This is a genomic window from Micromonospora sp. CPCC 205558, from assembly GCF_036902955.1.
Lineage (GTDB): Bacteria > Actinomycetota > Actinomycetes > Mycobacteriales > Micromonosporaceae > Micromonospora.
Map to the genome: position 1 here is coordinate 341,588 of NZ_JBAKHR010000006.1, position 55,479 is coordinate 397,066.

Below are 55,479 nucleotides of genomic sequence, written 5' to 3' on the forward strand. Positions count from 1 at the left end.
AGGCGGACGGTCGGTCGCAGTCACCGCTGGAAACGCGTAGCCGACTGCGGTGCGTGGACGGCAGGGTGGCGCCGGACACGCTCCAGTTGGAAGTGCGCGACGACGACGGCTATCTGCTCGGTATCGGTGACCTGGGTTGGCGCGGCCCAAGGCTGATCGCCGAAGCGGACGGCCGAGACGCGCACGGCATCCCGGAGGCCGTCTACGCCGACCGCCGTCGCCAGAACCGCCTGGTCAACGCCGGCTGGACCATCCTCCGTTTCACCTGGCAGGACACCCTCCATCCCGACTACATCCCCCAAACCGTCCGCCAAGCGATCGCGGCCGCCAAGCAAAGGTGATCAAGAGGTATGCGTCAAGAACGAGCCCACCGCTGACGCAAACCTCTTGATCACCGAGGGTCGGCGGGGGTTTGAGTGGGGGACAGTAGGATCTCGGGCGTGCGGGTTCTTTTGGTGGGTGGTGGTGGGCGGGAGCATGCGCTTGCGCTCGGGTTGGTGGCGGATTCGCGGGTTTCCGCGCTGATTGCGGCGCCGGGTAACCCGGGGATCGCGGGGCTTGCCGAGCTGCGGGCCGTCAATGCCACAGATCCGGCCGCGGTGGCGGCGCTGGCCGTGGAGACGGCGGCTGACCTGGTGGTGATCGGGCCTGAGGCGCCGCTGGTCGCCGGGGTCGCCGACGCGGTTCGCGCCAAGGGCATCGCCGTGTTCGGTCCGTCCGGCGCTGCCGCCCAGTTGGAGGGCTCCAAGGCGTTCGCCAAGGACGTGATGACCGCCGCCGGCGTGCCGACCGCCCGGGCGTACGTCTGCACTGACGAAGCGAGCACCGCTCGGGCGTTGGACGAGTTCGGCGCACCGTACGTGGTGAAGGACGACGGGCTCGCCGCCGGCAAGGGCGTGGTGGTGACCGACGACCGGGCCGCCGCGTTGGCGCACGCCAGCGAGTGTGGACGGGTCGTGGTCGAGGAGTTCCTCGACGGCCCCGAGGTCAGCCTCTTCGTGGTCACCGATGGCGAGGCGGCGCTGCCGCTGGTGCCGGCACAGGACTTCAAGCGGCTCGGCGACGGCGACAGCGGGCCGAACACCGGTGGTATGGGCGCGTACGCACCGCTGCCCTGGGCGCCGGCCGGTCTGGTCGACGAGGTCATGCGCGACGTGGTTCACCCGACGTTGGCGGAGATGCGTCGTCGGGGCACCCCGTTCGCCGGCCTGCTCTACGTCGGGCTCGCGATCACCCCCGCCGGCCCTCGGGTGATCGAGTTCAACGCGCGCTTCGGTGACCCGGAGACGCAGGTGGTGCTCGCGTTGCTGGAGACGCCGCTGGGTGGGCTGCTGCACGCGGCGGCCACCGGCACGTTGGCCGAGCACCCGCCGCTGCGATGGCGGGACGGCAGCGCCGTGACCGTGGTGGTCGCCTCGGCGGGTTATCCGGCCGCGCCGCGCACCGGTGACGTGATCACCGGGGCGGACGGTCCGGGCATCATCCACGCGGGCACCGCCCGTCGGGCCAGCGACGGCGCGTTGCTCTCCGCCGGCGGTCGGGTCCTCTGCGGTACGGCCACCGGCGCCGACCTGGCCGCCGCGCGGGATGCCGCGTACGCGCTGGTGGACGGGGTGGAGTTGGCCGGCTCGCAGCACCGCACCGACATCGCCGCTGCGGCGATCGACGGCCGGATCACGATTCCCAGCTGAAACCGGGCAACCCCCGGCCGTCCCCTCGCCGTTTGACCGGTGAGACGAGGGGGTGGCCGGAATGCCGGTCGATGTCGAGGGTTACCGCGACTACGTCAGCGCGCGGCTGGAGCCGTTGCGCCGCACGGCGTACCTGCTCTGCGGTGACTGGCACACGGCCGACGATCTGGTGTCGGCGGCGCTGGTCAAGTTGCTCCGGCACTGGTCGCGCGTGTCCGTCATGGACAATCCGGACGCGTACGTCCGGCGTACCCTGCTGCGGGTCTGGTTGGACGAGCGGCGTCGGCCCTGGCGGCGGGAGGCCGCCTGGGCGGAGGTGCCGGATCGGCCGTTGGCGGCGGGTGCCACCGAGGGTGCCGCGGACCGCCTGACGATCCTCGCTCTGCTGGCCGAGCTGCCGCCGCGCCGCCGCGCGGTCCTCGTGTTGCGCTACTTCTGCGACCTGTCCGTCGAGGAGACAGCGCAGGAACTCGGCTGCACTCCAGGCACCGTCAAGAGCCAGTCCGCGCGTGGCATCGAAGCGATGAGGGCCCGCCTCGCCCCGACGCCGGATCGAGTCGAGGAGGTACGCAACGATGGATGAGCTCTACGACCAGCTGCGTGCGGCGGTCGCCCAGGCGCCGCCGACTCGGATCGACGTGGACGACCTCATCCTGGCCGACCGGCGTCGCCGCCAGCACCGGGCGTGGGCGTTGTCCGGTTCCGGGGTGGCCGTGGCCGTGATCGCACTCACGTCGACCCTGGTTGCCGGACCGTACCGGGATTCGCGGGAGCCGACGGCGCACACCGGCCCGTCGCTCTGTGCCCAGCTGAACGCGTCTGCCGGCGGGTCCGTGCCACCGTTCGAGCGGTACGGCTCGGCGCCGCCGTTCCCGTCGGAGCAGCCGGCCGCCGCCGTGGTCCGACTGACCGTGGCGCTGCGCACCGCTCTGAGCGTCAACCTGCCTCGTGGGCTGACCGTCGATTCGGGGGTGCCCGGGTGCCCGCTGCCGCAGCTGTCCTACGAGGGCACGGTGCGGCGGTACCTCTACCGGGTGCCGCTGAAGCTGTCCCGGGGCGGTGATCATGGCGATCTGGTGGTCAGCGTGGAGCCGGCCCTCGGGGCGGTACCGGCCTGCCGGCTGATGCTGGACTCGACGGAAGACTGCTCAACGGATCAGCTCCCGGACGGCACCCAGATGGCGTTGAACACCGAGGTCGACCCGGCGGCGGGCACCAGCCGCCGTTCGGTGATGGTGGGGCGTCCCGACGGGACGATGGTGGGAGTCGATCTGGCTCAGCGCAGTGCGTCCGTGGACGAGTTGTTGCTGTCCATGGACCAGTTGGTGGCCATTGGCCGGTGGCCGGGTCTCACGTTGTACCCGTGAGCGGCGCGGTGGTCGCGCCGGCTCGACCCCCGTGTCGAGGTGGCTAGGCGCGTACCCCCACCGAGGGCGCCTTCCGGAGCAGCCAGCCGACCGGCGGGCTGACCAGCGGACGCAGCGCCCACACCACCGGTCGGCTGGCGGTGATCCAGACCACCGCCACCACCACGGCGAGAAGTGCCAGCAGGGCCGGGATGCTGTCGACTCGGCTGTCGAGGGGGGACCACGCGAAGGCCAGCACGGCGAACCCGTGCAGCAGGTACGGGTACATGGAGTTGGCACCCCAGCCCGTGAGGAACATCTGGCGGCGCGGCGCCAGCATCATGATCGCCCAGGTCATCGCCGACGCGACGGCCATCAGTCCGAGCCGGATGAGGACGCCTTCGGTCACGTCCACCCCGATGCGCTGGTAGGTGCTGTTCCAGTACAGCCAGAGGATGGGCAGGCGCGAACCGACCAGGTAGGCGATCGGTACGGCAGCGATGAGCACGGTGACCGCGGCGAGCCGCACCCGGGCGGACGGGCGGTACGCCAGCCTGCCGCGTCCGAGCCAGACGCCGAGGACGAAGAAGGGCAGCATGCCGGCCACCCGGTTCAACGACATGGGGTGGCTGAGGACCGTTGTTGCTCCGGCAAAAAGGGAGACCCCGATCGCGATCAGGACCGCTCCGCGAAGCTGGGCGAACAGCGGGGTGAGCATCCGCCAGATGAGCAGGGCGGGCAGGAACCACAGGTGGTAGACCGGGATCAGGAACTGGCTGATCGTCCAGTTCATCGGCTGGTCCATGGCCGTGTAGAAGCCCATGTAGAGCAGTTGGAACACGACGTACGGAGCGAGCAGGTCACGCACCAGCGACGCCGCCCGGCGCCCGGTGAGCTCGGTTGCCGAGAGCATCCCCGACAGCATGGCGAAGGCCGGCATGTGGCACAGGTAGACAAGCGTGTATATCGTGCGCCCGCCCGGTGAGGAGCCGACCGTCTGACCCACGGTGTGGCCGAGCACGACCAGGAGGATCAGCAGCCCTTTGACGTTGTCGATGTAGGGGTCACGGGTGGCCGGCGCGACTGCGACGTCGCTGCTCTCGGGCCGCACCAGGGTTGTCACCCGGCAAGGCTGACGGGCCGCCGATATTCGATCTAGTCGAAGTGACCAAGATCACAAATCCTGGGATCGGCGGCCCGATCACCGGCCGAACCGCACGCCCCCAGGATCGGCGATCGCTGCCGGGCGGGCGGGCTTCCGGGACGTCCCGGCCGTTGGGTCAGCCGTAGTAGCGGCGCAGTTCGCGGCTGACCACCTTGCCGGTGGCGTTGCGGGGCAGGTACTTCACGAAGATCACGTCCCGGGGTACGGAGAACCGGGCAAGGAAGCGCCGGACGTATTCGCGGACCGCCTCGGGGTCGAGCGTCTCCCCGGGGTGCAGGGCGAGGAACGCGGAAAGGCGCTGGCCGTACTCGGGGTCGGGCACGCCGATCACAGCCGCCTCGCGGACCTGTGGCAGTTGCGCGAGCAGGTCCTCCACCTCGGACGGGAAGACGTTCTCGCCACCGGAGACGATCATGTCGTCGGCCCGGCCGTCGACGAAGAGCAGCCCGTCGACGTTGAGCCGGCCGAGGTCGCCGGTGTCGAGCAGGCCGTCGTGGGTCTCCCGGCTGGCACCGGAGGTGTAGCCCTCGAAGAGCATCTCGTTGCCGACGAAGATCCGCCCGACCTGTCCGTCCGGCACGGGTTGGCCGTTGTCGTCGAGCAACTCCAGTCGGGTGCCGTGCGGCGGACGACCAGCGGCGGTGGGCGCCTGACGCAGGTCCTGCGGGCCGGCGATGGAGGCCCAGGAGACCTCGGTGGACCCGTAGAGGTTGTAGAGGACGTCCCCGTAGACGTCCATGAACCTGGGGGCCAGCCCGCCGGGCAGTGCGGAGCCGCTGACCGCGACGACGGTGAGCGGGGGGCGTGGCTCCGGCGGGGGCACCTCCAGCAGTCGCTGCACCATCACCGGTACGGCGAAGAGGGCGTCGCAGCGCTGCGCGGTCAGGGCGGCGAGCGTGGCGGTCGGGTCGAAGCGGCGGTGCAGCACGATGGTGGCCCGCAGTGCCAGGCAGACCTGCAGGGCGGCGAATCCCCAGGTGTGGAAGATCGGCGCGGCGATCATCACCCGGTTCCGGGCGTGCAGGGGGATGCGGTCGATGATGGACACCAGCGGGCCGAAGCCACTGGGCGTCGGCCGCCGGGCACCCTTCGGCGTACCGGTGGTGCCGGAGGTGAGCACGATGATCCGGCCGTCGCGTTCCGGCGGGTGCAGGTCACCCGGGAGTGCCCCGGCCACCAACTCCTCGCGGGCGCGTTCGTCGAGCCGGGGCAGTTCGGCGGGGAGGCCCAGGACCCGTTCGGCGAACTCGTCGTCGTGCACGAGGAGCCGTAGCCGCTGCTCCTCGGCGACGGTGCCCAGTTGGGCGGCGCTGAGCCCGGTGTTGACCAGTACGGCGTCGACGCCGAGCAGGGTGGCGGCGACGATCGTCTCGATCAGACCGTGGTGGTTGCGGCAGAGCACGCCGATCCGGTCGCCGGCCTGTACGCCGAGCCCGGCCCGCATCGAGCGGGCCATCCGTTCGGCCCGGTCGAGCAGCTCGTGGTAGGTCAGCTCGACGCCGTTCTCGTCGATGACGGCTGGACGGCCAGGGTCCCTGGCGGCTGCCTGGCGTAGCTCGCCTGCCAGGCTCCACCCCCACGTCCGCAACGCGTTGAGCTGTGCGGCGACCCGGATCGGGCTGCCGGGGGTGAGCAGCCCGCGACGGGTCAGCGTGGCGACGATGAACGGCAGGTCCATGCCGCAGACCTCCTTGGGGTGGTGCGCGGACGGGGCAGCGGCCTGCCCGTCCATCAGGGCTTCTTTCCTTGATCATGCACTGGGCACGGCTGAAGGCCCAGTTGGCGTCGGCGTGGGGTGACGAAGACGGCACAGATCGTGGAATCCGCACCGCCGTCGGCCCGATCAGTGCGAGACGACCGGGCCGACGGCGGTCAGCGGATCTGCATCCCGGAGATCGCCCGGGAGATCACCAGTCGTTGGATCTCCGAGGTGCCCTCGAAGATGGTGTAGATCTTGGCGTCCCGGTACCAGCGCTCGACCGGGTGGTCACGCAGGAAGCCGGCCCCGCCGAGCAGTTGCACTGCCTTCTCGGTGACCGACACCGCCACCTCGCCGGCCTTGAGCTTGGACATCGACCCCTCGCCCGCGGTGAACGGGCGGTTGTTGCGGCCCATCCACGAGGCCCGCCAGACCAGCAGTCGCGCGGCGTCGATTTCCATCCGCATGTCGGCCAGCGCGAACGCGACCGCCTGGTTCTCGACGATCGGACGGCCGAACTGGACGCGGTCCTTCGCGTAGTCCAGCGCGTACTCGTAGGCGGCCCGTGCCACGCCGAGCGCCTGGGCGCCGACCGTGGGTCGGGACAGTTCGAAGGTACGCATCGCGGCCTGGCCGGTGGCCCGCTGACCGGAGCGCGCCCGGTCGAGGCGTTCCAGCAGGGCGTCCCGTCCGCCGAGCAGGCAGCGGCCGGGTACGCGTACCCCGTCGAGGAAGACGTCGGCGGTGTGGGACGCGCGGAGGCCGAGTTTGCGCAGCTTGCGGGTGGCGGCCAGGCCGGGGGTGCCGGGCGGTACGACGAACGCCGCCTGGCCGCGGGAGCCGAGCGTGGGGTCGACGGACGCGGTGACCACGTGCACCCCGGCGATTCCGCCGTTGGTGGCGTACGCCTTCTGGCCGTTGAGCACCCACTCGTCGGTGGCCTCGTCGTAGACGGCCCGGGTGCGCATCGCACCGACGTCGGAGCCGGCTTCCGGCTCGCTGGTGCAGAACGCGGCGACGGTCGGCGAGTCGACGTCGCCGAAGCACTGCGGCACCCACTCGACCATCTGGTCGGGGGTGCCGGCGCCGTAGATGGCGGCGACGGCGAGCGAGGTGCCGAAGATGCTCAGGCCGATGCCGGCGTCACCCCAGAAGAGTTCCTCGCTGGCGATCGGCAGGGAGAGCCCGGTCGGGTCGGCCCAGCAGGTGGCGAGGAACTCGAAGCCGTAGAGGCCGACCTTGGCGGCTTCCTGGATCACCGGCCACGGGGTGTCCTCGCGCTCGTCCCACTCGGCGGCGGCCGGGCGCACGACCTCGGCGGCGAAGCCGTGCACCCAGTCGCGTAGATCCCGCTGTTCCTCGTTCAGGTCGAGCGAGAACTCAGCCATGTCAGGCCTTGGGGATGTCGAACAGGTTGGCGATGTTGGCGGCGAGGCCGAGGTCGCCCTTCGCCTTCAGCTTGCCGGTCATGAACATCATCACCGGGTTGGCGCCACCGGAGACGATCTTCAGGAACTCGACCGGGCCCATGGTGAGGCTCAGCTTCGGGTCGTGCTGCGGGGTCTCGTTCACGACGCAGGTGCCGTCGGCGATGACCACCTCGTAGGTGTCGCTGCCGCCGTCGGGCCGACCGGTGATGACCCAGTGGATGACCGCGTTCGTGGAGCCGGCCCGGTCGGCGCGGAACAGCGACGGCATCCGGCCGAACACCTCGCCCAGGACCTTGTCGCGCAGATCGCCGGACATCACCTGGGCGATCTTGTCGTCCGGGGTGGACTTGACCAGCTGGGCGAACTCCTTGGGGCCGACGTTGGCGAAGGTGGCCGGGTCGAAGTCAGTCATCAGGTGCCTTCCGGAAGATTTGGCTACTCGCGCGTAACCCTACGCACGAGTAGGTATGCTCGCAAGGTGTCCACCGCTCCCGCCTTCAAGCGCCTGCCGCGCGCCGTCCGCGAGCAGCAGATGCTCGACGCGGCCGTCAAGGTCTTCTCCCGGCGCGGCTTCCACGCCGCCAGCATGGACGAGATCGCGGAGGACGCCGGCATCTCCAAACCCATGGTGTACGCGTACCTGGGCACCAAGGAGGAGCTCTTCGTCGCCTGCCTGCACCGGGAGGGCACCCGGATGATGGAGGCCATCGCCGGGGCGGCGGCCCCCGACCTGCCAGCCGACGAGCGGCTCTGGCGCGGGCTGAAGGCGTTCTTCGGCTTCGTGGGCGCCTATCGGGACGGCTGGGCGGTGCTCTACCGGCAGGCCCGGGGCGAGCAGCCGTTCGCCGGCGAGTTGGCCAGCATGCGGGCCCGGCTGGTCGAGGTGGTCGCCGGGATGCTCGACCACGCGCTGCGCGCCGAGGGCCGCGAGATCGCCGCCATCGACCTGGAGGTCGTCGCGTACGCCCTGGTCGGCGCGACCGAGTCGCTGGCCGACTGGCTGGCGGACCACCCGGACGCCGACCCGGAGAAGACGGCCACCCGGATGATGAACGTGGCCTGGCTCGGTGCCGCCCAACTCCTGCACGGCGTCACCTGGCGTCCGCCGGCCGACTGACGGCCCCGGCGGAGACAGCGTCGCTGCCCGACCCGCCGGCCCGCGCCGCACGACGCCGATGCCCTCGGAGCCAACGAACCACCTCGACGACCACCGTCACCGTCAGGGCGAGGCCCAGACCGAGCAGGAGACCGCGCAGCGGGTCCTGCTCGAAGGCCAGCCCGCCCAGATAGCCGACCAGCGCCGAGTAGAGCCCCCATGAGCTGGCGGCGAGCGCGTCGAAGGCCAGGAAGCGTCGGCGGGGAAAGTGCACCGCGCCCATGGTGAGGGTGACCGCGGTCCGGCCGCCCGGCACGTAGCGGGCCACCGTGAGGATCAGCCCACCGCGCGTCGCGATTCCCCGCCGGGCCCAGTCGATGGCGGCTCGGCGGCGACCGTCGGGCGGCAGCCGGTCGAGCAGCCGCGCGCCACCGACCCGCCCGATGGTGTACGAGACGTGGTCGCCGACCAGCGCCCCGGCGGCGGCCACCAGGATCACCGCCGGGAGATACGGCGCGCCGGAGGCTGCGAAGACTCCGGCGGTGATCACCGCCGTCTCGCTCGGGACCACCGGGAAGAAGCCGTCGAGCACCGCGATCGCGAAGATCGCCAGGTACACCCAGGGCGAGGACATCGTCTCGTGCAGCAGGTCGAGTAGATCCATGATCCTGATGCTGGTGTGGGTGGCGGCTCCCGCCATCGGCCAGTGGTCAGACGGGCACCACTACTTAGGTCGCAGCCTGCCCCGACGGCGGCTAGGGGTCATCCCTCAGCTCACCCCGGTCTGGCTGCGCGGGACACCTCGATCCGGCCGCGGAGCCCTAAGCTCGCTGCGTGGCCTCCTGCGCCGTCGCCGTCCGGCGGGCCGTCCAGCGGTACGCCTCGGTGCTGCTCGCCGTCACCGTCGCGGCCGCCGTCTGGGCCAGCTCGACCGGTGACATCGGCGTCCGCTCGCCGCTGCCGGGCGTCGTCGCGCTGTTCCTCGCGGTCGCCTCGGGTTGGGCCGCCGGCACCATCCGGACGCGCCGTTGGCCGTTGTTCCTGGCAGCGGCGGTCGGCTGGTGGGTGCTCGCCGCTGCGGCGGCCGGGGTGGTCGCCTCGTACCAGGCGGGTCTGCGGCTGCGTGGTCGACGGCTCGCCGGCTTCCTCGCCGGTGCGGCTGTGGTGCAGGCCGGTGGGGTGCTGATCGGGCTGGAGGTGGGCGGCGTACGCCGGATGACCACCGCGGCCAGTGGCAACGTGCTGATGCTGGCCATCTGTCTGGTCGGGCTCCCGTTGGTCTTCGGCCTCTGGGTGCGGGCACGTCGGGACACCCTCGCCGCCTTGCGGGACCGGGCCGAGCGGCTGGAACGCGAGCAGGAGGCCCGCGCCGACCAGGTCCGTGCCGAGGAACGGACCAGGATCGCCCGGGAGATGCACGACGTGGTCGCGCACCGGGTCTCGTTGATGGTGGTGCATGCCGGGGCGCTGGAGGTGACCGCCGTGGACCCGGCGACCGTCGGGGCTGCCGCGTTGATCCGGACGACCGGCCGGCAGGCGCTCACCGACCTGCGCGAGGTGTTGGGCGTGCTGCGACAGGCCGGCCCGGCCGTGGTGCCGGAGCGCGGATTGGACGCGCTGGACGAGTTGATCGGGGAGTCCCGGGCCGCCGGGCTGCGGGTGTCCCGCCAGGACGAAGGCGTGCCGACGGCACTACCGGCGACCCTTGGGCGTACCGCCTACCGGGTGGTCCGCGAGGCGTTGACGAACGTGCGCAAGCACGCCGCAGACGCCGAGACGGTCGTCGGCCTGCACTACCTGCCCGACGGGTTGGAGGTGCTGATCCGTAACGGCCCGTCCGAGGGCGGGGCGGCGCTGCCCGGTGCCGGCCAGGGGTTGCTCGGGCTGCGCGAGCGGGTGGAGTTGCTCGGCGGCCGGCTGGAGGCCAGGCCCGCCGACGGCGGCTTCCTGGTCCGCGCCCTGATCCCGCTGGCGGGTGCGGCGTGATCCGGGTGGTGGTGGTCGACGACGAGCACCTGGTCCGGGCCGGTCTGCGGCTGATCCTGGAGGCGGCGGAGGACATCACGGTCGTCGGTGAGGCGGCGGACGGTGCCGGCGCGCTGGAGCAGGCGCACCGGTTACGCCCCGACGTGGTGCTGCTCGACGTGCGGATGCCGGGCGTCGACGGGCTGACCGTCGCGCCCGACGTGGTCTCCGCCGGCCCGAAGGTGATCATGTTGACCACCTTCGACCTCGACGAGTACGTGCACCGGGCGCTCCGGGCCGGTGCGGTGGGATTCCTGCTCAAGGACACTCCGCCCCGCGAGCTGGCCGCCGCCGTCCGCACGGTGGCCGCCGGGAACGCGATGCTCGCCCCGACGGTGACCCGGCGCCTGATCAGCTCGTTCGCCGAGCGTGGTCCAGCCCGTCGGGACGCGGCGCGGCAGCGGCTCGCCCCGCTCACCGCGCGCGAGCTGGAGATCGTCCGCGAGGTGGCGCGTGGGCTCGGCAACGCGGAGATCGCCCGACGGTTGACGATGAGCGAGGCCACGGTGAAGGCACACGTCAGTCGGGCACTGACGAAACTCCAGGCGGGCAATCGGGTGCAGCTGGCCATCCTGGTGCACGACGCTGACCTGTTGTGACGCTGGCCGGCCGATCCGGCCCGGTCAGTGGCGGGCGGCAGCGCGGCGGTGCGCCCGGTGCCGCAGCCACCGGACGCCCTCAATGCCCAGCGTGATGATCACCGAGAGGCCGATCCCGGCGAGCACGCCCTTGACGGGGTGGCGCTCGAAGGCCAACCCACCGAAGTAGCCGAGCAGCCCGCAGTACAGGGCCCAGGTGACCGCGGCGATCGCGTCGTAGAGCAGGAACGACCGGCGGGGATACCGCACCGCGCCCATGGTGAGGGTGACCGCGGTCCGGCCGCCCGGTAGGTAGCGGGAGGTGGCCAGGATCAGCCCGCCGCGCCGGGCCAGCGCGCGACGCGCCCACTCGGAGCTGGCCTGTCGACGGCTGCCGTCGGGGAACCCGGCGAGCCGGTTCGCGCCGCCGCCGCGCCCGATGGCGTACGACACGTGGTCGCCGGCGCAGGCGCCCACCGCGGCGGCGGCGATCACCGCTGCCAGGTTGGGGCTGCCGCTGGTGGAGAGCACCGCGGCGGTGATGACGGCCGCCTCGCCGGGTACGGCCGGAAAGAACGCGTCGACCGCTGTGAGTCCGAAGATCAGCAGATACACCCAGGGCGAGGTGATCAGCTGTCGGAGCAGGTCGAGCGCGGAATCCATGCCCCCATGCTCGCCGGGTACGCCCCGCCCGGTGGCCGAGTCGGCGGATCACCTGCTCCGAGTCGTGGGCGTCAGGCCGAGCGGACCAGGGCGGGCGGGGCGAGCAGTGGGCCGCACGTCCTCTTGTCGTCGGCGGTGGGGCCGTGCGAGGTCAGCACCACCGGTGTGCCCAGCTCCGCGCGTACCGCCTCGACCCAGTCCGTTGGCGGTTCGTCGTACACCGGGCGGGAGCGCAGCAGGCGGGCGGTGAGCGCGGCCTGCCGGTCCAGCTCACCGGGCGGGCCGGGGGTGAGCTGGTCGGTGGTGTCGTAGCGGCGGCAGATCCGCAGCCCGGGGCCGGCGAGGTCGAGGTGGGTCAGCGCCAGGCCGTCGACGCCGCCGGCCGCGGCGAGGGCGTAGCGGTGGGCGACCGCGTCGAAGTGGCCGAACCGGAACCGGCCCTGCCACGGGTTCGTCGGGTTGTGCGGGTCGGTGAACGGCAGGGCCGGATCCTCGGTCACCAGCGGGCCGGGGCCGTGCCGGGTGGTGACCAACCGGAGCACCCCGATCCGGGTCACGTCGCCGGAGCAGCCCGCCTCGGCGAGCAGGCTGTCGACGTTGGCGAACGTGGTGGTGCTCCAGGTGGTGTACGGGTGAAAGCCGTGCCACTCGTCGAGCAGCACCCCCTGTGCGCCCTCGAAGACGCAGGTCCCGGTGCGCAGCGCCCCGGCCAGCCAACTGCCGTCGACGATGGCGACCCGCCCGGCGAACCCGGTGAACGCGGGCAGGCAGTCCTCGATCGGTGGCGCGTCCAGCGGGCCCAACTCGGCGGTCAGCCGGTCCCGCAGGGTGGTCAGCCTTCGGCGCAGCAAGGCCGGGTGATGGCAGTCGGCGACCCGGGGCGCGTCGTCGGGGTGGGCGAGACCGTACGCGACGGCCTCACCCACCCCCAGCCCGCAGGAGCCGTGCCGGTCGGCTCCCCGGGCGATCTCGCGGGCCCGGTTGGCGGCCCGGTGGTACGGGGTGGCGAGCAGCGCTGCCCCGTCGACTGTCAGTCGGTCGAGGGCGTCGGGCACCCCGACCGTGGCGAGATGGTCGGCCTCGGCGGCCAGCGCCAACGGGTCCACCACCACGTGCCGGGACAGGTGCGTACGCACACCGGGGTGGAACGTGCCCGCCCCGAACTGCGCGAACGTGTGGTGCCGCCCGTCGCGCAGGACGACGTTGTGCGCCGCCTGCGCGCCCCCGTTGAACCGGACCACGGTGTGCACGGGACGGGTGGCGCAGATCCAGTCCACCACCGTGCCCTTGCCGGCGTCGCCGTAGCCGAGGTCGACCACCGCCACGTGCCTCACAGCCGGGTCACCCCGCTGGCGGTGTCACGGAACGCCGGCAGCGTCGACACCTCGGCCCGCCGCCCCCGGCCGAGGCGGGCCAGCGCCTTCGACACGGTCGCGGTGGCAGTGGAGCCGGAGCGGTCCAGGTGGCGCAGGCCCGCGTCCAGGTCGATGGCCTGTTCGCCGAGGCCGATGGTGAGTGCGATGGTCTCGCAGACCGCGTCGAGGTCGTCGAGCACGACGGCGTTCTGCCCGAGCAGGTCCCGCCAGAAGTCGAGCACCTTGGCGTTGCCGGCGTAGTGGCTGCCGGCGGGGAGCAGGTAGTAGGTGTCCCAGCGGCGGGTCACCTCGTCGACGACCTGCCGCAGTGACACGTCCTCGGCCAGGTCGTCGCCGATCAGGCGGGCCACCTCCTGGGCCTTCACCTGCGGGTACGCCAGCTCGTCGCCGATGATGAAGAGGTAGCCGCGCCGGCCGCGCTTCTCCCAGTTGTCGGTGACGGTGTGCCGGGCCATGAAGTACATGGCCAACTCGTACGACTCGCTCATCTGCCCGCCGCCACCGCCCTCCAGCACGATCCGGCCGAGGTCGTCGTCCATCCGGTTGTCCGACTCGAACTGGCCGACCTGCAACGGCACCCGGTCGCAGGTGGCGTCGCCGATCGCGCCGAACATGATCTGCGGGTCACTGGCGTAGCCCTGCCGTTGCAGCAGCCCGAGCAGCTTCGGCAGCTTGGTCTGCAGGACCCGCGGGACCCTGCGCATCGAGCCGGTCACGTCGAAGAGCACCGCGACGGGCGTCGACCGGGGGTGCTCGTCGGAGTCGCGGCTCTCGCGGGTCGTGTCGCGGGGGTCGAGCGCGGGGTGCACGGTGCGTGCCCCGCTGTCGCTGTAGGAGAAGGCGCTCTTGCCGGTGGACCGGCGGTAGCGGTCGGCGGCGTCGTACACGTGGGTGGACCAGATTCCACTGCCCATGACAGCTCCTAGGGGGTGAGGGTGAAGGGGCGGAAGGTGCGTGGCCCGTAGAGCCGGTCCAGCACCTGGTCGAGTTCGCGCAGCAGGCGCCAGGCGTCGTCGGGCCGGGCGTTCAGGGACCGTTGCCGGCAGCCCTGCGCGAAGGTGTGCAGCTCGCGGGGCGCGCGCGGCCCCATCAGCCAGCTCATGCAGTGGCTGGCCATCGCGATGTCGGTGCCCGGGCCGCAGGGCTGTTTCGTGAGAACTTCCTCCGGGTCCCAGCCGTGGCCGGGCACGACCGCCGGGATCGTGCCCCCGACGGCCGCCGAGAAGCACCAGTCGACCAGCACCACGCCGTGGGCTTCCGGCTCGATCAGCACGTGTCGCGGCAGGACCGCGCCGTGCACCACGCCCGCCCGGTGGGCCAGGCCGAGCACCACCAGCAGCCGCCGCCACATCCAGGCCACGTCCCGGGCGTCCAGCCCGTCCGGGTACGCGCGCCGCACCTCGTCCAGGTTGTGCAGGCCGGGTGCGGTGGCGAGCACGTTGATCCGCCGTTCCGCGCCGGTCGAGGTGTCGCGGTGTGGGAATTCGTCGACGAGTCGGGGCACGTACGGCAGGTAGCGCGGGTCGCCGCGCTCGGCGATGGTGCGCAGGGCGTGCGCCTCGCGGGCCATCAGGTCGTTGTCGGTGGGCCGTCGGGGGAGCTTGAGCAGCCGGTCCTCGCCGACGTCGTAGAGGTCGGCCAGGTCGCCGGAGTGAGCCAGGGCGCCGAGTCGGTAGTCGCCGAGGACGGTGACCCGCTGGGCCCGCCACCGGGTGGTGACGTGGATGAAGGCTTTGGTGGCTTCGGCGCGTACCGCCGGGTCGGTCGGCAGGCGGTCGGGGTGCAGGGCCGTGACCAGCTCGCGGTAGCGACGGGCCGACTGGTCGGCGCCGAACAGGTCGGTGTCGGTGCGGGCGGCCGCGACCAGGCGGATGGCCTCGGCGGTCCTCACCGCACCGTCTCCTCGCGGGCGGGGCGTAGCAGCGCCGGGTGCAGCAGCCGGGCGTCGCCGGCCCGGTAGAGCCGGGCGCGGGGGCCACCTCGGGCTCCTCCACGTTCGGTGTTGGCGCCCGTGCTCTCCACGAAGCCCGGCACGGAGAGCACCTTGCGGTGGAAGTTGCCGGCGTGCAGCGGGTGCCCCCAGACGGTCTCGTAGACGGCGCGCAGCTCGCTGATGGTGAACTCGGCGGCGAGGAAGCGGGTGGCGAGCGGGGTGTACTCCAGCTTGGAGCGGGCGCGTTCCAGCGCGTCGTCGATGATCCGGCCGTGGTCGAAGGCGAGCTGTCGGCTGGCCAATGCGGTCACCGGCAGCCAGATCGCCTCGTCGGCGTCGCTGCCGGCGGCCGGATCGGGCAGGTCGGGGGCGAACGCGAGGTGGGCGATCGAGACGACCCGCATCCGCGGGTCACGGTCGGGAGCGCCATAACTGCCCAACTGCTCCAGGTGTACGCGGCGCAGCGCTTCGCCGCCGAGCCCGGTCTCCTCGGCCAGCTCCCGGCGGGCGCCGGTGGTCAGGTCCTCGTCTGGGCGGACGAAGCCCCCGGGCAGTGCCCAGTGCCCGGCGAAGGGTGCCTCGCCGCGTCGGATCAGCAGCAGGTGCAGCGCGTCGTCGCGGATGGTCAGCGCCACCACGTCGACGGTCACGGCGACCGACGGGTAGGCCCCGGGGTCGTACGCGGCCAGGAACTCCTGCTCGTTCATCATGTCTCTCTCATTCTGAGAACATCTCCGTGTGAGAACAACCTAGCGCATGAAGGTGCCGCTGCCAAGGGAACGCTCCTCAGCGCAGCTGACGGTTCGGTGCGCTCAGCGCAGATGACCTGCCAGGTGCGGTCGGCCACGCGAGTCGTGCAGGGCGAACCCGCCGTCCGACAGGCGTGCGAAGCTCACCGTGCTCGGCAGCGACACGGGCAGCTTGAAGGCGACCTCGACGGTGTACGCGTCGGGCAGTCGGGCCTCCAGCGCGGCCAGACAGCGCGCCTTGCTCCACATGCCGTGCGCGATCGGCCGGCGGAAGCCGAACAGCCGCGCCCCGAGCCGGGAGGTGTGGATCGGGTTGTGGTCGCCGGAGACCCGCGCGTACTCCGTACCGACGCGTGGCTCCACCCGCCAGCGGGCGGTGGCCGTCGGCGCCGCGCGAGGTTCGCCTCGGTCGCGCCCGCCGGGTTTGCCCTCCCGACCGAGGTACGTCGACACACCGCGCCACACCTCCTCCCCGTCGACCGAGCCGACCAGCACCACGTCCACCTGCCGCCCCCGGTCGTGTGGGCGCAGGTGCTCCGCGTACGTGGTGAAGTCGAGGGCCTCGTCGGCGGTGATCGGGCGGTGCACGGTGATCCGGTTGCCGACGTGCACCAGGCCGATCAGCGGGATGGGGAAGTCCGCCGCGGTCATCAGACGCAGGGCCAACGGGAAGCCCATGACGTGCGGAAACGTCGCGGGCAGCCGATCAGTGAGGCGGAACCCACAGACCCGGTCGTAGTCGGCCAGCCGCGCGCGGTCGACGGTCACCCCGCCCACTGTCAACTCGACGGCCGGCAGCTCGGGCCCGCGCCGACCGCCGCCGAGGCCCGGTAGCGCGCCGAGCAACGCCCGTCGGTGCAGCGCCCCGGTCGCCGGCATCCGCGCCACCTCGACCCGGGTACGGCTGCCCGATCCCGACTGCCCGCCCATCACGCCCCCAGCAGGCTCTGCCCGCACACCCGGACCACGTTTCCGCTGACCGCACCGCTGGCCGGCCAGGCCAGCCAACCGATCGTCTCGGCCACGTCCACCGGCAACCCGCCCTGGGCCAGGCTGTTCATCCGCCGGCCCGCCTCGCGGACCACCAGCGGGATGCGTGCGGTCAGCCGGGTCTCGATGAAGCCGGGGGCCACCGCGTTGACGCTGATCCCCCGTTCCCGCAGCGCGGGAGCGAGCGAGTCGACCAACCCGATCACGCCGGCCTTGCTGGTGGCGTAGTTGGTCTGCCCCCGGTTGCCGGCGATCCCGGCGATCGAGGAGACCGAGATGATCCGCCCGCCGGTCGGGATCAGCTCCCGTTGCAGCAGCACGTCGTTGATCCGCTCCTGACTGGAGAGGTTGACGTCGATGACCTGGTCCCACCGGTCGGCGTCCATCCGGCCGAGCGTCTTGTCCCGGGTGATGCCGGCGTTGTGCACCACCACGTCGACCCGGCCGTGCCGGCTGGCCAGGTGCTCGGCGAGTCGGGTCGGCGCGTCCGGCGCGGTCAGGTCGAGTTGGACGGCGGTGCCGCCGATGTCGTTCGCCACCGCGGCGAGCGCGTCGCCGGCCGCGGGGATGTCCAGGGCCACCACCTTCGCGCCGTCGCGGGCCAGCACCTTGGCCAGCGCCGCGCCGATGCCGCGCGCGGCGCCGGTGACCAGGACGACCTGGCCGTCCAGCGGTCGGTCCCAGTCGGCCGGGGCGTTCGCCGCGCCGCCGCCGACCCGGATGACCTGCCCTGACACGTACGCGGACCGGCCGGACAGCAGAAAGCGGATGGTCGATTCGAGGCTCGTGACGGTGCCAGCGGAGTGGGCCGGGTTGTCCGCCGCCGCACTGCTCACGTAGACGAGTTGCGCGGTGACGCCCCGGCCGAACTCCTTTCCGATGCTGCGGACCAGCCCTTCGAGGGCACGCTGGGCGGTCGCCTCGCGAGGTGTCGCGCACTCCTGCGGCGGGGTGCCCAGCACGATCACCCGGCCGCTGGGCAGCACGGCCCGGGCCTGCGGGTGGAAGAAGTCGTAGAGCTGGCGCAGCTCGGTCGAGTCGGTGACCCCGGTCGCGTCGAAGAGCAGTGCGCCGTACCGCTGCGGGGTGTCGCCGTGCGAACGGGCCGGCGGCGCGTGCTGCGCCGGAACGCCCCCGGCCCGTTCGGCGGCGGCCGGGTCGGCCAGCTCGACCCCGGCGGCGGTCAGGATCTTGGCGATCGGCTCGGCGAGTCGGCCGCCGGTGGCCGCGCCGAGCAGGGCCGGCCCGGGCAGCAGCGGGTCGCCGGGGTGGTGCCGACGCAGTCGGGGCGGGTCGGGCAGCCCGAGGCGCTTGACCAGCGCGCGGCCGGCGGCCGATTGGACGAAGCTCGCGTACCTGTCGGTCATGGGCGTAGCCTACTGGCGAGTAGGGTTCGAGCAACACATGTCGAGGAGGCGGATCGTGCAGAGCATCCGGCGGGTCGCGGTCATCGGGGGCAACCGCATCCCCTTCGCCCGTTCCAACTCCCGCTACGCGGACGCGTCAAACGCGGACCTGCTCGGCGCGGCGCTCGACGGCCTGGTCGCCCGCTACGGGCTGGCCGGGCAGCGGATCGGCGAGGTGGTGACCGGGGCGGTGCTCAAGCACTCCCGCGACTTCAACCTCACCCGCGAGGTGGTCCTCGGCTCCCGGCTCGACCCACACACCCCGGCGTACGACATCCAGCAGGCCTGCGGCACCGGCCTGGAGGCGGCGATCCTGGTCGCCAACAAGATTGCCCTCGGGCAGCTCGACGTGGGCATCGCCGGCGGTGTCGACACCACCTCCGACGCCCCGCTCGCCGTCAACGAGGAGATGCGCCGCACGCTGCTCAAGCTCAACTCGGCCCGCACGCTGGGCGAACGGCTCAAGATCGCGGCGAAGCTGCGCCCACTCCAGCCGTTCAAGCCGGAAATCCCGCGTAACGCCGAGCCGCGTACCGGCCTGTCCATGGGCGACCACGCCGCCCGTACCGCAGTGCGCTGGCAGATCGACCGACGATCCCAGGACGAGCTGGCGCTGCGCTCCCACCAGCGGCTCGCCGCCGCGTACGACAGGGGTTTCTTCGACGACCTGATGACGCCGTACCTGGGGCTCACCCGCGATGCGAACCTCCGCCCGGACACGAGCGTGGAGAAGCTCGGCTCGCTCAAGCCGGTCTTCGGCACCCGTGGCCCGGATGCCGAGCACGCCACCATGACCGCCGGCAACTCGTCGCCGCTCACCGACGGCGCGTCCACCGTGCTGCTGGCCAGCGAGGAGTGGGCGGCGGCGCTCCACCTGCCCGTGCTGGCCTGGTTCAGCTGGTCGGAGACGGCGGCGGTGGACTTCGTGCACGGCGACGAAGGGCTGCTGATGGCACCCGCGTACGCCGTGCCCCGGATGCTGGCCCGTGCCGGGCTGACGTTGCAGGACTTCGACTACTACGAGATCCACGAGGCGTTCGCCTCGCAGGTGCTGGCCACCCTCGCCGCCTGGGAGTCGCCGGAGTTCTGCAAGGACCGGCTCGGCCTGGACACGCCACTGGGCGCGATCGACACCGACCGCCTCAACGTCAACGGCTCGTCGCTGGCCGCCGGGCACCCGTTCGCCGCCACCGGCGGGCGGATCGTGGCGACCCTGGCCAAGCTGCTCGCCGAGAAGGGCAGCGGACGCGGGCTCATCTCCATCTGCGCCGCCGGTGGCCAGGGCGTGACCGCCATCCTGGAGCGCTGATGGCGAGGGCACTGCAGACGCTTGTGCTGTCCCGGGAGGCAATCGTCGAGCCGGCGTTCTCCAGCATCGAGGAGTGGCTGGGGCACAACACCGACGACTACTACCGGGTTCTACTCGCCACCGGTCGAGGGGCGTGGAGTCCCGACAACGATGCGGCGCTCTGGGTCTCGTTCAATCTGCGTGCCCAACACATTCAGGCCCAAACTGTGGCGCGACGTGTCGAGGAAGCTTCGGCGATCTGGCAGCAATTGGATCGCCTCACCTTGGAGCACCGGCTGCCGGACCGGGTCACGAACCTGCTGTACGAGGCGATTCTCGGTTACCGTCTCCGTCGTGGCACCTACGTGAAGATGGCCGGGGTAGAGGAACGGACGGCCACTCGCGACCTGGCTCAACTCTGCGACAAGGGTCTGTTGCGAGGCGTGGGTGAGCGTCGAGGTCGCTACTACCTGGCCGGTCAGATCCTGGTGGACGTGCGAACCCGCTGCCGCGAGAGCAGGCGGCCGGTGGCCGATCCCTATCCCTGGTTGCCGGCTCGGCTGTTGGCGGCAGTGGGATCGGTCGTCGAGACTCGATTCGCCGGTCCTGGCTGAACCAAGGTCCACCCGACGGCATGACCAGCGGACGGGCGGATCTGTTTCCATCAGTCGCGCTGAACGCGCGATCGTCCCTTACCGGGGTGACCGCCAGTAGGCGTTAACGGACCGTTCAGGAGTTGGTCCGCTGGTGGAGGGTTTGACACGCAACGGTGATCGTTGCCGCGCTCTCGGCGCGGGAACTGATCACTCCTGCGTGCGGAACGGGGCGTGTCACCTTGGAGTCAGCCCTCAGCCGGACGACCACCCTCTCGGTGGTCATCCCGATGTTCAATGAGACCGCTGTCATTCCGGCGCTGGTCGCCCGGCTGCGACCGGTGCTCGACGCGCTCGCCGTCGACTACGAGGTGGTCGCCGTCGACGACGGCAGCCGGGACGACACCGTGTCGGTGCTCTTCGACCACGGCCGGGACTGGCCGCAACTGCGGGTGCTCCGGCTGCGGCGCAACAGCGGTCACCAGGCGGCGTTGACCGCAGGCCTGCACCGGGCCGTCGGCCAGTGGGTGGTCAGCCTCGACGCCGATCTCCAGGATCCGCCGGAGACCATCGCCGAGATGCTCCGGGTGGCCCGCGAAGACGGAGTGGATGTCGTCTACGGCGTCCGCGCCGACCGCAGCACCGACACGGTCTTCAAGCGCAACACGGCCCGCGGCTATTACTGGGCGATGCGCCGGCTCGTCGGCGTCGACCTGCCCGCGCAGGCCGGCGACTTCCGGTTGCTCAGCCGGGACGTGATCGAGGTGCTGCGCGGGTTGCCCGAACGGGCCCCGGTCTACCGGTTACTGGTGCCGTCGCTCGGCTTCCCCAGCGCCGAGGTGCGCTACGACCGCGAGGCCCGCGCGGCCGGCGAGACGAAGTATCCGCTGCGCCGGATGGTGGCCCTGGCCTGGGAGAGCACGGCGAACTTCTCCGCCGCGCCCCTGCGCCTGGCCACCTGGCTGGGGATGTCGAGCTTCCTGCTCTGCCTCGCGCTGATCGTGTTCGGCGTGGTCGTCCACGTCTCCGGCACCACCATCCCCGGCTGGACGTCGATGTTCGTCGCGGTGCTGCTGCTCAGTGGGGTGCAGCTGGTCTGCCTCGGCCTGCTGGGCGAGTACGTCGGCCGGATCTACGCCACAGTGCAGAACCGGCCCGCGTTCCACATCGGGTTCGACTCCCTCGACGGACTGCCGGGCGTCGACACGACAGCGCGGGACCGGGCCGAGGGCGGATCGCGTACGCCGGACTTCGGATCGGTGGTCGGCCTCCGTGGCTGACATCCTGTTGGCCGAGCGGGTCGACACCCCGGCCCCGGCGTCGCGTCGGAACGCTCTCGTGCCGGTTCTCAGCACGCTCCCGTGGGTGCTCGTGATCGCGGCGCTGCTCGTGGTCTGGTCCCGTGGCAGCGTGCCCGCCCCGGAGATTGCGCGGTTCGCCGCGTACTGGGTCCTCGCGCTGGTGCTCCCCGGGACCCTGGTGCACCGCGCGCTGCGCGGCAGCCGGGGCAACCTCCCGGAGGACCTCGGCCACGGCGCGGCCACCGGCCTGCTGCTGGAGATCATCGCCTGGGCGTTGGCCGCGGCGACCGGTCAGCAGTCGCTGCTGCGGTGGTGGCCGCTGCCCGTCCTCGTCGCGTTCGCCGCCGTACCCGGGCTGCGCCGGCACTGGCGGGTCGGCGAGCGCCGTCCGCTGCCGCTGGCCTGGCACTGGGGGATGGGTACGGCGCTGTTGGTGGTGCTGGCCTGGGGATACACCCAGTGGCGGATGGTCCCGCTGCCGCCGGTGTACGGCGGGTACTACCAGGATGTGCTCTACCACCTGGGTCTGGTGCAGGAGCTGACCCGGGCGATGCCGTTCGAGTTGCCGCACGTCGCCGGGGAGGCGCTGCGCTACCACTACCTGTCCGACGCGCACATCGCCAGCGGCAGCATGATCACTGGAGTTTCGCCGGCGGTGGTGCTGTTGCGGCTCTGGCTGGTGCCCGTGATCGGTACGGCGGTGCTGCTCGCGGCCGGGCTCGCCCGTGACCTGAGCGGGGCTGTCTGGGCCGGCCCGGTGGCCGCCCTCGCCGCCTTCACCGGGGCCACTGTCACGCTCGGCTCGCCGGTCGGCGTGTCCGGCGAGATGCCGCTGTCGTACGCCAGCCCCTCCCAGACGTACGCGCTGGTGCCGTTGCTGCTGCTCGCCGGGCTCATCGTCGACGTGGCCCGGGGGCGTGTCCTCGGCGCGGCCTGGCCGCTGGTCCCGGTGCTCGGGCTGGTCTGTGCCGGGGCGAAGTCCAGCGCGTTGCCGCCGCTGATCGCCGGCCTGGGTCTCACCGCCGTCGTGTTCTGGTGGCGCAAGCGGCAGGTCCCGCGTCCCGCAGTGGTGGCGCTGGCCTGCCTGGTGGCGGCGATGGCGCTCGGTTTCCGGCTGTTCGCCGGTGGCGGGGCGGGCACGCTGCGCGTGCAGGCGTTGGCGTTGCTGCACTTCATCGCCCCGTACGCCGAGACCCTCGGAACCGGTGACGGCATCTGGCCGAGTGCGCCGCTGCCGCCGGGCATCAACGACGGTGGTGTTCTCGGCTGGCTGCTGGCGTTCGCCGTGGTCGCCTGGTGGGTGCTGGGTCAGGCGCCCCGGTGGGTGGGCATGAGCCTGCTCGTCGACAGTGGGCACCGGGCCGATCCGGCGGTCTGGCTGCTCGCCGGCACGGTCCTGGCCGGTGCAGGCGCCACCTGGGTGTTCCAGCACCCGTCGATCAGTCAGATCTATTTCTGGATGGGCGTCATACCGGTCGGTGTCGTGCTGACGACCTGGTCCCTCGCCGAGGCCCGAGCGCCCTGGCCGGTGCTGGTGGTGCCCGCCGTGGCCGGCGCGCTGGCGGGGCTCGCCACGGCCGGCACGGTGGTGGGCTTCGCCGTGCCGAGGATCGGCCGTCCCGGCACCCCCACCACCTCGACCGTCGAGGGGTGGCTGCGGGTCCTGGGTCTGTCGGCGGCCCGGTACGTGCTGTTCGTGGCGGTGGCCGCCGCGCTCGCCGTCGCGGTGGCCGCCCTGTGGCGGCGCCGCGTCCCGTCGTCGGTCCCGGTCCCGGTGCCGGCGGCTTCGGTGGGGGGCCTGGCAGGTCGTCGGCGGGTGGCGACGATCGCGCTGGCCGGGGTCACTGCGGCGATGCTCGGTGCCAGCGCCGCCGTCGTCGTGGGCGGGACCGTCCGTTCGGTGCTGACCGAGCCGGTTGCAACGACCGGGCCGCAGCCGTACGCGCTGACCGTCGACGAGATGCGCGCGGCGCTGTGGCTCGACGACAACGCCGCCGACGACGACGTGGTCGCCACCAACGTGCACTGCCGGCCGGTGCGGACCACCCCGCACTGCGACGCCCGCGCGTTCTGGGTGACCGGCCTGGGCGGGCACCGCACGGTGGTGGAGAGTTGGGGCTACACCGACGCGGTCGTGGCCGCGCACGGCGTCGAGAACCTCGGGTACGCCCGACAGAGCTTCCCCGATCAGGCCCTGCTCGCGCTCAACGACGGGGTGTTCAGCACGCCGACCCGGGCCGACCTGGACCGGCTCCGCACGGAGCACGGGGTCCGGTGGCTCTTCGCCGACAGCAGGGCGGGCGCGGTGTCGGCGGAGCTGGCCGGGTTGGCGCAGGTGCGGCTGGTCGCCGGCCCGGTCACCGTCTACGAGCTGAACCGCCCCTGACGACCTGAGCAACCCTGGCCCGGTCCCGGCGTCGACCAGCGGGTGCGGGACAATGAGGTACGTGACGACGATCCCCAACGTGCTGGCCAACCGGTACGCCTCGCCCGAACTGGCAGCCCTCTGGTCCCCGGAGGAGAAGGTCCGGATGGAGCGGCGGCTCTGGCTCGCCGTGCTCCGTGCTCAGCGCGACCTGGGCGTGCCGGTGCCGGACGGCGTGGTCGAGGCGTACGAACGGGTGCTCGACCAGGTCGACCTCGCCTCGATCGCCGAGCGGGAGCGGGTCACCCGGCACGACGTGAAGGCCCGGATCGAGGAGTTCAGCGCGCTCGCCGGGCACGAGCACGTGCACAAGGGGATGACCTCCCGGGACCTCACCGAGAACGTCGAGCAGCTCCAGGTGCGCGCCTCGCTGGAGCTGATCCGGGACCGGGTGGTGGCCACCCTGGCCCGGTTGGCCTGGCTGGCCCACGAGCACTCCGAGCTGGTCATGACCGGCCGTTCGCACAACGTGGCGGCGCAGGCCACCACGCTGGGCAAGCGCTTCGCGTCGGCGGCGGAGGAGCTGCTGATTGCGTACGAGCGGCTGGAGGAGTTGATCGCCCGGTACCCGCTGCGGGGGATCAAGGGACCGGTCGGCACGGCTGCCGACCAGCTCGACCTCTTCGACGGCGACGCCGACAAGGTGGCCGAGTTGGAGAGGCGGGTCGCCGAGCACCTGGGCTTCTCCCGCGTGCTGGACAGCGTCGGGCAGGTCTACCCGCGTTCGCTCGACTTCGACGTGCTGGCCGCGCTGGCCCAGACCGCCGCCGCGCCGTCGTCGCTGGCCACCACGATCCGGTTGATGGTCGGCCAGGAGTTGGCGACCGAGGGCTTCAAGCCGGGCCAGGTCGGTTCCAGCGCGATGCCGCACAAGATGAACACCCGTTCGTCGGAGCGGGTGAACGGCTTCGCCGTGATCATCCGGGGTTACCTGTCGATGGTCGGCGAGTTGGCCGGTGACCAGTGGAACGAGGGGGACGTGTCCTGCTCGGTGGTCCGCCGGGTGGCACTGCCGGACGCTTTCTTCGCCGCCGACGGGCTGTTCCAGACGTTCCTCACCGTGCTCGACGAGTTCGGCGCGTACCCGGCGGTGATCAACCGGGAGCTTGAGCGCTTCCTGCCGTTCCTGGCCACCACGAAGATCCTGGTCGCGGCGGTCCGCCGGGGCGTCGGCCGGGAGGTCGCCCACGAGGTGATCAAGGAGCACGCGGTCGCGGTGGCGTTGGCGATGCGGGAGAAGGGCTCACTGGAGAACGACCTCTTCGACCGGTTGGCGGCGGACGGCCGGCTCGGCCTGTCCCGCGCCGACATCGACACCCTGGTCGCCGACCGCAGCGCCTTCGTCGGCGCGGCGCAGGCGCAGGTGGCAGCGGTGACCCGCCGCATCACCGACGTGGTGACGGCCCACCCGGAGGCGGCCACCTACAGCCCGCCCCCCATCCTCTAACCTCCAAACCCCATCCCACCCCCACCCACCCCACCCCGTCGCGTTGATCATGAAGTTATTGCTGCGACACGCCGATGCGTAGGGCAATAACTTCATGATCAACGGGGTGGGGTGGGTGGGTGGGTGGGGTCGGTAGGTGGGTGGTTGGGTTATTCGCCGGTTGGGGTTTCGGCTGCGGTTCTCAGGTTGGGGGCGCTGGCCGGTTCGGCGATGCCGCCGGGAGATCCGGTGAAGCCCGCGACCTCTGCGGTCTCCGCGGCGACCACCGGCTGGTCGGCCGGCATGACCTCGGGCATCGTGGGTACGGCGACCACTGCCGTCCCGTACGCGCAGATCTCCATCCACATCTCGCCGCAGTCCCGGCTGTCGAACCGCATGCCGATCACCGCGTTCGCGCCGAGCCGCAGGGCCTCCTCGCCGAGGCGGGCCACCGAGTCGGTACGCCACCGGGTCAGGTTGTCCGGGGCCATCGGGTCGTACGCGCCACCGCGCAGGTTCTTGACACCCTCGCGGTACGGGTTGCGCGTCCTGGCCATCGATGACACCACCTCACCGAGAATCTGGCGGATCTCGTAGCCGGGCAGTTGCTCTGTCGTCACGACCAGCACGTTTCCGATGCTGTCAGGAGTGGCGCGACCCGATCGTGCGCATTGTTCACCTGATCGGATGCTGCAAAACAGCGCGGCGCGGACGGCCGGCACGTGGCCGACCATCCGCGCCGCGCCGGGCGCTAACCGTCAGACACCGGCCACCGAGGTGATCCAGGCCCGGTTGTACGCAACGCTGCCGTAGTTCTGGATGCTCGACCCGTCGGCGGTGGAGGCGACGCCGACCTGCTGGCCGTTGTAGAACTGCGGGCCGCCGGAGTCACCGCGCCAGGCGTTGCCGTTGATCCGGGTGCTGCGGATCGCCTGGCCGCCGTACGCGTCAGTGACGCTGTTGCTGGTCACCCGGACGGTGGCGGTCTTCAGCTGGGTGGACGCGGAGCAGCCGCTGTAGCAGGTCATGCCCCAGCCGTAGATCGAGTTCGTCGAGTTGATCGGCGGGTTGCTGCTGGCCAGGCTCACCGTGGAGGTGCTGACGGTGCTGGAGAGCCGCATGAGCGCGAGGTCGTAGCGGGTGTAGGTGGCGCTCACCGTGCGGGTGACCCCGCCGGAGGTGCGGTTCACGCTTCCAATGCGCACCGACATGGTGCCGCTGATGCAGTGCCGGGCGGTGAGCACCCACTGCGCGGCGATGACGCTGCCGGAGCAGGTGAACGAACCGTTGCTGAGCACCGCCGCGGCCCAGGGGGCGGACGAGACGGTGCCGCCGCCGATGATGGGTTGTGGGCCGGCCGGGGCGGCGGACGCGGCGGATGTGACGCCGAGGGCGCCGACCAGTGCGGTGCTGAGGACGGCGAGCAGGGGGCGGATGCGCATCGGGTGGACTCCTTGGACGGGGCGGGCCCGGGGTCGCCGGGTGCGGATGGGGCGGCAGCGGGATTCCCGCGAACGCCTGAATCGACCTACGTCGATGTACAGTAGGGCCAGCCGCGACCGTTATCAAGAATTCGATCGAGGTTGACCAATGTAACGACTTGGCCACCCGCTGCGCCATATTTGTCCTGCTGAGGCCACCTGTCGCGCCTGACGGGCCATCCTGGGCACCGGCAGTGTCGATCACTGCCTGAACTGCACCCGGCCGGTGCGCCAGCGGCGATAACTGCCAGGTACGCTGGCTGCGCTCGCCCATTGTGGGTCGGCACCCAACTGCGTACACAGTCAGGAGTGCCCAGTGCCTCGCGTCGTCGTCGACGTCATGCTCAAGCCCGAGATCCTCGATCCGCAGGGCCAGGCCGTCGCAAACGCGCTGCCCCGGCTCGGCGTCAGTGACGTCGCCTCGGTTCGGATCGGCAGGCGGATCGAGATCGAGTTCACCGGTGAACCGGACCTGGACCGCGCTCGGGAAATTGCCGACAAACTGCTCGCCAACCCGGTCATCGAGGACTTCACCGTCCGCCTGGTCGAGGCCGACGAGACCGCGGATTCCCGCTCGTGACCGCCCGGGTCGGTGTGGTCACCTTCCCCGGCTCGCTCGACGACGGGGACGCGGCCCGGGCCGTCCGGATCGCCGGCGCTGAGCCGGTCCGGCTCTGGCACGGCGACCCGTCGCTGCACGGGGTCGACGCGGTCGTCCTGCCCGGCGGGTTCTCCTACGGTGACTACCTGCGGTGCGGTGCCATCGCCCGGTTCGCCCCCGTGATGGAGACGATCGTGGACGCCGCCCAGGGTGGTCTGCCGGTGCTCGGCATCTGCAACGGCTTCCAGATCCTCTGCGAAGCGCACCTGCTGCCCGGCGCGCTCACCCGCAACCAGCACCTGCACTTCCGCAACCGCGACCAGATCCTGCGCATCGAGTCGGCCGGCACCGCGTGGACCAACACGTTCCAGCCCGGCCAGGAGGTGCTGATTCCGGTCAAGAACGGCGAGGGCTGCTACGTCGCGGACACCGCGACGCTGGACCAGCTCGAAGCCGAGGGCCGGGTGGTCGCCCGCTACATCGGGGGTAACCCGAACGGGTCCCAGCGCGACATCGCCGCGATCACCAACGCCGCCGGCAACGTGGTCGGCATCATGCCGCACCCCGAGCACGCGGTGGAGGCGCTCACCGGCCCTTCGCTGGACGGTCTCGGCTTCTTCACGTCGGTCCTCAAGCACCTGGTCGGGGTGCCGGCGTGAGCGCGAAGAGCGAGCCGGGTCTGCGAGCGCCGCAGTCGCGAACAAAGGTGGGGGCGGTGACCGGCGGCACGATCATCGGTCAGCTCAACCGCCGCTCTGGCGGGCACGAGCGCAGCGAGGAGAGGTCATGACCACCCATCCGGACCCGGTACGGGACACTCCGGAGGCGTACTCCGCCCCGGCGCAGCCGGCCGAGCCGAGCCCGGCGCAGCCGGTCGCGCCCGCTCCCGCCCAGCCGGCCACCGCCGACTGGGCCGAGGGTGTGGACACCGTGCCGCGCGCCGGTGGCACCCCGGAGGAGCTTCAGCCGTTCACCGAGCTGGGCCTGCGCGACGACGAGTACGACCGGATCCGGCAGATCCTCGGCCGCCGGCCCACGCAGTCCGAGCTGGCCATGTATTCGATCATGTGGAGCGAGCACTGCTCCTACAAGTCGAGCAAGGTGCACCTGCGCCAGTTCGGCGAGAAGGCCCCGCACAGCGACCGGCTGCTCGCTGGCATCGGTGAGAACGCCGGTGTCGTGCAGGTCTCCGACGAACTGGCGGTGACCTTCAAGGTCGAGTCGCACAACCACCCGAGCTTCGTCGAGCCGTACCAGGGCGCGGCGACCGGCGTCGGCGGCATCGTCCGGGACATCCTCGCCATGGGTGCCCGCCCGGTCGCGGTGATGGACCCGCTGCGCTTCGGTGCCGCGGACCACCCGGACACCGCCCGGGTGCTCACCGGCGTGGTCGCTGGCGTGGGCGGCTACGGCAACTGCCTGGGCCTGCCCAACATCGGTGGTGAGCTGGTCTTCGACCCGTCCTACCAGGGCAACCCGCTGCTCAACGCGCTCTGCCTGGGCGTGCTGCCGGTCAGCCGGCTGCAGAACAAGGCAGCCGCCGGGCCGGGCAACGTTGTCGTCCTGATGGGCGCCAAGACCGGCCGCGACGGCATCGGCGGCGTGTCGGTGCTGGCCAGCGCCACCTTCGACGAGGGCAGCGAGGCCCGTCGCCCCGCCGTGCAGGTCGGTGACCCGTTCACCGAGAAGCTGCTGATCGAGGCGTGCCTCGAGCTGTACGACGGCCAACTGGTCGTCGGCATCCAGGACCTCGGCGGCGCCGGTCTGACCTGCGCGCTCACCGAGACCGCCGCCGCTGCCGGCACCGGCATGCGGGTCTGGCTGGAGCGGGTGCCGCTGCGTGAGCCCTCGATGGACCCGCACGAGATCCTGGCCAGCGAGTCGCAGGAGCGGATGCTGCTGGTCGTCGAGCCGGACAAGCTCGACGCGGTGCTCAAGACCTGCGAGAAGTGGGGCGTCCTCGCCACCGCGATCGGCGAGGTCACCGCACCGGAGCCGGACGGCAGCCCCGGTCGCCTGCTGATCACCTGGCAGGACCACCTCGTCGTCGACGTGCCGCCGGGTTCGCTGGTCGACGACGGCCCGGTCTACGCCCGGCCGATGCGCGAGCCGGCCGACCTGATCCTGCTCCAGGCCGACCGGGCCGAGACGCTGCCCCGCCCGGCCGACCCGGAGGCGCTGCGGGAGACCGTGCTGCGCATGATCGCGTCGCCGAACCTGGCCGACAAGTCCTGGGTCACCGAGCAGTACGACCGCTACGTACTGGGCAACACCGTGCTCGCCCAGCCGGAGGACGGCGGCGTCATCCGGATCGACGAGCGGACCGGCCTCGGCGTGGCGCTGTCGGTGGACGGCAACGGCCGGTACGCCAGGCTCGACCCGTACAACGGCACCAAGCTGGCCCTGGCCGAGGCGTACCGGAACGTCGCGGTGACCGGCTCGAAGCCGATCGCCGTGACCAACTGCCTCAACTTCGGCTCGCCGGAGGACCCAGGCGTGATGTGGCAGTTCGCCGAGGCCGTGCGCGGCCTGGCGGACGGCTGCCTGGAGCTGGGCATCCCGGTGACCGGCGGCAACGTCAGCTTCTACAACCAGACCGGTGCCGCGGCCATCCACCCGACCCCGGTGGTCGGCGTGCTGGGTGTGCTGGACGATGTCGCCAACCGGGTGCCGATGGGCTTCGTGCCGCGCGCCGGTGGCGACCACGACCAGCTTTACCTGCTCGGCGAGACGAACGTGGAGCTGTCCGGCTCGGAGTGGGCCTGGGTGACGCACGAGCACCTCGGTGGTATTCCGCCGCAGGTCGACCTTCTCCGCGAGAAGGCGCTGGCCGAGCTGCTGGCCGAGGCGGCCCGCGTCGGTCACCTCAGCTCAGCCCACGACCTCTCCGACGGAGGCCTCGCCCAGAGCCTGGTCGAGTCGTGCCTGCGTCGCGGGGTCGGTGCCCGGGTCGCGGTGCCGGAGCAGTTCGCCGAGGGTTCGATGCCGTTCGTCTACCTGTTCAGCGAGTCCGCCACGCGGGCGCTGGTCTCGGTGCCGCGCGGCCACGACAAGGCGTTCGCGGCGCTCTGCGCCGAGCGGGGCGTGCCGTTCGAGCTGATCGGCGTCACCGACCCGTCCGGTGGGGCGCTCGAGGTGCACGGCCAGTTCCGCATCGGTCTGGACGAGCTGCGTGCCGCGCACACCGAGACGTTGCCGCGCCTCTTCGGGGGTTCGGCGGCCGTCGAGGTGCCCGCGCCGGCCGCCGGTGTGGCGGGTGCGGTCGAGGCCGTTCCGCTGCCGGTCGCGCAGGCTGAGTCGGTCGACGCGGCGGCGGTGGTCTCCGAGCCGATCGCATCCTCGGGTCCGTCTCCGGAGACCGGCGCGGTCGAGCCGATCGGGTCGGAGCAGCCCGACGGGGCGTCCGAGTCTGACCGCGGTGTCACCGAGTCGTCGTCCGACGAGCGCTGAGGCGTTGGCGGCCGCTGTCTACGGCCAACCCGGATCCGGTGCCCGGTTCGACTGGGGGCTGACCGGGGCGGCCGAGCTCGGTCGGGTCTGCGCGGCGCTGGTGGTGGTGGACGTCCTGTCGTTCACCACCGCCGTGGAGGTGGCTGTCGCTCGGGGCATGCGGGTGCACCCGTTCCCCTGGGGTGAGCAGGCCGCCGAGTACGCCGTCCGGGTCGGCGCGACCGCTGCCGTCGGGCGGCGGCAGACGACCCCGGAACATCCGTGGTCGCTCTCGCCCGCCGCGCTGAGCAGCGCACCCGTGGTGGCGGACCTCGTGCTGCCCTCCCCGAACGGCTCCGCCATCAGCGCCGCCGCCAGCGCCACCGGCCTGCCGGTGGTCGCGGCGTGCCTGCGCAACGCACGCGCCGTCGGGCGTTGGCTGCGCCGCCAGGGGTACGGCACGGTGAGCGCGCCGATCGGCGTGATCGCCTCCGGGGAGCGATGGCCGGACGGGTCGCTGCGCCCGTCGGTGGAGGACCAACTCGGTGCCGCTTCGGTGCTGGACGCCCTCTCCGGCGTGCCGGGTGGGCTCTCGGTGGAGGCGGCCATGGCGCTCGCCGCGCTCGCGAGCACCCCGGATGTGCCCGCCGCTGTGCGTGGCAGCGTCTCCGGGCGGGAGTTGACCGAGACCGGTTTCGCCGCGGACGTGGAGGTGGCCGTCCGGGTCGACGTGTCGGACGTCGTGCCGGTGCTCCACCAGGGCGTCTTCTCCGCCGCCTGAGCGCCGCCCCCTCCCCGCGATCTTGCACTTCCTGTCCCGACGTAGGGGGCATTCCGTGCGTATAGGCGACCGAAACTGCAAGATCGGCGCGGGTCGGGTAGCGAAAAGGCCACCCGGAGATCCGGGTGGCCTTTCCCTGCGCTGTGGTGGGGTCAGTCGTCCAGCCAGTCGAGGCGGCGACCGCCGCGCTCGGTCGGCGGCGGGGTCTCCGGTCGGTTCCGCCCTGCGGGTTGGCCGTAGCCGCCCTGGTCGTAGCCCCGGTCGTCGTAGCCGCCGCCGCGCTGCGCTGGAGTCTCCTGGCCGTAGCTGCCGCCCTGGTCGTACCCACCTGCGGGCTGGCCGTAGCCGCCCTGGTCGTAGCCCCGGTCGTCGTAGCCGCCGCCGCGCTGCGCCGGAGGCTCCTGGCCGTAGCTGCCGCCCTGGTCGTACCCACCGGCCGGTTGGCCGTAGCCGCCCTGGTCGTACCCGCCCGCCTCGGGAGCGCCGTACCCTGCGGTCGGCTCTGCGGCGCGACCGCCGTACGGGGCGGGATCAGGCTGGCCGTACCCCTGCCCCTGCTCCGGCTGGTAGACGCCGGTGGCGTACGGGTCGGCCGGGGCCGGGTACTGGGTGCTGTCGCCGGTGTACCGGCCGGTCGGCTCGTCGAACCGCTCGCCGTAGGCCGCTCCGCCAGCGGGAGCCGGCGGGTAGGCGGCGGTGCCGCCCGGGGCGTCGTAGTCACGGCTGCCGTAGCCGCCGCCGGAGGCCGGGGCATTGCCGTAGCCGCCAGCAGAGGCTGGCGCGCCGCCGTAGCCGGCACCGGGCGCGGCACCGTAACCGTCACCGGCCGCACCGGCGCCGTAGCCGACCTCCGGGCCGGCCGGAGCGCCGTAGCCGCCACCCGAAGCGGGGGCGTTGCCGTAACCGCCAGCGCCGTATCCACCGGACGCCGGCTCGTCGCCGTAGCCGCCGCCCCAGCCCTGCTGACCCGCGCCGCCGTACGCCTGCGCAGGTGCGCCGTACGGATCCGGCGGAACGTCGTCGACAACCGGGCGGTGCATCATCGTCGGCGCCTCGCTCAGCGCCGCGCCGCCGACCATGGTCGGGTCTGCTCCACCGCCGGGACGACCCCCGACCACCCGGGTGTGGTCGTCGGCGTCGCGGAACCCGCCCCGCGAGGGCGGCACCACACCGCCGCCACCGGCAGCCGCCGGAGCGTCGTCGTCGCCGTTCTCCTTGCGCTTCATCCAGAGCAGCACGATCGTGCCGACACCGGCGGCGACCAGAAGACCACCGAGCAGGATGATGAGGTAGGAGCCCATGCCGCCGCTGTCCTCGTTGTTCGCGGCGTTCGCAGGGGGAGCCTGGGTCGCTTCCTCGGTGGGCTCCTCCTCGGTGCCCTCCTCGACCGGCTCATCGCTCGGAGTGGCGTCGGGGGTGGCGGACGGGGTGGCGCTGGGCGTCGTCTCGGCCTTGATCGCGAGGCTGATCCGTTGCCCGGTGACGGCCTGTCCGGCGGCGGCGTTGATGGTCTTGGTGGCCACCACGTTGTCGAAGCTGGCGCCGAGATCGATCCGGCCGGGTGCGATCGGCTTTTCGGTGGTGCCGGTGAACCGGAACTCGCCGCTGCCGTTGCTGGTGGTGTCGAGCTGCCGGCCGGTGCTGTCGCGCAGCATGACCACCGCGTTCGCGACCGCCTTGCTGTCCGCCTGCGAGATCACCTTGCCGGAGATCGACCGCACCGTCTGGACCTGCGGCGGCGCCGCCTTGGCGACCAACGTGACAGTGGTCGACGCCTCTTCGCTCTGCTTCACGACCCCGGTGGAGTCCGTCGCCTTGACGGTGATCGTGGCGCTGCCGTTGGCGACGTCATCCGCGGCCTTGAAGGTGGCGTCGAAAGTGCCACTCGATGTCACCCGGCCGCGAGAACACCCGTCAACGCAGGTCAGCTTCGAGTTGCTCGAGCTGAAACTGATGTCAGCCGGCCCCGCGTCGCCGTCGAAGGCAAGTCGGTAGCTGATCTTCGTGGTCTTGCCGGCCTCGACGCTGCTCGGCGAGGCCGAAACATCTGTAACGTTGGGAGCGGCCATTGCTGGTGTGGCGGGGACGGCGAGCAGAGCGCCGGCAACCAGCGCTACGACCACACCGGCCCGCTGCTTCCAGGCACGTCGGTGTGTTGACACGTCCACCGCCTTCCGGGCTGACTTCCCTCTGACCGGCGGGGCGCCGGGCCGGGGATCATCACGGTACGAATACGCCGTCGGCAACTATGCCTTGTCCGACTGCATGAGCGCGACCCAGGGCCAGCGTCGGGTCTCTGGCCAGCGGGTCGTATCGTCCCGTCGTGTCCTCTCCGCACAGTAAGTCCGCTGCCGTTACGGCCGCTTTGTCGGCGCTCGACGAGGGGCGTACACCCGAACGGCCGGTGTTCCGAGAGGCGGTCCGGTCGTTGTTGGCCGTCCTCGCGGAGCGCGCCCCCGGCCGATCGGTGGAGGTGCGCGTTCCACCATACGGGGCGATCCAGTGCGTACCGGGGCCTCGACACACCAGAGGAAACCCACCAAACGTGGTCGAGATGGCCCCGGACACCTGGTTGGAGTTGGCGACCGGCAGGGTTGGCTGGGCGGAGGCGGTCACCGACGGTCGCGTTCAGATGAGTGGCAACCGCGCGGACCTCTCGGCGTATCTGCCCCTCTAGTCGCCCCGGTGTCCCACTCAGGGTAACGCTCGGCACGGAAATCGTGACTCCCTGTATTGACGGCGATTCGCGTACACTGTCAGGCGACGACCAGTGGTCCCGGCAGAGGAGTGTGGATCCGCTCGTGATCCCCGCCCGGCCCGGTCCAGACCCAGCATGAGGGAGCGGTAGGTGCCCCGAGGCGACGGCCGGCTGAGCCACGACCTTGACCCCCAACGACCTGGCCCACAGGATGCCTGTGGCGTCTTTGGCGTCTGGGCCCCCGGCGAAGAGGTTGCCAATCTGACCTACTTCGGCCTCTACGCCCTGCAGCACCGTGGCCAGGAGGCGGCGGGCATCGCGGTGAGCGATGGTTCCGGCGTGGTGGTCTACAAGGACCTTGGCCTGGTGGCGCAGGTCTTCGACGAGCCCACCCTGGCGAGCCTGCGTGGCCACCTGGCGATCGGGCACGCGCGATACTCCACCACCGGCGCGTCGAACTGGGAAAATGCCCAGCCGACGATCCGGTCGACCACCTCCGGGACGACCATCGCGCTGGCCCACAACGGCAACCTGGTCAACACGGCCGAGTTGGAGAAGGAGGTCGCCGAGCGCGGCCTCATCGCGGATGGTTCGACCAACGACACCTCCCTGGTGACGATGCTGCTCGCCAGCCGACCCGACCTGTCGGTCGAGGCGGCCGCGCTGGAGGTGCTGCCGCAGCTGCGCGGCGCGTTCAGCTTCGTCTTCATGGACGAGTCGACCCTCTACGCGGCCCGCGATCAGCACGGCGTCCGCCCGTTGGTGCTCGGCCGCCTGGAGCGCGGCTGGGTGGTCGCCAGCGAGACGGCCGCGCTGGACATCGTCGGTGCCAGCGTGGTGCGTGAGATCGAGCCGGGCGAGCTGATCGCGATCGACGAGAACGGGCTGCGCTCCACCCGGTTCGCCGCGCCGGAGCCGAAGGGCTGCCTCTTCGAGTACGTCTACATCGCTCGCCCGGATGCCACGATCGCCGGGCGCAACATCCATGCGGCGCGGGTGCAGATCGGTCGGCAACTGGCCAAGGAGCACCCGGTCGAGGCCGACCTGGTGATTCCGGTGCCCGAGTCGGGCACCCCGGCCGCGATCGGCTACGCGGAGGCGTCCGGCATCACCTACGGCGCCGGCCTGATGAAGAACCCTTACGTGGGACGCACCTTCATCCAGCCGTCGCAGACCCTGCGGCAGTTGGGCGTCAGGCTGAAGCTCAACCCGCTGCGGGAGAACGTCCGCGGCAAGCGGCTCGTTGTCGTCGACGACTCGATCGTGCGCGGCAACACCCAGCGCGCCATCGTGCGGATGCTGCGTGAGGCGGGGGCGCTGGAGGTGCACGTCCGGATCTCCTCCCCGCCGGTGAGCTGGCCGTGCTTCTACGGCATCGACTTCGCCACCCGGGCGGAGCTGTTGGCCAACGGGTTGGACAACGACGGCATCCGGCGCTCCATCGGCGCCGACACGCTGGGCTTCGTTTCCCTTCCTGGTTTGATCGCCGCGACCGAGCAGCCGAAGACCCGGCTGTGTCGGGCGTGTTTCGATGGGGAGTACCCGATCGAGCTGCCGGCCGGCAACCTGATCGGAAAGCACGTGCTCGAAGGGGTGGGCCGACGCGTCGCCAACTCGGTGCCGGAAGCCCTGCCCACCAACGGCTCGTCCGTCGCCACTCCGGGTGGCGTTACCGCAAACCGCCCGTAGCACCAACCGGCGCGGCCCGGCTACCGCCGGCGGCACCGAGAACCAAAGGGGAGAACCGTGACGCACGTGTCCGAGCGCAGCGGCGCAGGAAGCAGCCCGACCGGCGCCGGCGGCGACCGTCAGCCGTGGACGGGCGGCGCTGGCCGCCAAGCGCGCAAACGCTCGGTCTCGTACGCCGACGCCGGGGTTTCCATCGACGCGGGCGACCGCGCGGTGGAGCTGCTCAAGTCGAAGGTGCGGCAGACCCGTCGCCCGGAGGTCCTCGGTGACCTCGGTGGCTTCGCAGGCCTGTTCCGGCTGGACACGAAGAAGTACAAGAGCCCGATCCTGGCGTCCTCCACCGACGGGGTGGGCACCAAGCTGGTGATCGCCCAGCAGATGGACATTCACGACACGGTCGGCATCGACCTGGTCGCGATGGTCGTCGACGACCTGGTGGCCTGCGGTGCCGAGCCGCTGTTCCTGCTCGACTACATCGCCACCGGCGAGGTCGTTCCGGACAAGGTCGCCGAGATCGGCGCGGGCATCGCCGACGGCTGCCGCTACGCCGGCTGCGCGTTGCTGGGCGGGGAGACCGCCGAGCACCCCGGCGTCCTGCGCCCGGACGAGTACGACATCTCCGCGACCGGTGTGGGCGTGGTCGAGGAAGCCGACATCCTCAGCCCCGAGCGGGTCGAGGTGGGCGACGTGGTGATCGCCATGCGCTCCTCGGGCCTGCACTCCAACGGGTACTCGCTGGTCCGGCACGTGCTGCTCGGTGCGGCCCGGATGCGGCTGGACATCGTGATCGACGACTTCGGTCGGCAGCGGACCCTCGGTGAGGAGCTGCTCACCCCGACCAAGATCTACGCCAAGGACTGCCTCAAGCTGATCGCCGAGGCCGAGGTGCGGGCGCTGTCCCACATCACCGGTGGCGGCATCCCCGGCAACCTGGTCCGGGTGCTGCCCGAGCACGTCGACGCGGTGGTCAACCGGTCCACCTGGAAGCCGCAGCCGATCTTCGACCTGATCCAGACGAAGGGTCGGATCGACGACCAGGACATGGAGTCGACCTTCAACATGGGCGTCGGCATGTTCGCGATCGTCTCGGCCGAGGACGCCGACCGCGCGCTGGCCACCCTGACCGGCCGTGGGGTCGAGGCGTGGCAGGCCGGCGAGATCATCGAGGGCACCGGCAACGTGCAGATGGTTGGTCAGCACACCCGAGGATGATCACCCTCCGGTGATCGTACGGGCACCTGATCAGGGCTTCACCCGAGTGGCCAATGCCGCCTAGCCTGAAGGGCACCCTCAGGCTAGGCGGAGGAGGGCGATGGCTGCTCGGGGACAGTCGTTCAGCGGGATGCGCGGCCTGGCCGCCGTCCCGTCGTACGTCGTGATGCAGCCGACGACTCTCTGCAACCTCGACTGCGCGTACTGCTATCTGCCGTTTCGGGCCGTCGACCGCCGGATGCCGGTGGCGGTGGCCGAGGCGGTCGCCGCCGCGGTCAACCCCTGGGCGGCGAACGGTCGCTTCTCGGTGGTGTGGCATGGCGGCGAGCCGCTGGCGGCCGGTCGGGCGCACCTGGCCGATCTGATGGCCCCATTCGGGCCCGAGGTCGAGCACCACGTGCAGACCAACGCCACCCTCGTCGACGACGACTGGTGCGATTTCTTCGTCCGGCACGAGATGCGGGTGAGCGTGAGCGTCGACGGGCCCCGGGCGCGCAACGGCGACCGGGTCAACCGGGGCGGTCAGCCGGCGTACGACCGGATCGTGCACGGCATCGCGGCGCTGCGCCGGCGCGGTCTGCCCTTCTCCGCGCTGGCCGTGGTGTCCCGCCCGGAGCCGGGGCTGGCCACCGAGCTGTACGACTACTTCCTCGAGTTGGGCTGCGACGTGCTGGGCATCAACATCGAGGAGACCGAGGGGGTCAACACCCGCGACAACCGCCACGACCCGTCGGCGGTGTCCGCGTTCTGGGCGGAGTTGGTCGGGGCGTGGCGCCGGGAGCCCCGGATCCATCTTCGCGAGATCGAGTGGTCGTTGCGCTACGCCGCGGCGGTGCTCGACAACTCGGCGGACGGGCTGCTGCCCCGTCACCTGGACCCGATCCCGACGATCGGTCACGACGGCTCGGTGATCGTGCTCTCCCCCGAGTTGGCCGGTTTCACCGACCTCCGCTACGGCGACTTCAGCAGCGGCAACGTGCTGACGACCCCGTTGGCGCAGATCCTCGGCGACGCGGCGGCCACGCCCTGGGTGGGGGAGTTCCTGACCGGGGTGGAGGCGTGTCGGGCGTCCTGCGCGTACTTCGGCTTCTGCGGTGGCGGCCATGCCGCCAACCGCTACTTCGAGCTGGGGCGTTTCGACGGTACGGAGACCGAGCACTGCCGCAACAGCAAGATCCGCCTATTGGAGGGAGTGTTGGAGCATGCCCGAGACCACCAGTCACCGGCGGCCTGAGCGCGAAGCGGACGACGGAGTCACCGAACGGGTGCGGGACGCGGCTCCCGCGCTCGTCGAGCTGCTTCAGGAGGCCGAGGACGCACGGCGGCTGCGCGCGGAGGTGTCGGGCGGAGATGGCTCCAGCGCGGTCTGCGCCTGGAACCACTTCGAGAACATCCCGACGTTCTACAACTGGAACAATCGCCCGCGCTGAGGGGGCCGTTGTCAGGGGCCTGTCGAGCGGCCGGATTGCTCCGGTCGGGCCAGGCCCCTGATCGTCGGCGACTGCACCTGCACAGGACGTGCGTGAGCACGCGGGGGTTACCGCGTGCTCAGCTGCGTCGAGAGGTCAGCGGGTCGGACGGACCCAGGGATCCGGATCGTCGTCCGCGTGATCCTCATCATCGTCGTCGACGAACTCTTTAGAGTCGTCGTCGAAGTGGTGCTCAGACTTACCAGCACCCGCCAGTTCGCGCTGCAAGGCGGTGAGGTCGGTGTTCGGGGAGTGGTACTTCAACTCCCGCGCCACCTTAGTCTGCTTGGCCTTAGCACGGCCGCGCCCCATGGCTCGACCCCCTCGCACAGAATGCGGGGCAGCCCGAAGGCGGGCCCCGATGACGTCAGGCATCTCTCGTGGCTCTTACGGTACATGGGGATGCCACCGTTCGGCACCTCGGGTTACCGTCAGCCGGCTCTGCGCGTCGCGTCGATCCGGCCGTCACCCAGTGTACCGGGTAAGGAGCGGAACGGTTAGCACCCGTGACACCGGACAAACCGCATCAAATTTGACCTGAACTCAGCTTACCCAGCTACACCGGCACAGGGGGCCCGGAGGCGGATCTCATCGATCCGCCCCCGGAGGAACGCTCAGCGCAGGTGGATCGCGCGCAGTCGGCCGACGTCCGCCATCCGCCGCTCCGCCAGCCGGTCGGCGGCCACCGCCGGTGGCACGCCCTCCGCGTCAGCCAGGTGCAGGATCTCGCGGGTGGTGTCGTAGATCCGGGTCGCCCGCAGCTTCGCCCGCTCGAAGTTGAAGCCCTCGATCTCGTCGGCCACCTGGATGACGCCGCCCGCGTTGACCACGTAGTCCGGGGTGTAGAGGATGCCCCGGTCGGCCAGCAGCTTCTCGATGCCCGGGTGGGCGAGCTGGTTGTTCGCCGCCCCGGTCACCACCTTGGCGCGCAACGCCGGCACGGTGTCGTCGTTCAGGGCGCCGCCCAGCGCGCACGGCGCGTACACGTCGAGGTCCGCGGCGACCAGCGCGCTGGAGTCGTCGACGAGGGTGACCTGCGGGTGGTTGGCGCGCACCCACGCCAGCGCCTTCGGATTGACGTCGGTGGCGACCACCTCGGCGCCATCCTCCAGCAGGTGCCCGGTGAGGTACTTGCCGACCTTGCCGAGGCCGGCCACGCCGACCCGCCGGCCGCGCAGGCTCGGGGTGCCCCACACGTGCTCGGCCGCGGCCCGCATCCCCTGGAAGACACCCCAGGCGGTGAGGATCGACGAGTCGCCGGCCCCGCCGTGCTCCACGCTGCGCCCGGTCACGTACCGGGTCTCCCGGGCCACGACGTCCATGTCCGCCACGTACGTGCCGACGTCGCAGGCGGTGTAGTAGCGGCCGCCCAGCGACTGGACGAAGCGGCCGTACGCGCGCAGCAGCGCCTCGCTCTTGATCTGCTCCGGGTCGCCCCAGATGACGGCCTTGCCGCCGCCCAGGTCCAACCCGGCGAGCGCGTTCTTGTACGCCATCCCGCGGGACAGGTCCAGCACGTCGGCGAGGGCGTCGTCCTCGCTCGCGTACGGGTAGAAGCGGGTGCCGCCGAGCGCCGGGCCCAGCGCGGTGGAGTAGATCCCGATGATCGCCTTCAGGCCGCTCTGCTTGTCCTGGCAGAACACGACCTGTTCGTGACCGGTCGATACCGGGTCGTCGGTGCTGGCGAATACGCCCATGGTTGGCTCCTACGATGGTGTGCGCCCTTGTGGGACGCGGACCTGGTGGACCCCGGCGGGGATGCTGCCGGTGTGATCGAGCCTAGTATCGGCCGCCGTGCGGGCGCTCGACACGCCGCCGCCGTCCCACGGTGCGGCGCGCGTGCTTCGGCCGCTGACCGCGTACCGGCGTGGTTCGTGGGAGGATCGCGCGGTGCCGTCGCTCTTCGCTTCATACCTGCGCGTGTACGAACCGTTGGCCGCCTTCGACCGAGACCGGCAGAGCTACTGGCGCCGCTACGTCTCGGAGGGGCGCGCGGTCGGCCCGGTCGAGGGGCCCGGTCGGCAGCGGACGGCGGTGATCGAGGCGCTGGGCGCGGGCTGGACCCGGCTGCCCGACCTGCCGGAGGAGGCGTACGTCCTGGAGACGGACGACGGCCTGCTGGTCTGCCCCTGGAACCTGCGCATCCGGGTCGCTGAGGCTGCGCTCAGCGCCCGGGACGGGGTGCCCTCGGTGCTCGCCGACGCCTTCGTGCCGCCGGTGCTCGCCGGGCAGGCCAGGGCGGTGGTGGACGACTGGCGCAGTGGCGCCCGGGTGCTGGAGCACGGGGTGCCCCGGGTGCACGAGCAGATCGCCACCTGGGGCGTACCGCTGCGGTGGTTCGTGCTCTTCGACCCGGCGGAGCGGGACCTGGTCACTCAGCCGGGCCGGCGGGCGCTGCGCTACCGCACCGAGATCTCCAAGACCCGACGCCGCTCGTCGCGGGCGCTGTCGGTGCTGCGCAAATCGGTGGGCGAGGCGCCGATCACCGAGGCGGTGGAGGAGGCGGCCCGCTGGTTGGAGGAGTTCCACCCGCGGTCCGTGGTCGAGCTGGACTACGGCGGTCTGGTGGATCTGCTCTCCGACGAGACCCTCACTGCGGACGACTCGCCCGAGTTGGTTGCCAGCGGCCTCGCGGGGCTGTCGCGTGGCGAAGCCGAGGAGGCGTCCGCCGCGTACGACAAGTTGGTGGCACGGTGGCGCGCGGTGCAGTTGCTGGAGCGGTGCAACTAGGGCATATCACCCGAGGAGCGCTCCCAAGGTGAGTTGTGCTCGTAGTTGACGCATCACGAACCGTGATCATGAGTCCGAATAAGGTACTTTCTGCCGTGTAAAAGTCGTAAAAATCGGGCATGGTTCATCCGTCCGTCTAGGGACCTTCATCCGTTCGGCCCATGTCGGACATCGGGGACTAGCCGGACCATGGGAGACGCGTCGGCCGGCGGGACCCCGGCCGATGTCTATACATGTGGAGGAGTGACCGATGGCATCGCGAACGCACGAACCAGAGCCGCTACTCACGCCGGCCGAGGTGGCGTCGATGTTCCGGGTCGACCCGAAGACGGTGACCCGGTGGGCCAAGGCTGGCAAGCTCAGTGCCATCCGCACGCTGGGTGGCCACCGTCGGTACCGCGAGTCGGAGGTCAGGGCGCTGCTGCAGGGCCAGATCCCGCAGCAGCGGCAGGGCGACTGAGCCGGCAACAGCTTTTCGTCAGGGGCGGTGGATCTCGATCCGCCGCCCCTTTCCATGCCCCGTCGAGCACGACGTGGCCGTGGGTCAGCGCCGCGACTCGGCCAACGTCACCCGGATGCCGACCGTGCCGCCCTCGCCACGACGCAACCGGCTGCCCAGCAGGCTCAGCCGACCGAGCAGGCGGTACTTGTGCTTGAGCAGGTCGCGGACCCGACCGGTGTCAGAGCCCCCGTAGATCGTCGCGTGAGCTGACACCTCCGCCCCGTGTGGCCGACCCCGCACGTCGCAGGGCGCCACGGTCACGTCGCCGTTGTGGCGGATCCGCTTCACCTTGCCCGAGTCCGCCCGCGTCCAGACCGCCAACGCCTCACCGTCGCGTACCGCCCAGACCGGGGTCGGCACCGCCCGACCGTCCTTGCGGAAGGTCGTGAGCAGGATGTACTTCTCGGCCGACAGCCGGTCCAACATGGTCACGCCGCAAGGATACGACCGGCGCGGGCCACTGAGTGGCCGGATAGCGTGAACGTCGTGACGGTTGAGCCTCTAATCGGTGACGTGGTCGGTGAACTGCTGCGGGACACGCTCGCCGTGGCCACCGGGGTGGGCCCCCGGCCCCTGGTCGGTGGGCGACTGCCGCGACCGGTCATCGAGATCATTGAACGCGACGACGGTCTGATCAACGGCGCCCCGGCCGCGCACTACCTGGACGGGCCGGGGCAGTGGCAGCCGTACGACCACCGCGCTGTGGAGCGGGCGCACGGCGAGACACTGGACATCGGCACCGGAGCCGGCCGCATCGCGCTGGAACTCCAGGAGCGTGGCGTACCGGTCACCGGGCTGGACACGTCCGCCGGCGCGCTTGAGGTGAGCCGGCGTCGCGGTGTCCGGCGGCTGGTGCACGGCACCGTCGACACGCACCTCGCCGACGGTGCCCGGTACGACACGTTCCTGCTGCTCGGCAACAACCTCGGGCTGTTCGAGGGGCGGGAGCGTGCTCCCACGTTCCTGGCCGCGCTCGCCGCGCTGGCCCGACCCGGGGCGCAGATCATCGCGCAGGGCACCGACCCGTACGGCACCCGCGACCCGCTGCACACCGGCTACCACGAGCGCAACCGTCGGCGCGGCCGGCTCGGTGGCCAGCTGCGGCTGCGGCTGCGCTACCGCGAGTTGAGCACCGAATGGTTCGACTACCTGGTCTGTTCGGCTGACGAGTTCGCCGCCCTGGTGCGCGGCACCGGTTGGCGGCTGACCGATGTGGACGACCGTGACGCGCCCTACTACCTGGCCACCCTGCGCCTCGTCGACTGAGCGAACGGCCCCCGCGCTCCGCCGGGCGGAGGCAGGGGCCGTCGTACGTCTCAGACCTGGACGGTCGGGGGGAGCTGCTCGGGCGGGAGACCACCGTCGCCGTCGACCACCTCGTCCGGGGTGCCGTCCTCGTCGATGTCGACCATGGTGATGTCCACCTTGCCGTCGCCGTCGGTGTCGAACTGGAACAGGTCGGCCTTGCCGTCGCCGTCGGTGTCCACCACCCACACGTCGGTCTGACCGTCGTTGTTGGTGTCGGCGCGCAGCAGCTCGACCCGCTCGTCGCCCCGGGTCTCCACGATCTCCCCGTCGGTGACGCTCTCCGGTGCCTGGCTCATGTCGATCGGTCCTTCCCTTGGTTGACGGGCCGTCAGTACCCGATCCGGCGCTCCCCCACGCATGGGCCGGGTCGTGGCGCTGTCTAGGGTCGCACCATGAGCGAGCGGAGCGGGCGGGACACCCGGGCCGGCGTGGCGGGGACCCCGCCCGTCGGCGGACGGGACAGGGAGGCGTGATGAGCGATCGTTTCGTGGTCGTCGGTGCCGGCACGATGGGGCTCGGCATCGCGTACGTGGCGGCCGGCGCCGGACACGCCGTCGAGTTGGTCGAGGTGGACCCCGAGCGGGGTGCCGCCGCGCTGAACCGGCTCGCCGAGCTGTGGGAGCGGGCGGTGCAGCGCGGGAAGCTGAGCGCCGACGAGGCCGCCGCGCACCGGCAGCAGGTCACGCTGCGCCCGACGCTCGCCGAGGTGGCGCCCGCCCCCCAGGTGATAGTGGAGGCGGTGCCGGAGCGGCTCGACCTGAAGCGGGCGGTGCTCCGGGACGCCGCCGCGCTGCGCCCCGTGCTGCTGGGCAGCAACACCTCCAGCATTGCCATCGGTGAGCTGGCCGCCGGGCTGGACGCGCCCGAGCGCTTCCTCGGCCTGCACTTCTTCAACCCGGTGTGGGCGATGGCCCTGCTGGAGATCGTGGTCGGCCCGGCCACCGCCGAGGAGACCACCGCCGCGGCCGTCGCGCTCGCCGGCCGGTTGGGCAAGGACCCCGTCGTCGTACGCGACCTGCCCGGCTTCGCCACCTCCCGGCTCGGGGTCACCCTCGGGCTGGAGGCGATCCGGATGGTTGCCGACGAGGTGGCCAGCCCGGCGGACATCGACAAGGCCATGGTGCTCGGCTATCGGCATCCGATCGGGCCGCTGGAGCTCACCGACCTGGTCGGCCTCGACGTGCGGCTGGACATCGCCCGCACCCTCCAGGCCGCGTACGGGGACCGCTTCGCGCCGCCGCCGCTGCTTGTGGAGATGGTGGCCGAGGGGCGGCTGGGTAAGAAGTCCGGGCAGGGCTTCTACCGCTGGAGCGGCGGGGTCAAGCAGTGAACGCGAGGAGTGAGCTTGCGAGCCCCGCAGTCGCGAACGGAAGGTCGGCACAGTGAGCGGGTTGCGGATCGAGGAACGGCCGGACCGGCTGGTGGTCACCCTGGACCGGCCGGAGAAGCGCAACGCCATCGACGCCGACCTGATCGCCGAGCTGCACCAGGTCTGCGCCGAGCTGGAAGCCCGCCCGCGCCTGCTGTTGCTCACCGGCGGCACGGCGGGCATCTTCGCCGGTGGCGCAGACATCGGCCAGCTCCGCGAACGGGGCCGCACGGACGCCCTCGCCGCGATCAACTCGGCCGCCTTCGCCCGCATCCGGGCGCTGCCGATGCCGACCGTGGCTGCCGTCGACGGCCCGGCGTTGGGCGGTGGCGCGGAGCTGGCGTACGCCTGCGATCTGCGGGTGTGCACGGCGCGGGCGGTCTTCGGCCAGCCGGAGGTGCGGTTGGGCATCCTGGCCGGCGCCGGCGCGACCCACCGGCTGCCCGCGTTGATCGGCGAGGGTCGAGCCAAGGAGCTGCTCTTCACCGGCCGGCGGGTGGACGCCACCGAGGCACTGCGGATCGGCCTGGTGAACCGGGTGGTGGACGAGCCCGACGAGCTGCTGACGGTGGCGCACGCGCTGCTGGACGAGATCGCGCTGGGTTCACCGTTGGCGGTGCGGCTGACCAAGCTGGCGGTGGACGCGCCGGCCACCGCGCACCCGCATGTCGACCTGGTCAGCCAGGCGGTGCTCTTCGAGGACGACGAGAAGCACCGCCGGATGACCGAGTTCCTGCAGCGCCGTCGGCCGCGCTGACCCCCCCCGTACCAGAAACGGCCGCACCCGCGGGGAGCCGGCGCGGCCCGCGTGGGGCCCGGGTCCTGCTACTGCCCGCTCTGGACCCCCGCGTCGCCCAACCCGCGGCTCACCTGGGCGGACTCACCGAAACCGATGATCAGTACGGCGTCCGCACCGAACTCCTTGATTTCCTTCGCGCCACCGCTGAAGTCGACCGGCGCCGCCTTCGCGTCGGCCGGCGGCTCGTACGTCAGCAGCTTGAGCCGGTCGTCGGCGATGCCCGCCTTCGCCAGCTCGTCGCGGACGGTGGCCTGCAGGCCCTCGCCGTAGGAGTCCTTGCGGGCGACGATGACGATCTTCTGGGAACCGTCGCGGAGGATCACGTCGGCCAGCGCCCGGCCCTGGAGGCTGTCCGGCGGGGCGGTGCGGAAGTAGAGGCCCTTGTCCTCCACGTCGGTCAGGCCGCTGTCGGTGTTGGACGGGGAGAAGAGGATCTTCCCGGCCTGCACCACGTCCGGCAGCACCTCGCGGGAGATACCCGAACCACCCGCGCCGATGATCACGCTGACGCCGTCCGTCACGTGCTTGGCCACCGTGGCCTTGGCCACCGCCGGGCTGGTGCCGTCGTCGCCGTCCTTCCACGTCACCGGCTTGCCCAGGGCGCCACCCGCGGCGTTGATCTCCTTGATCGCCAGCGCGGCGCCAGCGGCCATCGGGGGATAGGCGATCGCGAGGTCACCGGTCTTCGGCAGCAGGCCGCCCAGGACCAGCGGCTCCTGGTCGGGGTCCCCACCGGCGCGCTGCTTCTTCGGCTTCGGCGGCGTCTTGGTGCTCGCCGCCGACTCGATGCCCGCGCCGACGAACTCGGTCTTGCCGTCGTTGATCTGCTGCCCGTCGAAGGTCAGCGTGGCGTAGCTCGCGGTGGCCGGCTCACCCTTGTCGGTGAAGCCCGCCCGGGTCAGCGAGACGCTGCGGTACTCGATGTCCTGCCCGTTGCGGGCCAGCGCGAGACAGCTGGCGGGGTCCTCGCAGCGCTGCCCGTCGTTGGTCACACCGACGATCTGCTTGGCGATGTCCGCCGGGTTGGTGCTGCCGGCCAACTGGGCGGCGAGCACGGCGATCACCACCGCGTCGTACGTCTCGGCGGAGTACAGGTAGTCCGTCAGCGCCGGATCGACGGCCCGTAGCCGGCTCTTGAAGTCGTCCGGCAGCGGGGTGAGCGGCGTGGTGCCCTTCATCCCGTCGACGAGGCTCGCCCGTTCCTTCAACTCGGCAGGATAGGAGTTGAGCATGTTGCCGTCCGTGCCGTAGAGGCGCACCTGTTGGGCGCTCGCCTCCTCGGGCTTGTCATCCCCGCAGGCGCTCGTGGCGAGCAGGATCGTCGCGCAGGCAGCCAGTGTGGCTACCCGCGAGCGGCGTGTTACGAACATGGGTCGTCCTTCCTCCGGCGAAGGTCCGCTGCGCACATTAGCGTGCCGAGGCCGGTGGCGGGACCGTGGAGGCGGCGTAATGCGCAGGTCGCTCGCATCGAACACGGACAGTGATGGTCGCTGGAGGGCTTGACCACCCGTCCTACTGTGCGCTGAGTGACCGACCTACCACAGCAGACGTTCGATGACGCGGCGGCCGTGCTCCGCTCGGCGCTGACCGGCGATGGGGACGCGGTGGTGGGAGCGTTCGACGCGGTCGTCGACCGGGCCGGCCTGAGTGGCGCGTACGGGGTCGCCTGGTGCCTGGCCGCGACCATGCTCGGTGACGCGCCGGCGGCCAGCGGGGCGGCGCTCGACTTCCCGGGGATCGACCAGGCCGGTTACGACACACGTTGGGTGGCCCGCTTCGTCAGCGCGTACGCGAATCAGGACGAACCGACCGGCGAGGCCCTGTTCGGCGCGGCGGCGGCGGATGGACTGCTCCCCGACTGCCTGCTCACGCTCGCCGGTTCGACGATCGCCACCCTGCGCAGCCGCGCCGGATGAGCAGCCGCGTCGGGTGATGCGGCGGCGGTGTCGGGTCGCGGCGTCCGTCGGGGGGCGGACGCCGCGACCGCGCGGGTCAGTCAGAACGCGTGGTACGCGATCAGCGGTTCGTACTCGTACCGCAGGTTCTCGAAGCGAACCCGGAAGTTGACGCCGTCCTTGACATTGGTCGCCACCGTGATCCAGCCCGAGTTGGCCGGCAGGTAGGTCCAGTAGTTGCAGGCGCTCGTCTTGTCGACGAAGATCACGCACGCTTCGGTGGCGTACACGCTCGCGTTGCGCACGTTGATGTCGCGACAGCGCGTCGTGGTGCGGTACTGGCCGGCTGAGCCGCCGTAGCGGCCGGTCTCGAAGTACGACCGGACCGCCCCGCCGTAACAGGTGGCGAGTGGGGCGAACGCGTTCGGCCCGGAGCTGACCGGTGTGGTCGTTGTTGTCGGCTCCGCCTGGGCGGGCGTACCGACGGCGAGCAGTGCGGTGGCCGTGGCGACGGCGAGCAGTCGAGCGGTCGGGGATGGCATCCGTTCCTCCGGAAAGAGTTAACTGACCGTCCGTGGAGGACTGATCATCTGACCGTGACGATGATACGTATCGATCGATTTGGGCGCGGCCCCGATGATGTCCGGCCCGTGTGGTAGCTCTGTAGGCATGTCCGAGGCCATGCTCAGCAAGGTGCGCAAGCTGCTGGCCCAGGCTGAGGATCCAGCCTGCACGCCCGCCGAGTCGGCCGCGTTCACCGCCAAGGCGACCGAGCTGATCGCCCGCTACGGCGTGGATCGGGCGTTGCTCGCAGCCCGGGACCCGACCACCGACCCGGTCGGCGATCGGGTCCTGGATATCGTCGCCCCGTACGCCCGCGACAAGGTCGGCCTGCTCGCCGCGGTGGCCGAGCCCCTGCGCTGCCGCTGCGTACGCCGCCGGCAGGGCAACGGGTTCGCCGTGCACCTCTTCGGCTTCGCCAGCGACCTGGAACGGGTCGACCTGCTCTTCACCTCACTGCTCGTGCAGGCGGCGCACGGCCTGGCCGCCACCGAAGTGCCCGCTGACGACCACCCGGCGGCCTTCCGCCGCTCCTGGCTGGCCGGTTTCGCTGAGGTGGTGGGCGGCCGACTCTGGGCCGCCGAGACGGCGGCGGCCAGCGAGTCGGGCACGCCGTCGATGGCGCTGGTGCTGGCCGACCGGTCCGACCGGGTCCAGCGACGGCTCACCGAGGAGTACCCGCAGCTGCGCACCGCACCGCCACGCCGGTTGGGCGGCACCGGCTTCGGCTCGGGGGCCGAAGCCGGCCAACGCGCGAACCTTGGTGGTCGGGACCTCGGCGGCGTCGCCGTCGGCCGGCAACTCGGCGGGTGAACCGCCGGGTCGTCAGGCCGCCGTGGTGGGGCGGTGGCGCGACACCGCGGCGACGTAGCGGGTGAGCAACTCGTGCCAGCCGGCGGTGAGCGCCTTGCGGTAACCCTCGGCGGCCTCGCCGTGCCGGTCGAAGTGCCGATGCTCCAGCTCGACCCGGGTGCGCTCCGGCCCCTCGGCGTGGAACAGCACCTCGACCTCGCTCGCGCGGGCCGGGTCCGGCACCGGCGCCCGGTCGGGGCCGATCTGCCAGACGAAGACCAGCCGGCGAGGCGGATCCCAGGTGAGCACGCGGCCCCAGTCGGCGCGGAAACCGTACGGGCCCAACTCGTAGAGCATGCCACCGGCGCGCGGCTCCATGCCCAGCTCGGCCAACGCGTCCGGGCCGGACCACGTGTATTCGGTGACCCACCAGTCGGTCAGCTCGGCGGTGAAGACCGCGAACGCGTGCTCGGCGGAGCCCGGGACGAGAAGCCCGCACCGGACAGAGAACTGGTCGACGTCCTGCCGGATGTCGGCCGGATCAGTCAATTCCTGTCCCATAGGCCCGGACCATACCGGCTGATGCCCGGGTGTGCAGCTTCGCGAGGTGCCCGGTTCCAGACAGACGGTCGCCGGGTCGTCACGGACGGGATGCCCCACCGGAAAGCGGGTAACCGGCGGTCGACCGGGACTCTGTGCAGGCGGGCGGGAGAGCATGAGCGACAACGCGCAGCAACCAGAGCCGAACCGGAACGTCGACAACCCGGAGCCGGACGTCCTGCTCGACGTTCCGAAGGTCTCGGTCGACTCCATCCGGCTGGCGGTCGACGGCCTGGAGGCCGACCTGTCGCTGCGCGCCCGGGTGGCCAACCTGGTCCAGGTCGACGCCGGCGTCCGGGTGCACCTCAGCGGCGGCGAGTTGAACGTCAACGGGGTGAACGCCGAGGCGCAGCTGCGGGTCCGGCTGGAGCAGCTGACCAGGATCCTGGGACGAGCACTCGACACGCTCGACAACAATCCACACATCATCGAGGCGCTAGCCCGCACGGCCATTGACGACGTGAACCACAGCACCCAGAGGTTGGCCCCGGGGGTAGCGGGGGCGCCGGCTGCTGAGGTGCGGGCGTCAGCGCGGCGCTCGAACGGGGTAGCTGAGTCTGGTCAGCAGGTGGGCACGGTGGGTGCCGTCGCCGACCGTGACCGACCGGGTCCGGGGCAGCCAGGGGTTGATCGGTCGGGTCTCGATCGGCCGGGTCGTGCTCGCCCAGATCCGGGTCGAGAACCGGGTCCGGGTCGAGGACCGGGTCGGTTCGGACCAGGTCCGGTCAGCTCGGAACCGAGAGCCGGGGGGCCAGGGCCTCTGGCCGGTGGTCCGGGGCCAGCCGGGCAGGCCCGACCGGAGGGGCGGCATCCCGAGTCCCGTGGGCCGGAGGGTTCGACCGGGCAATCCGGCGGCCGGCCAGACCAGTCGGCTGCGCCGGGTCCGAGCCCGTCCGGAGAGGGCGACGGCGGTCTGTCAGCGGCGGCGCAGGCTGCCGCCCAGAACGCAGCCCAGTTCGCCGAGCAGGCCGGGGAGACGCTCCGACAGGCCGGACGCAGCGTGTGGGAGGCGATCCAGGGCGGTGTTGCGCAGCATCGCCCGCAGGACCGCCACGACCGCTGATGCGACGGCCGCTGAGGGGCGGGGTCGAACCGCCGACCTCCCGATCTTCAGGCAGGTGCATTTCGGCAGGTCATGAGGCCACCAGAGCTGTCGTACCGCTGTCGTGCGATTTGCGCGCTTGACGATTCTCCGATGATGGGCGCATGAGCCTGTATGACGAGGACCCGGTCACGATCGCTTTGCGCGTGGGGGTTGTGGTCCTCAGCCTGGGCTCGCTTGTACTCGGGGTGCGTGTGGCCGTGTCCCGGAAGTTTCCCGCCGCCTGGGTTCGGCTTGCACGGCTGAAGGTGGGAGAGCCGTCCCAGCCCGTGCAGGTGGGAACCGCCCAGGCCGTGATCGGCGCGAGCCTGTTGATCGCACAGGCGCCGTTCTTCATCTCCATGCCCCTGCCGCTTGGACGCGCCCTGTTCGCGGTGTCACTGCTGTTGCTGCTCCTGACGGCGGCAGGAGCCTTCTCGCTGCTCCGTCGCTAGCTGCGCACAGTGATGTGCCGGGACAGGCGGGCAGGGAGGCGGCGTGCGTCGAGCGTGCAGCGAGTGGCGGTGATCACCGGCCAGAGGTGGTCAAGCGCTGTCATCTGCGCCTGATCCCGATGGCGTACCGCCGGAAACAGCAAGATCCCCACCTGCGAATCCGCTGGTGGGGACCTCTGTAGCCCGGCGAAAGGCTATGTGGCCAGGGGCGGGGTCGAACCGCCGACCTTCCGATTTTCAGTCGGACGCTCGTACCAACTGAGCTACCTGGCCGTGCCGCTCGGCTCATGTTACCTGCCAACCGGACGAACCGGCGGCAAGGCGAACTGCTCCGATACGCAGAACGCCGCGCGGGGCGCGGCGTCAGCGCTGCGGTCCTGACGGGACTTGAACCCGCGACCTCCGCCTTGACAGGGCGGCGAGCACTCCAACTGCTCCACAGGACCTAGCTTGTGTTGCTCCGGCTTGCGCCGGTCGTGCCCCCAACGGGATTCGAACCCGTGCTACCGCCTTGAAAGGGCGGCGTCCTGGGCCGCTAGACGATGAGGGCGGCCCCGCCATCATTGCACACTCGCAACTTCAAGCGGACTTGCTCCCATCCGGCCCCGCCGGAGGCTTCGAAAGCATACGTGATGCCTGGTCGGTCGACAAAATCGGTATCGCCAAGGGCTTGGGACGGGCCATAACCACAGGTCAGAGCGGTTCTAGCGGAGTCGGGTAATGCCGAAGCGCCGCTTCAGGTCGGCGATCATCTTCGGGCAGGCGGCGAGCGTCGCGGCCCGATTTCCGCCCCCGTCGTGCAGGAGCACGATGGCACCGGGACGGGTGGCGGCGTGGACCCGCTTGCCGATGGTGGCCGCCGTGGGCTTGTCCCAGTCCTGCGGGTCAACCGACCAGTGCAGCGGACGCATGCCGAGGTTCTTGGCCACCCCGAGCACCTCCGACGTCCACCGGCCGCCCGGCTGCCGGTAGAACGGCACCTTCGCGCCGGGCACGGCCTTCTGGATGGCCTTGTTGGTGCGGTCCAGGTCGGCCCGAATCTCGACGACGGGTCGTCGGGCGAGATCGAGATCGTGTCGCCAGCTGTGGTTGCAGAGCTGGTGTCCCTCCCGGACGATCCGCCGGACCAACTCCGGGTGGCGCTGCACCTCGCGTCCGACGACGCAGAAGGTCGCGGTCACCTTGGCGGCCTTCAGCTGGTCGAGCACCTTGGGTGTCCAGGCTGGGCTGGGCCCGTCGTCGAACGTCAGGGCGACCGGGCGTACGCCGGTGTTGCGACCCAGGCCGGCGGGGAGCTTGGGCGGCAGTGGCCGCAGTGGCGGCTTGGCCGGCTTGGTGGCGCTGGGGTGCGGCGTCGGGGTGGGAGGTGTTGTCGATTCCACCGGCTTCGGCGCGCTGACGGGTGCGATGGTGCGGTGCGGCTGGGCACAGCCGGACAAGAGCAGCGCCACGGCGAGGACGGACGCCAGGACGGCGCGGGCTTGCATTTGCTCGCTCCCGGAGGGTCGGGGTCGGCGGACCCGCCCGACGGTAGTTCACGCCGCCAGTCGGCGACAGTGCGATCAGTCACGCCTCGACTGGTCCAGGGCGTCACGCACGGCGGTGGAGAGCGAGACCGCCTCGGCCAGGTCGACCGGCCGCACCACCCCGGCGGGCAGCGCGTCTGCTCGCCAGCCAGGGCCGGCGGCGAGCACCAGCAACGGGCGCCGTGGTGCGGCGAGCAGCGCGCTGAGTTGGGCCGGGTCGGCAGTGGCCCGGGTTTGCGACCAGAGCACCACGGCCGCCGGTCCGGTCCGGTTGACCGCCTCGACGAGAGCGGCCACGGGCACCCGAGCGCCGAGCATGCGGTAGCTGACACCGGCTTCCGCGAGAGCTGCGGCCAACGCCTCCAGCGGCAGGGTGTGCTGCTCCTCGTCGGCGCAGGAGAGCAGGATCCGGGCCGGCCCGGTGGGGGCCTTCGCCCGGCTGGCCGCCGCGAGCGCCTCCGAGACGCAGCGGGACACCAGGTGTTCCACTTCGATCAGGCCGGCGGTGGCAGCGTGCCGTTCGCCGATGCCGGCGAGTACCGGGCGCAACAGGCCGTCCCAGGTGGCGACGACCCCGCCGACGGCCAGGGCGTGCGCGATCGTCTCGCTGATCGCCGCCGCGTCCAGCCGCATGGCGGCTCGGGCCAGCCCGCGAGCCGCCGGGCCGGCCCGGCCGACCGGGATGGTGCCGCCGCCGTCACGGCCGGTGGGGTGGATCGAGGTGGGGGCGACGGTGCCGTTGGCGATCGGATCGGGAGCCTGGCGGGCCCAGCGCGCCGCCTCGGCGGGGCTCACCCCCTCGGCGGTGAGTCGTCGCATGATCTCGAGGCGGACCAGATCACTGCGTGTGTACCGGCGGTGGTGACCGGGGATGTGTTCGCTGGGCCCGAGCCCGTAGCGCTGGTGCCAGGTGCGCAGGGTCGTCACCGCGACCCCCAGCCGGCGTGCGACCGCGCCTGCGCTCAGCGCCTCATCGACCACCCGACCGCTCCGCCGTGTCATCCGCCGTCGATCCGGGCGGGCTCATGGTTGCGCTGGTTGCGCCCGACCGGAACCCCACGGGGCGTAGCAGCCGGTTCACCACCCCGCCCAGCCAGGGCGCGTACGACCGGGGGTCGAGCGCCAACTCGGCCGCCAACGCGGTGGGATCGGCCCACCGCAACTCGGCCACCTCTTCCGGGTCCGGCAGCAGCGGAGCACCGGGTAGGAACTCGCCTCGCAGCACGTGGTCGTACTCGAACTCGACCCGACCGGTGGCCGGGTCCTCTGCGTAGTAGACGTAGGTGCCGACCTCGGTCAGCTCGACCGGGCCCGCGCCCAACTCCTCGTTCAGCCGTCGGTTGGCCGCTTCGGCGAGCGATTCCCCAGGCTGCGGGTGCCCGCAGCAGGAGTTGGCCCAGCGCAGCGGGAACCGGGTCTTGACGGCGGCCCGGCGCTGGAGCAGCACCTGGCCGTCCGGGTCCACCAGCAACACCGAGAAGGCCCGGTGCAGCCGCCCCGGCGGTTGGTGCGCGGACGCGACGGTCGTCTCGCCGTGGGCCTTGCCGGTCTCGTCGACGAGTTCGACGAGGTGTGTCTCACGGCTGTTCATCGGCCTTCCCCGGTGATCCGGCCGGCGGCGAGCTTGCCGGAGATGAGCACCATTGGTACGCCGACGCCGGGCTGGGTCCCGGAGCCGACGAATACCACGTTCGACAGGTCGCGGTGCAGGTTGGATGGGCGGAACGGGCCGGTCTGGAAGAGGGTGTGCGCGGCGGCGAACGGGGTGCCCGCGGCCATCCCCTGCTCCTCCCACTCGGCGGGGGTGACCGCCCGTAGCACCTCGACCCCGGCGCCGAAGCCGACGTAGCCGCGCTCCTCCAGGGTGCCGATCAGCTGGTCGGTGTAGCGCTGGGTCAGGTCGCCGCGCCACTCGAACGGCGCCCGGTGCAGGTTGGGCACCGGGGCGAGCACGTAGTAGGTGTGCCGGTCCGGCGGGGCCACCGTCGGGTCGGTCCGGCTCGGGTTGGTCACCAGCAGCGACGGGTCGGTCATCAGCTCGCCCCGCCGGATGACCTCATCGAAGGTGCCCTTCCACGCGCGTCCGAAATGGATGTTGTGATGGGCGATCTTCGCATAGGCCTGTCGGGAGCCGACGTGCAGAACGACGCAGGACGGCGAGTAGGTGAGCCGACGCCGCGGCTCGGCGGGGAGCAGGTCCCGGTAGGCGACCGGCAGGTCGGGGTTGAGCACCACCACGTCCGCCGGCACCAGGTCGCCGTCGGCGGTGAGCACGCCGGTGGCCCGTCCGTTCGCGGTCTCCACCCGGGTCACAGTGGTGTCGTACCGGATCTGCACGCCGTGCTTCTCGGCCGCGCCGGCCATCGCCCGCGAGACGGCGTGGATGCCGCCGCGCGGGAAGTAGACCCCGGCCACCGAGTCGAGGTACGCGATGACCGCGTAGATGGCCAGCGCGTCGTGTGGCGCGAGGCCGGCGTACATCGCCTGGAAGGAGAAGATCCGCTGGGTACGCGGGTCCCGGAAGAATTGGTTGATCTTCGTCTGGAGGCGCCGGAAGGCCCCGCCGCTGAGCAGCTTGAGCAGGTTGCCGGTGAGCAGATCGGTCGGCGCGTCCAGGTTGCGCTCGATGAAGTCGGTGCGCTCCAGCCGCCACAGCTCCCGCGCGTAGTCGACGAAGCGCAGGTAGCCGTCGGCCTCCCGGGGCCCGCAGACCCGGGAGATCTCGGCGGCCATCCGGGTGGTGTCGGTGAGCACGTCGAGGGTCGAGCCGTCCGGGTAGTACGCCCGGTAGGCGGGGTCGAGCGGGGTCAGGTCCAACCAGTCGCGCAGCTCCTCGCCGACCGCGCCGAGCGCCTCGGCGATCAGGTCGGGCATGGTGAGCACGGTCGGCCCGGTGTCGAACTCGTAGCCGTCCACGCCGAGTCGTCCGGCCCGCCCGCCGGGCACCGGCTCGCGCTCCAGCACGGTCACCTGTCGACCACTGCCGGCCAGGTGCAGCGCACAGGCTAGCCCACCCAGCCCGGCCCCGACGACGACCACCCGATCCGTCCGTCCGGTCACCGTCCGCACGTGACCACCTCCTCGCTCAAGTCGCTCATCAGGCCCGCCGGTTGGCAGCGGCGGTGGCCAGCCCGGTCAGCGCGGTGCGCGCCGTCTGGTCCACGGGTGCGGCGTCGAGCGCGGCCAGCGCGTCGTTCACCCGCTCGGCGATCATCTGCTCCACCCGGGTCACCGCGCCGGTCTCGGCGATCAGCCCGGCGAGCGTGTCGACCGGTCCGTCGGTGGCCCGCTCCAACGCCGTGAGCTGGGCCGGGGTGGCCA

General features: G+C 71.5%; 58 protein-coding genes and 3 tRNA genes (2 of these 61 only partly in view). 31 read left to right on the plus strand and 30 right to left on the minus strand.

The genetic code is table 11. The features are described from left to right. From V6U86_RS08960 to V6U86_RS08975, 4 genes are all read left to right on the plus strand, one after another. Positions 1–341 carry the 3' portion of a hypothetical protein gene (locus V6U86_RS08960; protein ID WP_334500860.1) on the plus strand. Its footprint begins 223 nt before the window's first position, so only the last 341 of its 564 coding nucleotides appear in the window; the start codon falls outside the window, past its left edge; its stop codon occupies positions 339–341. A 99-nt stretch (positions 342–440) separates the two neighbouring features. Further along, positions 441–1,691 carry a phosphoribosylamine--glycine ligase gene (gene purD / locus V6U86_RS08965; RefSeq protein WP_334500638.1) on the plus strand — a complete coding sequence of 417 codons (1,251 nt, stop codon included), beginning with the start codon at positions 441–443 and terminating at the stop codon, positions 1,689–1,691. A 61-nt stretch (positions 1,692–1,752) separates the two neighbouring features. Next, complete coding sequence (locus tag V6U86_RS08970; RefSeq protein WP_334500640.1) at positions 1,753–2,274, plus strand: SigE family RNA polymerase sigma factor; 522 nt, start codon at positions 1,753–1,755, stop codon at positions 2,272–2,274. Further along, the gene (locus V6U86_RS08975; protein WP_334500642.1) at positions 2,267–3,058 is read left to right on the plus strand and encodes a hypothetical protein; all 792 of its coding nucleotides are present in this window, start codon (positions 2,267–2,269) and stop codon (positions 3,056–3,058) included. Before V6U86_RS08970 ends, V6U86_RS08975 begins: the two co-directional genes overlap by 8 nt. 43 nt (positions 3,059–3,101) lie before the next feature. Here the strand turns inward: V6U86_RS08975 and V6U86_RS08980 are convergent, their stop codons facing one another. The 4 genes from V6U86_RS08980 to V6U86_RS08995 form a co-directional block, all read right to left on the minus strand. After that, positions 3,102–4,160, minus strand: coding sequence for an acyltransferase family protein (locus V6U86_RS08980; protein ID WP_334500645.1), 1,059 nt, complete (start codon positions 4,158–4,160; stop codon positions 3,102–3,104). Positions 4,161–4,317: 157 nt separating this feature from the next. Next, the gene (locus tag V6U86_RS08985; protein ID WP_334500836.1) at positions 4,318–5,880 is read right to left on the minus strand and encodes an AMP-binding protein; all 1,563 of its coding nucleotides are present in this window, start codon (positions 5,878–5,880) and stop codon (positions 4,318–4,320) included. Positions 5,881–6,074: 194 nt separating this feature from the next. Further along, entirely contained in the window at positions 6,075–7,289 is a 1,215-nt protein-coding gene (locus tag V6U86_RS08990) for an acyl-CoA dehydrogenase family protein (protein WP_334500648.1), read from the minus strand. A gap of 1 nt (position 7,290) precedes the next feature. Beyond that, complete coding sequence (locus tag V6U86_RS08995; protein ID WP_238643034.1) at positions 7,291–7,743, minus strand: SCP2 sterol-binding domain-containing protein; 453 nt, start codon at positions 7,741–7,743, stop codon at positions 7,291–7,293. Between the two features lie 66 nt (positions 7,744–7,809). Between V6U86_RS08995 and V6U86_RS09000 the strand changes: the two genes are divergently transcribed. Then, on the plus strand, positions 7,810–8,448 hold the full coding sequence (locus V6U86_RS09000) for a TetR/AcrR family transcriptional regulator (protein ID WP_334500652.1): 639 nt from the start codon (positions 7,810–7,812) through the stop codon (positions 8,446–8,448). Here V6U86_RS09000 and V6U86_RS09005 read toward each other — a convergent pair. After that, on the minus strand, positions 8,423–9,094 hold the full coding sequence (locus V6U86_RS09005) for a DedA family protein (RefSeq protein WP_334500838.1): 672 nt from the start codon (positions 9,092–9,094) through the stop codon (positions 8,423–8,425). The two genes, V6U86_RS09000 and V6U86_RS09005, sit on opposite strands and share 26 nt — an antisense overlap. Before the next feature lie 167 nt (positions 9,095–9,261). Between V6U86_RS09005 and V6U86_RS09010 the strand changes: the two genes are divergently transcribed. Both V6U86_RS09010 and V6U86_RS09015 read left to right on the plus strand, forming a co-directional pair. Next, positions 9,262–10,413 (plus strand): sensor histidine kinase, encoded by a 1,152-nt coding sequence (locus V6U86_RS09010; protein ID WP_334500654.1) that lies wholly within the window; start codon positions 9,262–9,264, stop codon positions 10,411–10,413. After that, complete coding sequence (locus V6U86_RS09015; protein ID WP_334500658.1) at positions 10,410–11,051, plus strand: response regulator transcription factor; 642 nt, start codon at positions 10,410–10,412, stop codon at positions 11,049–11,051. The genes V6U86_RS09010 and V6U86_RS09015 overlap by 4 nt, the downstream gene beginning before the upstream one ends. A gap of 24 nt (positions 11,052–11,075) precedes the next feature. Here V6U86_RS09015 and V6U86_RS09020 read toward each other — a convergent pair whose 3' ends face one another. The 7 genes from V6U86_RS09020 to V6U86_RS09050 all read right to left on the minus strand — a co-directional run bounded on the left by V6U86_RS09020 (position 11,076) and on the right by V6U86_RS09050 (position 18,108). Continuing rightward, positions 11,076–11,693 (minus strand): DedA family protein, encoded by a 618-nt coding sequence (locus tag V6U86_RS09020; protein WP_334500661.1) that lies wholly within the window; start codon positions 11,691–11,693, stop codon positions 11,076–11,078. A 71-nt stretch (positions 11,694–11,764) separates the two neighbouring features. Next, entirely contained in the window at positions 11,765–13,027 is a 1,263-nt protein-coding gene (locus V6U86_RS09025; protein ID WP_334500663.1) for an adenylosuccinate synthetase, read from the minus strand. Next, a complete protein-coding gene (locus V6U86_RS09030; protein WP_334500666.1) occupies positions 13,024–13,983 on the minus strand; it encodes a hypothetical protein in 960 nt (319 codons plus the stop codon). Before V6U86_RS09030 ends, V6U86_RS09025 begins: the two co-directional genes overlap by 4 nt. Positions 13,984–13,991: 8 nt before the next feature. Beyond that, positions 13,992–14,960, minus strand: coding sequence for a serine/threonine protein kinase (locus V6U86_RS09035; RefSeq protein ID WP_334500668.1), 969 nt, complete (start codon positions 14,958–14,960; stop codon positions 13,992–13,994). After that, complete coding sequence (locus tag V6U86_RS09040) at positions 14,957–15,712, minus strand: NUDIX hydrolase (RefSeq protein WP_334500670.1); 756 nt, start codon at positions 15,710–15,712, stop codon at positions 14,957–14,959. The genes V6U86_RS09035 and V6U86_RS09040 overlap by 4 nt, the downstream gene beginning before the upstream one ends. 102 nt (positions 15,713–15,814) lie before the next feature. Continuing rightward, positions 15,815–16,681 carry a MaoC/PaaZ C-terminal domain-containing protein gene (locus tag V6U86_RS09045; protein WP_442934902.1) on the minus strand — a complete coding sequence of 289 codons (867 nt, stop codon included), beginning with the start codon at positions 16,679–16,681 and terminating at the stop codon, positions 15,815–15,817. Then, positions 16,681–18,108 (minus strand): 3-oxoacyl-ACP reductase, encoded by a 1,428-nt coding sequence (locus tag V6U86_RS09050; RefSeq protein ID WP_334500675.1) that lies wholly within the window; start codon positions 18,106–18,108, stop codon positions 16,681–16,683. Before V6U86_RS09050 ends, V6U86_RS09045 begins: the two co-directional genes overlap by 1 nt. Positions 18,109–18,163: 55 nt before the next feature. Between V6U86_RS09050 and V6U86_RS09055 the strand changes: the two genes are divergently transcribed. From V6U86_RS09055 to purB, 5 genes are all read left to right on the plus strand, one after another. Continuing rightward, positions 18,164–19,456: an acetyl-CoA C-acetyltransferase gene (locus V6U86_RS09055; RefSeq protein ID WP_334500678.1), complete on the plus strand. Its 1,293-nt coding sequence runs from the start codon at positions 18,164–18,166 to the stop codon at positions 19,454–19,456. Then, positions 19,456–20,049, plus strand: a complete 594-nt coding sequence (locus V6U86_RS09060) for a Fic family protein (protein ID WP_334500680.1) — start codon at positions 19,456–19,458, stop codon at positions 20,047–20,049. The genes V6U86_RS09055 and V6U86_RS09060 overlap by 1 nt, the downstream gene beginning before the upstream one ends. Before the next feature lie 257 nt (positions 20,050–20,306). Beyond that, positions 20,307–21,308, plus strand: coding sequence for a glycosyltransferase family 2 protein (locus tag V6U86_RS09065; RefSeq protein WP_334500840.1), 1,002 nt, complete (start codon positions 20,307–20,309; stop codon positions 21,306–21,308). Beyond that, on the plus strand, positions 21,301–23,715 hold the full coding sequence (locus V6U86_RS09070; protein ID WP_334500682.1) for a hypothetical protein: 2,415 nt from the start codon (positions 21,301–21,303) through the stop codon (positions 23,713–23,715). The genes V6U86_RS09065 and V6U86_RS09070 overlap by 8 nt, the downstream gene beginning before the upstream one ends. 61 nt (positions 23,716–23,776) lie before the next feature. Continuing rightward, positions 23,777–25,201 carry an adenylosuccinate lyase gene (gene purB, locus V6U86_RS09075; RefSeq protein ID WP_334500684.1) on the plus strand — a complete coding sequence of 475 codons (1,425 nt, stop codon included), beginning with the start codon at positions 23,777–23,779 and terminating at the stop codon, positions 25,199–25,201. A gap of 149 nt (positions 25,202–25,350) precedes the next feature. On the opposite strand, the gene V6U86_RS09080 is transcribed toward purB, so the two are convergent. Then, on the minus strand, positions 25,351–25,914 hold the full coding sequence (locus tag V6U86_RS09080) for a YbjQ family protein (RefSeq protein WP_334500686.1): 564 nt from the start codon (positions 25,912–25,914) through the stop codon (positions 25,351–25,353). A gap of 24 nt (positions 25,915–25,938) precedes the next feature. Beyond that, on the minus strand, positions 25,939–26,622 hold the full coding sequence (locus V6U86_RS09085; RefSeq protein ID WP_334500688.1) for a S1 family peptidase: 684 nt from the start codon (positions 26,620–26,622) through the stop codon (positions 25,939–25,941). Between the two features lie 355 nt (positions 26,623–26,977). Between V6U86_RS09085 and purS the strand changes: the two genes are divergently transcribed. Genes purS through V6U86_RS09110 form a run of 5 tightly spaced genes read left to right on the plus strand, consistent with a single transcriptional unit; the run spans position 26,978 to position 31,472 of the window. Continuing rightward, positions 26,978–27,241, plus strand: coding sequence for a phosphoribosylformylglycinamidine synthase subunit PurS (purS, locus tag V6U86_RS09090; RefSeq protein WP_334500690.1), 264 nt, complete (start codon positions 26,978–26,980; stop codon positions 27,239–27,241). Continuing rightward, positions 27,238–27,921: a phosphoribosylformylglycinamidine synthase subunit PurQ gene (gene purQ, locus V6U86_RS09095; protein WP_334500692.1), complete on the plus strand. Its 684-nt coding sequence runs from the start codon at positions 27,238–27,240 to the stop codon at positions 27,919–27,921. Before purS ends, purQ begins: the two co-directional genes overlap by 4 nt. Then, the gene (locus V6U86_RS09100) at positions 27,918–28,052 is read left to right on the plus strand and encodes a hypothetical protein (RefSeq protein ID WP_334500694.1); all 135 of its coding nucleotides are present in this window, start codon (positions 27,918–27,920) and stop codon (positions 28,050–28,052) included. The genes purQ and V6U86_RS09100 overlap by 4 nt, the downstream gene beginning before the upstream one ends. Further along, entirely contained in the window at positions 28,049–30,712 is a 2,664-nt protein-coding gene (gene purL, locus V6U86_RS09105) for a phosphoribosylformylglycinamidine synthase subunit PurL (RefSeq protein ID WP_334500697.1), read from the plus strand. The genes V6U86_RS09100 and purL overlap by 4 nt, the downstream gene beginning before the upstream one ends. Positions 30,713–30,716: 4 nt before the next feature. After that, positions 30,717–31,472 (plus strand): 2-phosphosulfolactate phosphatase, encoded by a 756-nt coding sequence (locus V6U86_RS09110; RefSeq protein ID WP_334500842.1) that lies wholly within the window; start codon positions 30,717–30,719, stop codon positions 31,470–31,472. A 152-nt stretch (positions 31,473–31,624) separates the two neighbouring features. On the opposite strand, the gene V6U86_RS09115 is transcribed toward V6U86_RS09110, so the two are convergent. Then, the gene (locus V6U86_RS09115) at positions 31,625–33,634 is read right to left on the minus strand and encodes a hypothetical protein (protein WP_334500699.1); all 2,010 of its coding nucleotides are present in this window, start codon (positions 33,632–33,634) and stop codon (positions 31,625–31,627) included. A gap of 161 nt (positions 33,635–33,795) precedes the next feature. Between V6U86_RS09115 and V6U86_RS09120 the strand changes: the two genes are divergently transcribed. The 5 genes from V6U86_RS09120 (at position 33,796) to amcA (ending at position 38,501) form a co-directional block, all read left to right on the plus strand. Further along, positions 33,796–34,149, plus strand: a complete 354-nt coding sequence (locus V6U86_RS09120) for a sterol carrier family protein (protein ID WP_334500701.1) — start codon at positions 33,796–33,798, stop codon at positions 34,147–34,149. A 171-nt stretch (positions 34,150–34,320) separates the two neighbouring features. After that, entirely contained in the window at positions 34,321–35,859 is a 1,539-nt protein-coding gene (gene purF / locus V6U86_RS09125) for an amidophosphoribosyltransferase (RefSeq protein ID WP_334500702.1), read from the plus strand. A 57-nt stretch (positions 35,860–35,916) separates the two neighbouring features. Then, the gene (gene purM / locus V6U86_RS09130; RefSeq protein WP_124777677.1) at positions 35,917–37,071 is read left to right on the plus strand and encodes a phosphoribosylformylglycinamidine cyclo-ligase; all 1,155 of its coding nucleotides are present in this window, start codon (positions 35,917–35,919) and stop codon (positions 37,069–37,071) included. 130 nt (positions 37,072–37,201) lie between these two features. Next, positions 37,202–38,305 carry a cyclophane-forming radical SAM peptide maturase AmcB gene (gene amcB / locus V6U86_RS09135; RefSeq protein WP_334500845.1) on the plus strand — a complete coding sequence of 368 codons (1,104 nt, stop codon included), beginning with the start codon at positions 37,202–37,204 and terminating at the stop codon, positions 38,303–38,305. Then, positions 38,274–38,501, plus strand: coding sequence for a multiple cyclophane-containing RiPP AmcA (gene amcA, locus V6U86_RS09140; RefSeq protein ID WP_334500707.1), 228 nt, complete (start codon positions 38,274–38,276; stop codon positions 38,499–38,501). The genes amcB and amcA overlap by 32 nt, the downstream gene beginning before the upstream one ends. Before the next feature lie 135 nt (positions 38,502–38,636). On the opposite strand, the gene V6U86_RS09145 is transcribed toward amcA, so the two are convergent. Next, positions 38,637–38,852 carry a DUF3073 domain-containing protein gene (locus V6U86_RS09145; protein WP_030332207.1) on the minus strand — a complete coding sequence of 72 codons (216 nt, stop codon included), beginning with the start codon at positions 38,850–38,852 and terminating at the stop codon, positions 38,637–38,639. A 302-nt stretch (positions 38,853–39,154) separates the two neighbouring features. Then, positions 39,155–40,237: a Leu/Phe/Val dehydrogenase gene (locus tag V6U86_RS09150; RefSeq protein ID WP_334500711.1), complete on the minus strand. Its 1,083-nt coding sequence runs from the start codon at positions 40,235–40,237 to the stop codon at positions 39,155–39,157. 193 nt (positions 40,238–40,430) lie between these two features. Between V6U86_RS09150 and V6U86_RS09155 the strand changes: the two genes are divergently transcribed. Both V6U86_RS09155 and V6U86_RS09160 read left to right on the plus strand, forming a co-directional pair. Further along, complete coding sequence (locus V6U86_RS09155) at positions 40,431–41,270, plus strand: hypothetical protein (RefSeq protein ID WP_334500848.1); 840 nt, start codon at positions 40,431–40,433, stop codon at positions 41,268–41,270. Between the two features lie 250 nt (positions 41,271–41,520). Beyond that, positions 41,521–41,730, plus strand: a complete 210-nt coding sequence (locus tag V6U86_RS09160) for a BldC family transcriptional regulator (protein WP_007073996.1) — start codon at positions 41,521–41,523, stop codon at positions 41,728–41,730. Positions 41,731–41,814: 84 nt separating this feature from the next. Here the strand turns inward: V6U86_RS09160 and V6U86_RS09165 are convergent, their stop codons facing one another. After that, a complete protein-coding gene (locus V6U86_RS09165; protein ID WP_334500713.1) occupies positions 41,815–42,204 on the minus strand; it encodes a PPOX class F420-dependent oxidoreductase in 390 nt (129 codons plus the stop codon). A 54-nt stretch (positions 42,205–42,258) separates the two neighbouring features. On the opposite strand from V6U86_RS09165, the gene V6U86_RS09170 reads away from it, so the two are divergent. Next, entirely contained in the window at positions 42,259–43,038 is a 780-nt protein-coding gene (locus V6U86_RS09170; protein ID WP_334500716.1) for a class I SAM-dependent methyltransferase, read from the plus strand. 50 nt (positions 43,039–43,088) lie between these two features. On the opposite strand, the gene V6U86_RS09175 is transcribed toward V6U86_RS09170, so the two are convergent. After that, positions 43,089–43,376: a hypothetical protein gene (locus tag V6U86_RS09175; protein ID WP_124777665.1), complete on the minus strand. Its 288-nt coding sequence runs from the start codon at positions 43,374–43,376 to the stop codon at positions 43,089–43,091. 176 nt (positions 43,377–43,552) lie between these two features. Between V6U86_RS09175 and V6U86_RS09180 the strand changes: the two genes are divergently transcribed. After that, positions 43,553–44,410 carry a 3-hydroxyacyl-CoA dehydrogenase family protein gene (locus V6U86_RS09180; RefSeq protein WP_334500719.1) on the plus strand — a complete coding sequence of 286 codons (858 nt, stop codon included), beginning with the start codon at positions 43,553–43,555 and terminating at the stop codon, positions 44,408–44,410. A gap of 52 nt (positions 44,411–44,462) precedes the next feature. Continuing rightward, positions 44,463–45,206 (plus strand): enoyl-CoA hydratase/isomerase family protein, encoded by a 744-nt coding sequence (locus V6U86_RS09185; RefSeq protein WP_334500721.1) that lies wholly within the window; start codon positions 44,463–44,465, stop codon positions 45,204–45,206. Positions 45,207–45,274: 68 nt separating this feature from the next. On the opposite strand, the gene V6U86_RS09190 is transcribed toward V6U86_RS09185, so the two are convergent. After that, complete coding sequence (locus V6U86_RS09190; RefSeq protein ID WP_334500724.1) at positions 45,275–46,618, minus strand: ABC transporter substrate-binding protein; 1,344 nt, start codon at positions 46,616–46,618, stop codon at positions 45,275–45,277. Positions 46,619–46,774: 156 nt separating this feature from the next. On the opposite strand from V6U86_RS09190, the gene V6U86_RS09195 reads away from it, so the two are divergent. Continuing rightward, a complete protein-coding gene (locus V6U86_RS09195) occupies positions 46,775–47,164 on the plus strand; it encodes a hypothetical protein (RefSeq protein ID WP_030332223.1) in 390 nt (129 codons plus the stop codon). An 80-nt stretch (positions 47,165–47,244) separates the two neighbouring features. On the opposite strand, the gene V6U86_RS09200 is transcribed toward V6U86_RS09195, so the two are convergent. Beyond that, on the minus strand, positions 47,245–47,685 hold the full coding sequence (locus tag V6U86_RS09200; protein WP_334500729.1) for a hypothetical protein: 441 nt from the start codon (positions 47,683–47,685) through the stop codon (positions 47,245–47,247). 127 nt (positions 47,686–47,812) lie between these two features. Between V6U86_RS09200 and V6U86_RS09205 the strand changes: the two genes are divergently transcribed. Beyond that, entirely contained in the window at positions 47,813–48,517 is a 705-nt protein-coding gene (locus V6U86_RS09205) for a DUF2786 domain-containing protein (RefSeq protein ID WP_334500732.1), read from the plus strand. A 12-nt stretch (positions 48,518–48,529) separates the two neighbouring features. On the opposite strand, the gene V6U86_RS09210 is transcribed toward V6U86_RS09205, so the two are convergent. Then, positions 48,530–49,057 (minus strand): SRPBCC family protein, encoded by a 528-nt coding sequence (locus tag V6U86_RS09210; RefSeq protein ID WP_334500734.1) that lies wholly within the window; start codon positions 49,055–49,057, stop codon positions 48,530–48,532. Positions 49,058–49,211: 154 nt separating this feature from the next. On the opposite strand from V6U86_RS09210, the gene V6U86_RS09215 reads away from it, so the two are divergent. Together V6U86_RS09215 and V6U86_RS09220 are read left to right on the plus strand one after the other, a co-directional pair. Continuing rightward, positions 49,212–50,159 carry a hypothetical protein gene (locus V6U86_RS09215; protein ID WP_334500736.1) on the plus strand — a complete coding sequence of 316 codons (948 nt, stop codon included), beginning with the start codon at positions 49,212–49,214 and terminating at the stop codon, positions 50,157–50,159. 143 nt (positions 50,160–50,302) lie between these two features. Then, entirely contained in the window at positions 50,303–50,632 is a 330-nt protein-coding gene (locus tag V6U86_RS09220) for a hypothetical protein (RefSeq protein ID WP_334500739.1), read from the plus strand. 199 nt (positions 50,633–50,831) lie between these two features. Here V6U86_RS09220 and V6U86_RS09225 read toward each other — a convergent pair. The 8 genes from V6U86_RS09225 to V6U86_RS09260 form a co-directional block, all read right to left on the minus strand. Further along, positions 50,832–50,905: transfer RNA gene (locus V6U86_RS09225), tRNA-Phe, on the minus strand. A 99-nt stretch (positions 50,906–51,004) separates the two neighbouring features. Continuing rightward, a tRNA-Asp gene (locus tag V6U86_RS09230) sits at positions 51,005–51,078 on the minus strand. Positions 51,079–51,109: 31 nt separating this feature from the next. Next, a tRNA-Glu gene (locus V6U86_RS09235) sits at positions 51,110–51,182 on the minus strand. A 154-nt stretch (positions 51,183–51,336) separates the two neighbouring features. Further along, positions 51,337–52,119, minus strand: coding sequence for a polysaccharide deacetylase family protein (locus V6U86_RS09240; protein ID WP_334500742.1), 783 nt, complete (start codon positions 52,117–52,119; stop codon positions 51,337–51,339). 75 nt (positions 52,120–52,194) lie between these two features. Beyond that, positions 52,195–53,139: a MerR family transcriptional regulator gene (locus V6U86_RS09245; protein WP_334500851.1), complete on the minus strand. Its 945-nt coding sequence runs from the start codon at positions 53,137–53,139 to the stop codon at positions 52,195–52,197. Further along, the gene (idi, locus tag V6U86_RS09250; RefSeq protein WP_334500744.1) at positions 53,129–53,749 is read right to left on the minus strand and encodes an isopentenyl-diphosphate Delta-isomerase; all 621 of its coding nucleotides are present in this window, start codon (positions 53,747–53,749) and stop codon (positions 53,129–53,131) included. Before idi ends, V6U86_RS09245 begins: the two co-directional genes overlap by 11 nt. Continuing rightward, a complete protein-coding gene (crtI, locus tag V6U86_RS09255) occupies positions 53,746–55,227 on the minus strand; it encodes a phytoene desaturase family protein (protein WP_334500746.1) in 1,482 nt (493 codons plus the stop codon). The genes idi and crtI overlap by 4 nt, the downstream gene beginning before the upstream one ends. 28 nt (positions 55,228–55,255) lie before the next feature. Beyond that, positions 55,256–55,479 carry the 3' portion of a polyprenyl synthetase family protein gene (locus tag V6U86_RS09260; protein WP_334500748.1) on the minus strand. 919 nt of this gene lie beyond the right edge of the window, so the window shows 224 of its 1,143 coding nt (coding positions 920–1,143); its start codon lies beyond the right edge, outside the window; it ends in the stop codon at positions 55,256–55,258.

What these genes read in the sequence shown, in the direction of transcription:
- V6U86_RS08970 (WP_334500640.1), top strand. Translation starts at nt 1,753, where the DNA reads ATGCCGGTCGATGTCGAGGGTTACCGCGACTACGTCAGCGCGCGGCTG.
- V6U86_RS08975 (WP_334500642.1), top strand. Translation starts at nt 2,267, where the DNA reads ATGGATGAGCTCTACGACCAGCTGCGTGCGGCGGTCGCCCAGGCGCCG.
- V6U86_RS08985 (WP_334500836.1), bottom strand. Translation starts at nt 5,880, where the DNA reads ATGGACCTGCCGTTCATCGTCGCCACGCTGACCCGTCGCGGGCTGCTC.
- V6U86_RS08990 (WP_334500648.1), bottom strand. Translation starts at nt 7,289, where the DNA reads ATGGCTGAGTTCTCGCTCGACCTGAACGAGGAACAGCGGGATCTACGC.
- V6U86_RS08995 (WP_238643034.1), bottom strand. Translation starts at nt 7,743, where the DNA reads ATGACTGACTTCGACCCGGCCACCTTCGCCAACGTCGGCCCCAAGGAG.
- V6U86_RS09020 (WP_334500661.1), bottom strand. Translation starts at nt 11,693, where the DNA reads ATGGATTCCGCGCTCGACCTGCTCCGACAGCTGATCACCTCGCCCTGG.
- V6U86_RS09030 (WP_334500666.1), bottom strand. Translation starts at nt 13,983, where the DNA reads ATGGGCAGTGGAATCTGGTCCACCCACGTGTACGACGCCGCCGACCGC.
- V6U86_RS09040 (WP_334500670.1), bottom strand. Translation starts at nt 15,712, where the DNA reads ATGATGAACGAGCAGGAGTTCCTGGCCGCGTACGACCCCGGGGCCTAC.
- V6U86_RS09045 (WP_442934902.1), bottom strand. Translation starts at nt 16,681, where the DNA reads ATGGGCGGGCAGTCGGGATCGGGCAGCCGTACCCGGGTCGAGGTGGCG.
- V6U86_RS09050 (WP_334500675.1), bottom strand. Translation starts at nt 18,108, where the DNA reads ATGACCGACAGGTACGCGAGCTTCGTCCAATCGGCCGCCGGCCGCGCG.
- V6U86_RS09060 (WP_334500680.1), top strand. Translation starts at nt 19,456, where the DNA reads ATGGCGAGGGCACTGCAGACGCTTGTGCTGTCCCGGGAGGCAATCGTC.
- V6U86_RS09080 (WP_334500686.1), bottom strand. Translation starts at nt 25,914, where the DNA reads ATGGTCGGCCACGTGCCGGCCGTCCGCGCCGCGCTGTTTTGCAGCATC.
- V6U86_RS09085 (WP_334500688.1), bottom strand. Translation starts at nt 26,622, where the DNA reads ATGCGCATCCGCCCCCTGCTCGCCGTCCTCAGCACCGCACTGGTCGGC.
- purL (WP_334500697.1), top strand. Translation starts at nt 28,049, where the DNA reads ATGACCACCCATCCGGACCCGGTACGGGACACTCCGGAGGCGTACTCC.
- amcB (WP_334500845.1), top strand. Translation starts at nt 37,202, where the DNA reads ATGCGCGGCCTGGCCGCCGTCCCGTCGTACGTCGTGATGCAGCCGACG.
- amcA (WP_334500707.1), top strand. Translation starts at nt 38,274, where the DNA reads ATGCCCGAGACCACCAGTCACCGGCGGCCTGAGCGCGAAGCGGACGAC.
- V6U86_RS09145 (WP_030332207.1), bottom strand. Translation starts at nt 38,852, where the DNA reads ATGGGGCGCGGCCGTGCTAAGGCCAAGCAGACTAAGGTGGCGCGGGAG.
- V6U86_RS09150 (WP_334500711.1), bottom strand. Translation starts at nt 40,237, where the DNA reads ATGGGCGTATTCGCCAGCACCGACGACCCGGTATCGACCGGTCACGAA.
- V6U86_RS09160 (WP_007073996.1), top strand. Translation starts at nt 41,521, where the DNA reads ATGGCATCGCGAACGCACGAACCAGAGCCGCTACTCACGCCGGCCGAG.
- V6U86_RS09175 (WP_124777665.1), bottom strand. Translation starts at nt 43,376, where the DNA reads ATGAGCCAGGCACCGGAGAGCGTCACCGACGGGGAGATCGTGGAGACC.
- V6U86_RS09180 (WP_334500719.1), top strand. Translation starts at nt 43,553, where the DNA reads ATGAGCGATCGTTTCGTGGTCGTCGGTGCCGGCACGATGGGGCTCGGC.
- V6U86_RS09190 (WP_334500724.1), bottom strand. Translation starts at nt 46,618, where the DNA reads ATGTTCGTAACACGCCGCTCGCGGGTAGCCACACTGGCTGCCTGCGCG.
- V6U86_RS09200 (WP_334500729.1), bottom strand. Translation starts at nt 47,685, where the DNA reads ATGCCATCCCCGACCGCTCGACTGCTCGCCGTCGCCACGGCCACCGCA.
- V6U86_RS09205 (WP_334500732.1), top strand. Translation starts at nt 47,813, where the DNA reads ATGTCCGAGGCCATGCTCAGCAAGGTGCGCAAGCTGCTGGCCCAGGCT.
- V6U86_RS09210 (WP_334500734.1), bottom strand. Translation starts at nt 49,057, where the DNA reads ATGGGACAGGAATTGACTGATCCGGCCGACATCCGGCAGGACGTCGAC.
- V6U86_RS09215 (WP_334500736.1), top strand. Translation starts at nt 49,212, where the DNA reads ATGAGCGACAACGCGCAGCAACCAGAGCCGAACCGGAACGTCGACAAC.
- V6U86_RS09220 (WP_334500739.1), top strand. Translation starts at nt 50,303, where the DNA reads ATGAGCCTGTATGACGAGGACCCGGTCACGATCGCTTTGCGCGTGGGG.
- V6U86_RS09240 (WP_334500742.1), bottom strand. Translation starts at nt 52,119, where the DNA reads ATGCAAGCCCGCGCCGTCCTGGCGTCCGTCCTCGCCGTGGCGCTGCTC.
- idi (WP_334500744.1), bottom strand. Translation starts at nt 53,749, where the DNA reads ATGAACAGCCGTGAGACACACCTCGTCGAACTCGTCGACGAGACCGGC.